Source organism: Devosia lacusdianchii (assembly GCF_022429625.1).
GTDB classification, from domain to species: Bacteria; Pseudomonadota; Alphaproteobacteria; order Rhizobiales; family Devosiaceae; genus Devosia; species Devosia lacusdianchii.
This window is the reverse complement of the sequence record NZ_CP092483.1, coordinates 3,434,650-3,491,616: the sequence shown is the minus strand read 5'-3', so window position 1 is coordinate 3,491,616 and position 56,967 is coordinate 3,434,650. Positions and strand designations below refer to the sequence as shown.

54 protein-coding genes (2 of these 54 cut by a window edge) are annotated in these 56,967 nt (G+C 63.9%); 29 read left to right on the top strand and 25 right to left on the bottom strand.

All coding sequences use genetic code 11. The features are described from left to right. The 9 genes from MF606_RS17225 to MF606_RS17185 all read left to right on the top strand — a co-directional run. Positions 1-882 carry the 3' portion of an aspartate aminotransferase family protein gene (locus MF606_RS17225; protein ID WP_240230565.1) on the top strand. 495 nt of this gene lie to the left of the window's left edge, so 882 of the gene's 1,377 nt are visible here — the last part of the coding sequence; its start codon lies off the left edge, out of view; the stop codon is at positions 880-882. 84 nt (positions 883-966) lie between these two features. Continuing rightward, the gene (locus MF606_RS17220; RefSeq protein WP_240230564.1) at positions 967-2,109 is read left to right on the top strand and encodes a serine hydrolase domain-containing protein; all 1,143 of its coding nucleotides are present in this window, start codon (positions 967-969) and stop codon (positions 2,107-2,109) included. 45 nt (positions 2,110-2,154) lie between these two features. Beyond that, positions 2,155-3,336, top strand: a complete 1,182-nt coding sequence (locus MF606_RS17215; protein WP_240230563.1) for a C45 family autoproteolytic acyltransferase/hydrolase — start codon at positions 2,155-2,157, stop codon at positions 3,334-3,336. Positions 3,337-3,359: 23 nt separating this feature from the next. After that, a complete protein-coding gene (locus MF606_RS17210) occupies positions 3,360-4,301 on the top strand; it encodes an ABC transporter permease (protein ID WP_240230562.1) in 942 nt (313 codons plus the stop codon). After that, positions 4,298-5,128, top strand: coding sequence for an ABC transporter permease (locus MF606_RS17205; RefSeq protein ID WP_240230561.1), 831 nt, complete (start codon positions 4,298-4,300; stop codon positions 5,126-5,128). Before MF606_RS17210 ends, MF606_RS17205 begins: the two co-directional genes overlap by 4 nt. Next, positions 5,128-6,768, top strand: coding sequence for a dipeptide ABC transporter ATP-binding protein (locus tag MF606_RS17200; RefSeq protein WP_240230560.1), 1,641 nt, complete (start codon positions 5,128-5,130; stop codon positions 6,766-6,768). Before MF606_RS17205 ends, MF606_RS17200 begins: the two co-directional genes overlap by 1 nt. Positions 6,769-6,949: 181 nt before the next feature. Further along, positions 6,950-7,774, top strand: coding sequence for an alpha/beta hydrolase family protein (locus tag MF606_RS17195; RefSeq protein ID WP_240230559.1), 825 nt, complete (start codon positions 6,950-6,952; stop codon positions 7,772-7,774). Between the two features lie 36 nt (positions 7,775-7,810). Next, positions 7,811-9,364, top strand: coding sequence for an ABC transporter substrate-binding protein (locus MF606_RS17190; RefSeq protein ID WP_240230558.1), 1,554 nt, complete (start codon positions 7,811-7,813; stop codon positions 9,362-9,364). A gap of 133 nt (positions 9,365-9,497) precedes the next feature. After that, a complete protein-coding gene (locus tag MF606_RS17185) occupies positions 9,498-9,803 on the top strand; it encodes a hypothetical protein (protein ID WP_240230557.1) in 306 nt (101 codons plus the stop codon). 73 nt (positions 9,804-9,876) lie between these two features. On the opposite strand, the gene MF606_RS17180 is transcribed toward MF606_RS17185, so the two are convergent. Together MF606_RS17180 and MF606_RS17175 are read right to left on the bottom strand one after the other, a co-directional pair. Further along, positions 9,877-11,112, bottom strand: coding sequence for an epoxide hydrolase family protein (locus tag MF606_RS17180; RefSeq protein WP_240230556.1), 1,236 nt, complete (start codon positions 11,110-11,112; stop codon positions 9,877-9,879). A 98-nt stretch (positions 11,113-11,210) separates the two neighbouring features. Further along, complete coding sequence (locus tag MF606_RS17175) at positions 11,211-12,098, bottom strand: PhzF family phenazine biosynthesis protein (protein ID WP_240230555.1); 888 nt, start codon at positions 12,096-12,098, stop codon at positions 11,211-11,213. Between the two features lie 96 nt (positions 12,099-12,194). Here MF606_RS17175 and MF606_RS17170 point away from each other — a divergent pair, with 96 nt between their 5' ends. Next, positions 12,195-13,058 carry a LysR substrate-binding domain-containing protein gene (locus MF606_RS17170; protein ID WP_240233882.1) on the top strand — a complete coding sequence of 288 codons (864 nt, stop codon included), beginning with the start codon at positions 12,195-12,197 and terminating at the stop codon, positions 13,056-13,058. Positions 13,059-13,073: 15 nt separating this feature from the next. On the opposite strand, the gene MF606_RS17165 is transcribed toward MF606_RS17170, so the two are convergent. The 11 genes from MF606_RS17165 to hutF all read right to left on the bottom strand — a co-directional run bounded on the left by MF606_RS17165 (position 13,074) and on the right by hutF (position 24,646). Then, positions 13,074-13,649 (bottom strand): hypothetical protein, encoded by a 576-nt coding sequence (locus MF606_RS17165; protein WP_240230554.1) that lies wholly within the window; start codon positions 13,647-13,649, stop codon positions 13,074-13,076. Further along, positions 13,646-13,996 (bottom strand): hypothetical protein, encoded by a 351-nt coding sequence (locus tag MF606_RS17160; RefSeq protein WP_240230553.1) that lies wholly within the window; start codon positions 13,994-13,996, stop codon positions 13,646-13,648. The genes MF606_RS17165 and MF606_RS17160 overlap by 4 nt, the downstream gene beginning before the upstream one ends. 29 nt (positions 13,997-14,025) lie before the next feature. After that, positions 14,026-14,787, bottom strand: a complete 762-nt coding sequence (locus MF606_RS17155) for a LytR/AlgR family response regulator transcription factor (protein ID WP_240230552.1) — start codon at positions 14,785-14,787, stop codon at positions 14,026-14,028. Position 14,788: 1 nt separating this feature from the next. Then, the gene (locus MF606_RS17150; protein ID WP_240230551.1) at positions 14,789-16,021 is read right to left on the bottom strand and encodes a histidine kinase; all 1,233 of its coding nucleotides are present in this window, start codon (positions 16,019-16,021) and stop codon (positions 14,789-14,791) included. A 176-nt stretch (positions 16,022-16,197) separates the two neighbouring features. Then, positions 16,198-17,742 carry a histidine ammonia-lyase gene (gene hutH, locus MF606_RS17145; protein ID WP_240230550.1) on the bottom strand — a complete coding sequence of 515 codons (1,545 nt, stop codon included), beginning with the start codon at positions 17,740-17,742 and terminating at the stop codon, positions 16,198-16,200. Further along, the gene (hutI, locus tag MF606_RS17140; RefSeq protein ID WP_240230549.1) at positions 17,739-18,941 is read right to left on the bottom strand and encodes an imidazolonepropionase; all 1,203 of its coding nucleotides are present in this window, start codon (positions 18,939-18,941) and stop codon (positions 17,739-17,741) included. Before hutI ends, hutH begins: the two co-directional genes overlap by 4 nt. A gap of 10 nt (positions 18,942-18,951) precedes the next feature. Then, complete coding sequence (locus tag MF606_RS17135) at positions 18,952-20,439, bottom strand: HAL/PAL/TAL family ammonia-lyase (protein WP_240230548.1); 1,488 nt, start codon at positions 20,437-20,439, stop codon at positions 18,952-18,954. Between the two features lie 2 nt (positions 20,440-20,441). Continuing rightward, positions 20,442-21,269, bottom strand: a complete 828-nt coding sequence (locus MF606_RS17130) for a quaternary amine ABC transporter ATP-binding protein (RefSeq protein ID WP_240230547.1) — start codon at positions 21,267-21,269, stop codon at positions 20,442-20,444. Beyond that, entirely contained in the window at positions 21,262-22,119 is an 858-nt protein-coding gene (locus tag MF606_RS17125) for an ABC transporter permease (protein WP_240230546.1), read from the bottom strand. The genes MF606_RS17130 and MF606_RS17125 overlap by 8 nt, the downstream gene beginning before the upstream one ends. Before the next feature lie 69 nt (positions 22,120-22,188). Next, complete coding sequence (locus MF606_RS17120; protein ID WP_240230545.1) at positions 22,189-23,214, bottom strand: ABC transporter substrate-binding protein; 1,026 nt, start codon at positions 23,212-23,214, stop codon at positions 22,189-22,191. 55 nt (positions 23,215-23,269) lie between these two features. Continuing rightward, the gene (gene hutF, locus MF606_RS17115; RefSeq protein WP_240230544.1) at positions 23,270-24,646 is read right to left on the bottom strand and encodes a formimidoylglutamate deiminase; all 1,377 of its coding nucleotides are present in this window, start codon (positions 24,644-24,646) and stop codon (positions 23,270-23,272) included. A gap of 108 nt (positions 24,647-24,754) precedes the next feature. On the opposite strand from hutF, the gene hutC reads away from it, so the two are divergent. The 12 genes from hutC to MF606_RS17055 all read left to right on the top strand — a co-directional run bounded on the left by hutC (position 24,755) and on the right by MF606_RS17055 (position 39,484). Continuing rightward, complete coding sequence (gene hutC, locus MF606_RS17110; RefSeq protein WP_240230543.1) at positions 24,755-25,549, top strand: histidine utilization repressor; 795 nt, start codon at positions 24,755-24,757, stop codon at positions 25,547-25,549. Between the two features lie 82 nt (positions 25,550-25,631). Then, positions 25,632-27,305: a urocanate hydratase gene (gene hutU / locus MF606_RS17105; RefSeq protein WP_240230542.1), complete on the top strand. Its 1,674-nt coding sequence runs from the start codon at positions 25,632-25,634 to the stop codon at positions 27,303-27,305. Between the two features lie 38 nt (positions 27,306-27,343). Then, entirely contained in the window at positions 27,344-27,868 is a 525-nt protein-coding gene (locus tag MF606_RS17100; protein ID WP_240230541.1) for a HutD family protein, read from the top strand. Positions 27,869-28,290: 422 nt separating this feature from the next. Beyond that, positions 28,291-29,319, top strand: coding sequence for a substrate-binding domain-containing protein (locus MF606_RS17095; RefSeq protein WP_240230540.1), 1,029 nt, complete (start codon positions 28,291-28,293; stop codon positions 29,317-29,319). Positions 29,320-29,380: 61 nt separating this feature from the next. Then, the gene (locus tag MF606_RS17090; RefSeq protein ID WP_240230539.1) at positions 29,381-30,889 is read left to right on the top strand and encodes a sugar ABC transporter ATP-binding protein; all 1,509 of its coding nucleotides are present in this window, start codon (positions 29,381-29,383) and stop codon (positions 30,887-30,889) included. A gap of 16 nt (positions 30,890-30,905) precedes the next feature. After that, positions 30,906-31,886, top strand: coding sequence for an ABC transporter permease (locus MF606_RS17085; RefSeq protein WP_240233881.1), 981 nt, complete (start codon positions 30,906-30,908; stop codon positions 31,884-31,886). A gap of 30 nt (positions 31,887-31,916) precedes the next feature. After that, a complete protein-coding gene (locus MF606_RS17080) occupies positions 31,917-32,885 on the top strand; it encodes a sugar-binding transcriptional regulator (protein ID WP_240230538.1) in 969 nt (322 codons plus the stop codon). Next, on the top strand, positions 32,882-33,868 hold the full coding sequence (locus MF606_RS17075; protein ID WP_240230537.1) for an aldo/keto reductase: 987 nt from the start codon (positions 32,882-32,884) through the stop codon (positions 33,866-33,868). Before MF606_RS17080 ends, MF606_RS17075 begins: the two co-directional genes overlap by 4 nt. Then, positions 33,865-35,547 carry a glycerol-3-phosphate dehydrogenase/oxidase gene (locus tag MF606_RS17070; protein ID WP_240230536.1) on the top strand — a complete coding sequence of 561 codons (1,683 nt, stop codon included), beginning with the start codon at positions 33,865-33,867 and terminating at the stop codon, positions 35,545-35,547. The genes MF606_RS17075 and MF606_RS17070 overlap by 4 nt, the downstream gene beginning before the upstream one ends. Further along, positions 35,544-36,383 (top strand): class I fructose-bisphosphate aldolase, encoded by an 840-nt coding sequence (locus tag MF606_RS17065; RefSeq protein ID WP_240230535.1) that lies wholly within the window; start codon positions 35,544-35,546, stop codon positions 36,381-36,383. Before MF606_RS17070 ends, MF606_RS17065 begins: the two co-directional genes overlap by 4 nt. A gap of 3 nt (positions 36,384-36,386) precedes the next feature. Further along, a complete protein-coding gene (locus MF606_RS17060; RefSeq protein ID WP_240230534.1) occupies positions 36,387-37,883 on the top strand; it encodes an FGGY-family carbohydrate kinase in 1,497 nt (498 codons plus the stop codon). Continuing rightward, positions 37,880-39,484, top strand: coding sequence for a GMC family oxidoreductase (locus MF606_RS17055; protein WP_240230533.1), 1,605 nt, complete (start codon positions 37,880-37,882; stop codon positions 39,482-39,484). The genes MF606_RS17060 and MF606_RS17055 overlap by 4 nt, the downstream gene beginning before the upstream one ends. A gap of 22 nt (positions 39,485-39,506) precedes the next feature. On the opposite strand, the gene MF606_RS17050 is transcribed toward MF606_RS17055, so the two are convergent. From MF606_RS17050 to MF606_RS17005, 10 genes are all read right to left on the bottom strand, one after another. After that, positions 39,507-40,487 (bottom strand): branched-chain amino acid ABC transporter permease, encoded by a 981-nt coding sequence (locus MF606_RS17050; RefSeq protein ID WP_420842216.1) that lies wholly within the window; start codon positions 40,485-40,487, stop codon positions 39,507-39,509. Continuing rightward, a complete protein-coding gene (locus MF606_RS17045) occupies positions 40,487-41,374 on the bottom strand; it encodes a branched-chain amino acid ABC transporter permease (protein WP_240230532.1) in 888 nt (295 codons plus the stop codon). Before MF606_RS17045 ends, MF606_RS17050 begins: the two co-directional genes overlap by 1 nt. A gap of 58 nt (positions 41,375-41,432) precedes the next feature. Next, positions 41,433-42,635: an ABC transporter substrate-binding protein gene (locus MF606_RS17040; protein ID WP_240230531.1), complete on the bottom strand. Its 1,203-nt coding sequence runs from the start codon at positions 42,633-42,635 to the stop codon at positions 41,433-41,435. Positions 42,636-42,675: 40 nt separating this feature from the next. Then, positions 42,676-43,398 carry an ABC transporter ATP-binding protein gene (locus MF606_RS17035; protein ID WP_240230530.1) on the bottom strand — a complete coding sequence of 241 codons (723 nt, stop codon included), beginning with the start codon at positions 43,396-43,398 and terminating at the stop codon, positions 42,676-42,678. Further along, positions 43,391-44,170: an ABC transporter ATP-binding protein gene (locus MF606_RS17030; RefSeq protein WP_240230529.1), complete on the bottom strand. Its 780-nt coding sequence runs from the start codon at positions 44,168-44,170 to the stop codon at positions 43,391-43,393. The genes MF606_RS17035 and MF606_RS17030 overlap by 8 nt, the downstream gene beginning before the upstream one ends. Positions 44,171-44,178: 8 nt before the next feature. Next, positions 44,179-44,958 carry a 3-hydroxybutyrate dehydrogenase gene (locus MF606_RS17025; RefSeq protein ID WP_240230528.1) on the bottom strand — a complete coding sequence of 260 codons (780 nt, stop codon included), beginning with the start codon at positions 44,956-44,958 and terminating at the stop codon, positions 44,179-44,181. A gap of 157 nt (positions 44,959-45,115) precedes the next feature. After that, positions 45,116-46,531 carry a sigma-54 interaction domain-containing protein gene (locus MF606_RS17020; RefSeq protein ID WP_240230527.1) on the bottom strand — a complete coding sequence of 472 codons (1,416 nt, stop codon included), beginning with the start codon at positions 46,529-46,531 and terminating at the stop codon, positions 45,116-45,118. A 67-nt stretch (positions 46,532-46,598) separates the two neighbouring features. Then, entirely contained in the window at positions 46,599-47,774 is a 1,176-nt protein-coding gene (locus tag MF606_RS17015) for an acetyl-CoA C-acetyltransferase (RefSeq protein WP_240230526.1), read from the bottom strand. Between the two features lie 11 nt (positions 47,775-47,785). After that, the gene (locus tag MF606_RS17010) at positions 47,786-48,430 is read right to left on the bottom strand and encodes a 3-oxoacid CoA-transferase subunit B (RefSeq protein ID WP_240230525.1); all 645 of its coding nucleotides are present in this window, start codon (positions 48,428-48,430) and stop codon (positions 47,786-47,788) included. Next, the gene (locus MF606_RS17005; protein WP_240230524.1) at positions 48,430-49,146 is read right to left on the bottom strand and encodes a CoA transferase subunit A; all 717 of its coding nucleotides are present in this window, start codon (positions 49,144-49,146) and stop codon (positions 48,430-48,432) included. Before MF606_RS17005 ends, MF606_RS17010 begins: the two co-directional genes overlap by 1 nt. A 109-nt stretch (positions 49,147-49,255) precedes the next feature. Here MF606_RS17005 and MF606_RS17000 point away from each other — a divergent pair, with 109 nt between their 5' ends. Further along, entirely contained in the window at positions 49,256-49,837 is a 582-nt protein-coding gene (locus MF606_RS17000; RefSeq protein WP_275693095.1) for a PAS and helix-turn-helix domain-containing protein, read from the top strand. 38 nt (positions 49,838-49,875) lie between these two features. On the opposite strand, the gene MF606_RS16995 is transcribed toward MF606_RS17000, so the two are convergent. Both MF606_RS16995 and MF606_RS16990 read right to left on the bottom strand, forming a co-directional pair. Next, positions 49,876-50,805 carry an aldo/keto reductase gene (locus tag MF606_RS16995; protein WP_240230523.1) on the bottom strand — a complete coding sequence of 310 codons (930 nt, stop codon included), beginning with the start codon at positions 50,803-50,805 and terminating at the stop codon, positions 49,876-49,878. A 91-nt stretch (positions 50,806-50,896) separates the two neighbouring features. After that, positions 50,897-51,664, bottom strand: a complete 768-nt coding sequence (locus MF606_RS16990) for a 2-keto-4-pentenoate hydratase (protein ID WP_240230522.1) — start codon at positions 51,662-51,664, stop codon at positions 50,897-50,899. A gap of 209 nt (positions 51,665-51,873) precedes the next feature. On the opposite strand from MF606_RS16990, the gene MF606_RS16985 reads away from it, so the two are divergent. From MF606_RS16985 to kdpB, 6 genes are all read left to right on the top strand, one after another. After that, positions 51,874-52,200 (top strand): hypothetical protein, encoded by a 327-nt coding sequence (locus tag MF606_RS16985; protein WP_240230521.1) that lies wholly within the window; start codon positions 51,874-51,876, stop codon positions 52,198-52,200. A gap of 26 nt (positions 52,201-52,226) precedes the next feature. Then, on the top strand, positions 52,227-52,523 hold the full coding sequence (locus MF606_RS16980; RefSeq protein WP_240230520.1) for a hypothetical protein: 297 nt from the start codon (positions 52,227-52,229) through the stop codon (positions 52,521-52,523). A 393-nt stretch (positions 52,524-52,916) separates the two neighbouring features. Beyond that, positions 52,917-53,006 carry a K(+)-transporting ATPase subunit F gene (gene kdpF, locus MF606_RS16975; protein ID WP_240230519.1) on the top strand — a complete coding sequence of 30 codons (90 nt, stop codon included), beginning with the start codon at positions 52,917-52,919 and terminating at the stop codon, positions 53,004-53,006. Positions 53,007-53,034: 28 nt separating this feature from the next. After that, complete coding sequence (kdpA, locus tag MF606_RS16970; protein ID WP_240230518.1) at positions 53,035-54,738, top strand: potassium-transporting ATPase subunit KdpA; 1,704 nt, start codon at positions 53,035-53,037, stop codon at positions 54,736-54,738. 3 nt (positions 54,739-54,741) lie between these two features. Next, positions 54,742-54,912 (top strand): hypothetical protein, encoded by a 171-nt coding sequence (locus tag MF606_RS16965; protein WP_240230517.1) that lies wholly within the window; start codon positions 54,742-54,744, stop codon positions 54,910-54,912. A 36-nt stretch (positions 54,913-54,948) separates the two neighbouring features. Next, positions 54,949-56,967, top strand: partial view of a potassium-transporting ATPase subunit KdpB gene (kdpB, locus tag MF606_RS16960; protein ID WP_240230516.1) — the 5' portion only. Its footprint extends 54 nt past the window's final position; the window shows 2,019 of its 2,073 coding nt (coding positions 1-2,019); it begins with the start codon at positions 54,949-54,951; its stop codon lies beyond the right edge, outside the window.

The following is a 56,967-nucleotide window of genomic DNA, read 5'->3' as shown; positions in this document are numbered from 1 at the left end:
GGCATGACCGACATGCACAACCAGCTCAATGGCGCCGTGCCCAACATCGTGCATGTCATCCCGCCCTACGCCTTCGAGCTGGCCGAGCCGGGCGAGAGCGACCACGATTTCGGCCTGAGGGCGGCCCGCGCCGTCGAGGGCGCCATCCTTGCGGCCGGCGCCGACAAGGTGGCCGCGTTCATCGGTGAGCCCATTCTGGGCGCTGGCGGCGTCAAGATTCCGCCCGCCAGCTACTGGCCCGAAATCCAGCGCATCTGCACCAAGTACGACGTGCTGCTGATGCTGGACGAGGTCATCACCGGCTATGGCCGTACCGGCAACTGGTTCGCCGCCCAGACCTTCGGCATAGAGGCCGACACCATCACCACGGCCAAGGCGCTGACCTCGGGCTATCAGCCGCTCTCGGCGCTGCTGGTGGGCGACCGGATCGCCAATACCCTGGTCGAAAAGGGTGGCGAGTTCTTCCATGGCTACACCTATTCGGCCCATCCGGTGTGCTGTGCCGTGGCGCTCAAGAACCTCGAGATTATCGAGCGTGAAGGCCTGATCGGCCGGGTCCGCGAGGAAACCGGGCCCTATCTTGCCCAGATGCTGCAGGAGCGGATCGCGGGCCATCCGCTGGTCGGCGAAGTGCGCAGCGTTGGCCTGATGGCGGCTGTCGAACTGGTCAAGAACAAGACGACCCGCGAGCGCTACATGCCGTCAGGCACCGCCGGCACAAAGGTGCGCGACCACGCTATCGCCAATGGGCTGATGGTGCGTGCCGTCGGCAGCTCCATCATCATGGCGCCGCCTCTGATCTGGGAACGCGCCACAATCGATCTGGCCGGCGACCGCCTGCTGAAAGCGCTGGATAGCGCCCTGGCCGAATTGCGGCCCTGACCTGCGGCGGGCCGCTGCCTTGAACGGCGGCCCGTCGCCCGGCCGGTACTGTCCGGCCCGAAGGAAGTGGAGATTTTCAGTCCGATGACGCCGTCATTCACCCGCAGCGATGTCACATTGGCTAATTGGCGGACCCTGCCTTATTCACAGTGGGCCTTTCACAACGCCTCCGAACTGGTGCCCTCGGCGATTATCGCATCCCGGCGTAAGGCTGAGACGCCAGTGCGCGATCTGGGCTCGCTTGCGTCCCTTCATGTGCGTTCGCTCGCCGGGCCGATGGTGGCACTGCCCGAATTCCTGACCGAGACGTCCACGGATGCCTTCGTGGTGATGCGTGATGGCCTGATCGAGGCCGAATGGTATGCCGCGCATTATGATCCGGCGCGACCGCATTTGCTGTTCTCGATCACCAAGTCGATCACCGGGCTGATCGCCGAAATTCTGGCCGAGCAGGGCAGGCTCTCTTTCGACGCGCTGGTCGGCGACATCATGCCCGACATGATCGGCTCGGCTTATGGCGATGTCAGCGTGCGGCACCTGTTCGACATGCAGGTCAGCGTCGAATTCACCGACGACTTCCTCGATACCAGCGGTGCCTTCGACCGCTACCGCCGCGCCATGCTGTGGAACCCTGAGAAGCCCGGTGATCCGGCGCCCGATCTGCGTCCGTTTCTTGCGACGGTCCGCAAGGCCGCGCATGAGCACGGCACGCGGCATCGCTACCACTCCATCAATACCGACCTGGCGGGCATCCTGCTCGAGGTGATCACGGGACAGCGCTTCGCCGATCTGGTGCGCGACCTGATCTGGCTGCCGATAGGGGCGTATTCGGATGCGCACATCACCGTGGATCGGGCCGGCACGGCCCGGGCGGGCGGCGGCATGTCGGCGACGGCGCGTGACCTGGCGCGGGTGGGCGAAATGTTGCGGCAGGGCGGCAAGGGTATCGTCCCGGCCGACCGGGTCGCCGAACTTTGGCGCGGCGGCGATCGGGCGATTTGGGCTGATGGAGACCAGGCCTACCTGTTCCCCGGTGGCAGCTACCGCTCGTATTTCTATCAGGATGGGGCCGGGATTCTGGCGGGCATCGGCATTCACGGCCAGTGGCTGTGGATGGACCCGGCTACCAAAACGGTCATCGTCCGTCTTTCCGCCGAGCCTTTGCCAAGCGACGAAGCGCTCGACCAGGTCCTCATGGAAATGCTGCGGTCGGTCAGCCATGCCTAAGGCCAAAGTCATCAAACAAGCACACCTGAGTTTTCGGAGGGCCGCATGAGCGCCATTGCCAATTTTCCATTGATCGAGGTGTCCGGCCCGCCGCAGGCGCGTGGGCGGGCTTATGGCGAGGCCGCTCGGCAACGCATCCAGGCGTCCATCGATCTCTATGCCGGCCAGATGACCAAGCTGGATTTCGCGCTCTCCGACCTGCCGCGCCTGACGACTGGTCTCATCGCCAAGATCGAGGCCTGGGCGCCGCACCACATCGAGGAGATGCGCGGCATTGCCGAAGGCGCCGGCGTCGATTTCCAGCAGATCGTACTGGTCAACGCCCGCACCGAGATCGTGCAGATGGTTCGTCGGGAATTCCAGGCCAAATCGGCCGCGGGGGAGCCCGATGGGTGCACGGGCGTGGTGATCCTGCCCGAGGCGACAGCCGAAGGCGACCTGATCCACGCCCAGACCTGGGACTGGCTGTCCGAATGCGCCAATACGTCTGTGGTGCTCAAGGTGCGGCAGGAGGATGGCCCCGACATCCTGACCTTCACCGAGGCCGGTGGGCTGGCCCGCAATGGCTTCAACTCGGCCGGGTTGGCGATCACCGCCAACTACCTGGAATCCGACCGGGACTACCGCCAGGTGGGGATTCCGCTGGCGCTGATCCGGCGCAAGGTTCTGGAGCAGAGCTACCTCGCCAACGCAATTCGCGTTGTCGCCACCACGCCGAAGTCGACCTCGAACAACATGATTATCAGTTCGGTCGATGGCTTTGCGGTGGACCTCGAATGCGCCCCCGACGAAGTCTTCCCGCTCTATCCCGACAACGGGATCATCGTGCATACAAATCACTGGCAGAGCCAGGTCGCGCTGGCCAAGCTCAAGGAAATGGGCCTGGCCTTCATGCCTGACAGTCTCTACCGGGACTATAGGGTGCGCCAGTATCTGCGCCCGCGGATCGGCCACATCGGCTGGGCCGACGTGCGCGACGCGCTTTCCGACAAGTTCGGCGAGCCCTATGCCGTGTGCCGCGCGCCCAATCCTGCCATCACCGGAAATCTGGGTGCCACGGTGGCGCTGGTCATGTTCCGGCCGGCGGATGGGCTCATGGAGGTGACCCCGCTGCCCGCCCTCAATACCGAAGTCACCCAGTATCGTCTCGATATGGACCCGGATGCGATGCAGCGCGCCGCACTGGCAAATCCTGCACGCGACAGCAAGCAGGTGGCCGCCCAGTAAACGCGGCCAGGAGGGGAACGACTATGCTGAAATTCATATTGAGCCGAATAGCGTCGGCAATACCGACGCTGTTCATCGTCTCGATCGTGGTGTTCGCCATCGTGCGGCTGATCCCGGGCGATCCGGCCGAGCTGATGCTGGGCGATGACGCGCTGCCGGGCCAGGTGGAGGAACTGCGCGCCCGGCTCGGCCTCGATCATCCCCTGCCGCTGCAATACCTCTACTGGCTGCGCAATGTGCTGGCGGGAGATTTCGGGGTCTCGATCAATTCGGGGCAGCCGGTGTTGCAACTGGTACTCGACCGCTTCGCGATTTCCGCGCCTATCGTCGTCATCGCGCTGACGCTGGCGGCGCTTGTCGCGGTGCCCGTCGGCCTGTGGGCCGCCTGGCGGCAGAACAGCGCCACCGACACGGCCCTGGTGTCGCTTGTGACCCTGCTGATGTCCATTCCTGGTTTCTGGCTGGGCCTGATCATCCTGACGGTGTTCGGCTTGATCTTGGGCTGGTTTCCGGTGGTGGGCTTTGTGTCCTTCAAGTCGGACTGGGTGGGGGCGCTCAAGTATCTCGCCATGCCGGTCTTCACCCTGTTTCTCGTCGAGATAGGTTCGTTGGTGCGCATGACGCGGGCCAGTACGATCTCCGTCGCCCGGCTCGAGTACATCACCCATGCGCGCGCCAAGGGCTTGTCGGAAGGGCAGATCATCCGCCGGCACGCCCTGCGCAATTCCTTTGCGCCGACCTGGACCCTGCTGGGGTTGAGCCTGGGCGGCCTTTTGGGGGGCATCGCCATCACCGAGACGGTCTTCACCATTCCTGGCCTGGGCCGGCTGCTGGTCGACAGCATTTATGGACGCGACTATCCGGTGGTGCAGGGCTGCATCCTGCTGATCACCTTCATCTATGTGGTCGTCAACCTGCTCGTAGACCTGGTCTACCCCCTTCTTGACCCGCGGGTGACGGAATGAGCATCAAACCGAGTTCCCTGCGGTTGAATCTGGTGGCTGGCGTCACCGTGGTCACCTTGCTGGCGTTTCTGGCGCTGTTCGGCGGCTTTCTTGCGCCCTACGAGCCCAATGCGCTCGATCTTGGCGCTCGTTTGACCGGTCCGTCTGCTGCTCATTGGTTGGGCGCGGACGAGTTCGGCCGCGACACGCTCAGCCGGTTGCTCGTCGGGGCTCAGGCCAGTGCCTGGATCGCGTTCTCTACCCTCGCTTTTGCCCTGACGCTCGGGCTCGTCATCGGCGTCGTCGCCGGATTTTTCGGTGGCATCGTCGATCGGCTGCTGATGATGATCAACGATGCGCTGCTGGCCTTTCCGGGGCTGTTGTTGGCACTCGGCATCATGGCGATCTTCGGCGCCAGCTCCTCGGGGATCATCGTCGCACTTGGCATCGCCTATATGCCTGCTGTGGTGCGGGTGGTGCGCGGGAGCGTGCTGTCGATCCGCCAGCTCGAATATGTCGATGCGTCCAGGGTCATGGGCAATCCGGACTGGATCACCATGTTCCGCCATGTCCTGCCCAATTCGATCCCGCCCATTACCGTGCTGGCTTCGATGATGTTCGGCGGAATCATCCTGTCCGAGGCTGCGCTGAGCTTTCTCGGCCTGGGCGTGCCGCCACCCAATCCGAGCTGGGGCAACATGCTGGCCAGCGCACGGCCCTACATCGTCCAGGCGCCACTGCTGATCCTGCTGCCCGGTGTCTGCATCACCATTACGCTGCTCGGCATCAATCTGATGGGCGACGCGATCCGCGATCTGGTCGACCCTAAAATGCAGGGAGGCGTGTGATGACGCAGCGCATCCAGTCTAGTCATTCTGTGTTGGACGTCACCAACCTGTCGGTGACCGTCGGCAGAACCGGCTACAATGTGGTCAAGGACCTGTCCTTCTCGATCGGGCGCGGCAAGATGCTGGCGCTGGTCGGCGAGTCGGGCTCCGGCAAGACGATGGCCGCCCGCTCGATCATCCAGGTGCTCCCACCCGGCCTCGCCGTCGTGCCCGGCAGCCGCATCCGCCTGGATGGCCGTGATCTTGCTTCGATCTCGCAGCGTGACCTGCGGCGCGTGCGGGGCGCTGAGATCGGTATGGTGTTCCAGGAGCCGATGGTCTCGCTCAACCCGTCGATGACGATCGGACGGCAATTGGCCGAAGGCCTGCGACTGCATACCAAGCTCTCTGACGTGGAGATAACCGAGCGTTGCATGGCGATGCTGGATCGCGTGCAGATCGCCAATCCGGCGCGCTGTATGTCGGCCCACCCACACGAGTTCTCCGGCGGCATGCGGCAGCGCATCATGCTCGCCTCGGTGATGCTGCTGAAACCGAAATTGCTGATCGCCGACGAGCCGACAACCGCCCTCGATACCCTGGTGCAGCATGAAGTGCTGCGGCTGATGGTCGAGTTGTGCGAGGAGAACGACACTGCCGTGCTGATGATCAGCCATGACCTGGGCATGGTCTCTCATTACGTGGAGAACATCGTCGTCATGCAGAACGGGGAGGCGGTCGAAACGGGCGCCAGCCGCCATGTTCTGACCACCCCCCAGCATCCTTACACGCGCAAGCTGGTTGAGGCGCTGCCGCGCCGCTCACCCGCCCGGACCCTCGATCGCAGCGGCGAACCGCTGGTGTCGGTAGAGGGTGTCTGTGTCGACTATGGCGGCAGCACTGGTCCCTTCTCCCGCCGGCAGGCTAAGCGCGCGGTGCAGCAATGCGATCTCGCCATCCATCGCGGCGAGACGGTGGCCCTGGTGGGTGGTTCAGGATCGGGCAAGACCAGTCTGGGGCGGGCAATTGTCGGGCTGGTATCGCCGAGCGAGGGCAGGGTGGCCTATCAGGGCAAGCCGATGGTCACCGCAAAGCAATTGCCGACCCGGGCACAGCGCCTCGATTTTCAACTGATCTTCCAGGACCCCTACTCTTCTCTCGATCCCCGCATGTCAGTGGAGCGCTTAGTCGAGGAGCCGCTGCTGCTGGGCGATAAGCTCGACCGCTCCGCTCGGCGCGAGCGCGTCATCGAAACCTGCATCGCCGTTGGGCTCGACGAGACCTTCCTGCGGCGCCTCCCGCACCAGTTGTCGGGCGGGCAGCGTCAGCGTGTTGCCATTGCGCGCGCCATCGTCAACCGGCCGGTCTTCATCGTCGCCGACGAGCCGGTCTCGGCGCTCGACATGACGGTTCAGCGGCAGATTCTCATCCTGTTGGCGGATTTGCAGAAGCAGTTCGGCTTTGCCTGCCTGTTCGTCTCGCATGATCTCGGCGCGGTCGAGCAGGTCGCAGATCGCGTTGTGGTCATGCACAATGGCCGCATCGTCGAACAGGGGCTGCGCGATGATGTCTTTGATCGGCCCCAACATGACTACACCCGGTCGTTGCTCGAGGCTTCGATGCTGCTGGATCGGCAGAGCGAGCCGTCACACATCGCCTGACCCCAATCGGCGGGCATGCGAGAGATGACCCCGTCACCAGTGGCGGGGTTATCTCGTTTCTCGATCATCGTAAAAAGTGCGATCGCAGATCGCAAAATCTTCTTGCGGTGGCGCGGCGTATTCTGTAGCGTTCAGATCCAGTGGCGTGGCTGGAACGCCGATGGTTACCGGGAGCTTCACGATGGCGCATCTGCCGATATCAATGTTTGAAACCGGCGCCTCTTCGGTCACCGCATCGCGTCTCGATCAGCGCTTCTGCTACTGCACTTATGTGCCCAAGGGTTATCAGCGCGATGATACCAGGCACTATCCGCTGGCCGTTATCGTCCATGGCTCCGAGCGGTCCATGGAGGGTTATCGCAATGCCTTCGCGGCATTTGCGGAGCAGCATCAGGTTGTCGTGCTCTGTCCGATGTTCCCCCAGAATGCGCTGCATCAGGGCGACCTGCACAGCTACAAGCTGTTGCGCGGCCACGGTGTCGAGTTCGATACCATTCTGCTCGACATGGTCGAGGAGGTTGCCGAGTGTTACCGCATCAATTCGGGGCGGTTCCTGCTCTATGGTTTCTCGGGCGGCGGGCAGTTTTCCCACCGCTTCCTCTATGCCCACCCGGATCGGCTGCTCGGCGTGTCGATCGGCGCCCCGGGCACGGTAACGCTCATCGATGACGCCGCCGACTACTGGGTCGGTACGCGCAATTTCGCCGATCTGTTCGGGAAGCCGATCGATATCTCCGAGGTGCGCAAAGTGCCCGTGCAGATGGTGATCGGAGAAGCCGATACCTGGTCGCGCTGGGTCGAGATCAAGCCCACCGATCGCACCTACTGGATGGACGGGGCGAACGCCGCCGGCATCACGCGGGTGGCCCGCATGGAGGCCTTGCGGGACAATTTTCAGGCCAACGGCATCGCCGTCGACTACCAGATCTTTCCCGGTATTGCGCATGCGGACGAAACCATGCTCGCCACGGTGGAGCAGTTCTTTGCCGAGTGTCTGAAGCGTTAGTCGAACACTGCATTTCTCATGATTGGAGGAGATATTATGAGACTATCCGCGTGTATTGCCGTTCTATTGGGCGGCCTTGCCGCTGCCAGCCCGAGTTGGGCGGCCACGGCAAACAATGAACTGGTGATTGCCACTTCGAACGACATCCGCAGCATCAACGGGACCGGGCGCGATGCGATTACCGATACCGTCCTGCACCACATTTATGAAACGTTGGTCGGGTTCCGCAGCGACCTGACGATCGGTCCGGCGCTGGCTGATTCCTGGGACGTTTCGGAGGATGGCAAGGTCTACACCTTCCACCTGCGGCCTGGTGCCAAGTTCCATAATGGCGATCCCATCACGGCCGCAGATGTGAAGTGGAGCTGGGAATTTCATATGAATCCCGACCGGGATGTGTCGTGTCGCGCCAATTTCGACGGGTCCCGCAGCATCAAGCTGGAATCCATCGAGGCCCCCGACGATCAGACCGTGGTGTTCACGATTGCCGAGCCAAGCGGTCTCATGTTGACGCGGCTGGCCGAAATTCAGTGCAATCTGTGGGTCGCCAGCCCCAAGAATGCCGATGCGGATGGCAACTGGATTGCCGGTTCCGCCATCGGTTCGGGCCCGTTCATGCTGGACAACTGGGCATCGGGCGAGAGCATTACGCTCAAGCGCTTCGAGGATTACGTGCCCAGCACCGAGCCGCGCAGCGGCTATGCCGGCGACCGAACTGCGCTTGTCGATACGCTCAAGTTCCAGATCATCCCGGACTATACCGTGCAAGAAGTTGCGCTACAGTCTGGCGACATCGACGTGATGAACAACGTCCAGGCGGCCCGGGCACGGGACCTGGAGGCGCAGGGGCTTAACCTGTCCTATTCGCCAGGTCTGGGCTGGACCACGTTCCTGCTGCAGACCAATGACCCGCTGCTGTCCAATGTCGACATCCGCCGCGCCATCGCCATGGCCATCGACTATGACCAAATCGCCGGCATCCGGACGGGCGATATGGCTGGGTCCAATCACTCCGCCGTGGCCGATTCCAGCGCGTATCACAACTCGGCCTTTACCGAGTGGCCGGCATTTGACCCAGTGGCTGCCCGCGCCCTGGCGACCGAAGCCGGGTACAAGGGGGAGAAGATCACCATCCAGACCAATAATCGCTACCAGAGCATGTATGAGAACGCCATTCTGCTCCAGGCGATGCTGATGGCCGCAGGCTTCAACGCCGAGATCGAGACCTTGGAATGGGGTACGCAACTCGACAAGTTCAACAGCGGAGATTTCCAGATTCAATCTTTCGCGTGGTCGGCGCGATTGGATCCGGCGCTGAACTATGGCTCGTTCATCGGGGACAAGGTGGAGGATCCATCCAACCAGTGGGACAGCGACGAAGCTTACAACCTCTATCAGCAGTCGCTGGTCGAGGCCGATCCTGCCAAGCGCCAGGAAATCTTCGAAACGCTGCATAAGATGATGGTGGAGGACATGCCGATCATCGGCCTCTATTATGCGCCGAACGTGGCGCTGACCCGGCCGAACGTGCAAGGCTATAGCGCCTGGCCCGCCGATAATTCGATCGGCTGGGGCGTGTCGAAGAACTAACGCCAAGATGGTCCCCGAGACAGTGTCGCGGGGGCCGTGTCTTTCTAGGCGACAACGCGGCGGCCGGCGGTGCGTTGCCTCTCTGGGGGCAAGCCCAGGTGCATTTGGGGAATCTGCCCGCCGCATGCGGTCCATGTCGGTGCACCTTGATCGTCTTAAGCAGGCAGAGTTGCGCATTAGCGCGGCCAGTGTGGAATATGCCGACGGCATCAGCCTGGTACTGGCGGCGCCCGTGCTCGGCGATGAGGTGCGGGTCGTGCATGCGGCAGGAGCGGAGCTGAGGTTGCCGGCGCCAGCCAGCCGCGTCGCCGCCCTGGGCAATGCGACGGCGCTGGTTGCGGTGATAGACGGCGCCATCGATCGGCTTGTGGGCACCGGCTCTCCTGACGCGTTCAACAATATGCTTGGTGTCGTTTTCCCCGGGACGCAACCTCATTGAGAAGCATGATTTGTTCCCCATGGCGGCGGGTGTTGGTCGGACGAGGCGCGAATGCCTCGCCCGACGGCAGAAGCTAGCCGGCGATCAGGCTGGTGAAGAACTTGCGGATGTCGGCGATGAGCAGGTCCGGCGCTTCGGAGGCGGCGAAGTGGCCGCCGTGGGGCATTTCCGTCCAGTGGACGATGTTGTTCGCGCGCGCGGCAAAGCTGCGGACGGATCGAAAGTCGTCGGGGAATACGGCCACGCCGGTGGGTGTCGGGTTGTTGACCTCCCGATACCCGGCTCCGGTCTGGGTATCCTCATAGTAGACATTCGCGGCGGACCCGCTCGTTGCGGTGAACCAGTAGATGGCGTTGGTGGTCAGATAGAGGTCGCGGTCGACGTGGTCTGCGCCGGCGCCTTCGAAGCCGAACCACAATTCGGCGTTCCAGGCCAGTTGGCCGACGGGCGAGTCGACGAGGCCGTAGGCCAGCGTTCCCGGCCTTTTCGACTGGATGGCCTGGTAGCCGCCGTATTTCTCGAAATTGGCCAGGTTCGCCATACCCTCCATCTCGAAGGGCGAGAGCTTGCTCATTTCGTCTGGCTCGCCGGCCGGAAATGCAAAGATCTGGAGCAGGTGGGTTCCCACGAGGCCCGATGGGGCCAGGATCCCCAGTTCGCGACCGACAAGAGCGCCGGCATCGCCACCATGGGCACCATAGCGCTCATAGCCGAGCCCTTTCATCAAGGTGTCCCAAGCCTTGGCCGTCCTGGCGCTGTCCCAGCCGGGCGACGACATCGGGCTCGAGAAGCCGAAGCCCGGCAACGATGGAATGACCAGGTCGAAGGCGATTGTGGCGTCGAGTCCGTGCGCAGCCGGATCGGTCAGCGGCCCGATAAGACCCAGGAACTCGGCGAAGCTGCCGGGCCAACCGTGGCTGAGGATCAGGGGAAAGGCATTGGGTACCGGCGATTTGACATGCACGAAGTGTATCGGCTGACCGTCAATCTCCGTCATGAACTGAGGGTGACGGTTGAGCTCGCGCTCGTGTGCGCGCCAGTCATAATCGTCCCGCCATTGCTCGGTCAGTTGCTTGACGAGCTTGATGGGTTGGCCTCGCGACCAATCGTCGGTGATGGTGTGCGGAAAGCGTGCTTTTGCGAGGCGGTCTTTCAGGTCGGCGACGGCGGCGTCGCTGATCGCGATCGTGAATGGCTTTATTGAGAGCATTTGGTTTTCCTCCTGGGCTTGGGCGATTGTGGGCGTGTTGGCGATGGCGGCGAGGAGTGACAGCGCACCCCGGTTGAACGTGCGGCGGGTTATGGTCATGTCACTCCCTTTGGGACGAGTTTGATGGCGCCCTCGCTATTGCTGGCGAAGGCCGGAGGCCGCTACGGAGCGGTCCTGTGTGGGGCTTTAGCGGCGGCCTAGATCGTCAACGTGCCGCGCATCACGACGATGCCAGCGCCCGAGATTTCGGGGTCGGGCGCGAGGCTGACGCGGATTATGCTCCTGCGGCCCATCTTCGTACCCTGCTCTATCTCGATGGCATTGGAGAGCAGGCCTTCGCTTGCCAGATAGGCGGCAAGCGGGCCGGCCGCCGTGCCGGTGGCGGCGTCTTCCCACAGACCAACAGTGGGGTTGAAAAACCTGGCATAGGCGCGAACCGGCGCGAAACCATCGATCGCGTAAGCGTAGCATCCCTCCGCGGACGCCGCGCTCAGGACCTTGAGAAGCCCCTTGGCCGAGGGGTCGGCCCGATCGACCGCCGCGGCATCCCGAAGGCGTACAAGCAGGTGCGCCACGCCGGTATCGGCAACACGTGGGGCCGGCTCGGGGATAACATCCTCAGGGGCCAGACCCAAGGCTGCCGTCAGCGATGCAATATCGGCCAGTGGCGGCCCCAGCCTGAGCGCGGATTGCTTCATGCGCCCAAAGATGCGCCCACCCTCCGAGCGAAGCTCGATCGGCAGAATCTCGCCGCCAATTTCCTGATGGTACAGACGAGGACCGTGGATCGGGCCGAGCTTTCCTTCCTCGGCGAGCCAAAGCCAAGCGCCGAGCGCATTGTGGCCGGCGCCGCCCACCTCGGCCCCGGCGGCGGTGAAGGATCGCAGCTTGAGATCGGCCCGATCGCTACGCATGACGAAGGTGGTTTCGGCCTGGTTGAACTCACCTGCGATCCGGCGCATCTGGGCGTCGGACAGGGCATCGGCGCCTTCAACCACTGCCAATGGATTGCCGCTCAGCGACGTGTCGGCGAACACGTCGATAAGTCCGGCAACCAAGTCTGAACTGCTCGATTGCGGCGCCACGGGATAGCTCCTATCGTTCTGACAGGAGCAGTCTGCCTCAGGGCGAGCGCGTCATAAAACGCGCATTCCTTGCCCCAATGACAAGGGAAACTAATCATTCGGCCCTCGCTTGAATCGCTTCGAGTCCTTGAGATGTGCGTCAGCGCGGGCAGTTTTGCCGGTGCGGCGGATCGACTGGCGCTCACCCCTGCCGCCGTCAGCCTGCGAATTCGCACCCTGGAGGCAGAACTTGGCCAATCTCTGTTCACGCGTGTCGGCCGCGGTGTGGTGCCCACGCCGGCTGCCGTGGCGCTGGCCGGCAAGATTCGAGACGCATTGGATGGCATCACCGGGGCGCTTGACGCGTTTCAAGTCGCGACCGTTCCGCTGCGGGTGACCGTGCCGCCGACCTTCGCATCGCGCTGGTTGGCGCCACGCCTGTCCGGCTATCGCGCGCCGGGCGGTGCCGCCATTGAGCTCGATATCTCGTCGGATGTGCGCGACGCGGCGGACTTCGATGTCGCCATAAGGACCGGGCGAGGTGGATGGGACGGCCTCGATGAATATGCCCTGACGCCAGTCGACGTCACGCCAATGCTGGCACCCAAGCTGCTTGGTTCCCGAGCGCTGGCTGAGCCCAGCGACCTGGTGGAATTCGAGCTTTTGCCTCACCCCGACTGGGGCAAGTGGTTCGCCCGGGCGGCGCAACCCATGCCGAGCGGCTTGCGGTTTGTCGGCGTCGACTACTCGATCTTCGAGCTGATCGCCAATGCAGCGGTTAGCGGTCTTGGGGTGGCTTTGCTATCGCCGACGCTTTTCCGGCCGCTGGTGGAGGCGGGCCTGCTGGTTGCGCCACTCGACACGGTCTTGAAGGGCCCCGATTGGTACTACGCCTTGATCCGCGAAGGCGATCGGCGGCCGGCGCCCCGCGACTTCTGCGACTGGCTCCGAGAGCAAGTCTCGTCGTCCGCAACAGCGTGAGGTCACGGCAGTCTCTCAATTCGACGCGGCCGAGGCTTCGCCACATTTCTGGCTGCTCGAACCAGACCATGTCCAAGGCGCCGGCCGGTGCAAGGGGTTTGTGCGCAGTCGCGGTGTTGAGCGGCGGGGTTCGGGGCTGGTCCGTGGTGACTGCGCCAGCTTTCCCGACACCGAAGCAATCTCGGCCTGTACGATGCCGTCGGCACCGCTCAACATAACAGTGCCGTCCGAGCTGTTGTTCAGAATGTCGGGCAATAGCGAGCGCAGCGCCGCTGCCGCCCTTTGAGGGTGGCGGGCGTGGACGGGCACGGCGACGCGGTGCAGCGCCCAGCGTGCATGCCCTGTCAGTGTCGCCACGATCATCACCGCGGTCAGCCGCCCCCCGGCATCGCGCTGCACCTGCAATTGCATGGCGAAGCGCAGCGTGCCGGTGGCGCTCGGCATGACGCCGCGGCGTGCGGTCTGGAACAACACCGTGCCGTCGGCATCCCCAAGCGGCTCTGCGTCATCCTGCGGGCCAAGTGGGCTCCACAGCACCGGTACCTCCGGCGCCGTCGCGAATACGTCCATGGCAAAACCCATCCCGATCATTCCGATCTCTCCTTGTTAGTCGTTTCACCGATTACACAGTCCGGCGTCGCCGCCGCGCAGTGTGCAAAGCCTTCCGGGAGGTCGCGGCGGATGAGCACCGTCCCAACCGCCAGCTCGAACCGCTCGATCCCGCCCGCGCTCCGCACCGCGAAGGCGCAAATGCCGGTATTGCTCGCCCGGCAATCGAACTCCGTCCTTCGCTCGTTGCGCTCGATATGGGCCGACAAGGTCACCTCGCCGTCTTCGACCGCCTCATACCGCGCGCCCGACTTACCATCCGAGCAGGCAGCCAAAATCCCTGCGACGAGCAACACGGTGCCGCCGCGCCAAGCGATGTGCTTGCGCATTTGAGTAATCCTCTGTTGGTTCTAGTCGCCTACATGGCGCGGAAGAGCGTCATGTAGGGTTGGCTCACCGTCAGCCGTTCTGGCCGCGTCTTGAGCTTGAGCGTTCCCTTGCCGGTCTCGTCACGGCTGACCGAGGCAATGGCTTTCAGGTTCACGATCGTGGATCGATGCACCTGCTTGAAGAATTGTGGGTCGAGCTCGGCGATCAGCTCGCGCAGTGGCTTGCGCAGCAGCATCTCGCCCTCCTCGGTCATGGCAACGGTGTACTTATTGTCGGCCCGGAAATAGGCGACGTCCTCCACCATGAGCAGGCGCGTCTCAACGCCCTTGCTGGCCGCGATCCAGGTCAGCGGCGGCTTGCGGACGCCGGGAAGGGTGCCGAGAAGCTGCGCCAGCTTTACAAGCGCCTCCGGATCGGCCCCCGCGCCCAGCCGGGTTTTCAATCGGGTGATCGTCGCCGTCAGCCGCTCACGACTGATGGGCTTGAGCAGATAATCGACAGCGCCTTTTTCGAAGGCGTCCACCGCGTATTGGTCATAGGCGGTGACGAATACCACCTGGGTCGCCGGGGAGAGGTCGGCGCTTGCCGCCGCCACTTCCATGCCGGTCAGGCCAGGCATGCGGATATCAAGAAAGGCCACATCGGGTTTGTTGAGCGCGATGGCTTCGAGGGCCGCGCCGCCATCCTCGGCCAGGGCGAGAATTGTCAGATCCGGCCAGCACTCGGCCAGAAGGTCGGCAAGGGCGCGGCGCAGGATGTCTTCGTCTTCGGCGATTACGCAGGTGGTCATCTCAGGTCTCCACCGTCGGTACTACAAGCGTGGCGCTTACGCCGGTGGGGAAATTGTTGGCGATCGAGAGCCGCGCGGCGTCGCCGTAGATCAGCCGCAGCCGCTCGCGGACATTCTTGAGCCCGATGCCGGTGCCCGAGCCTTCGGTCGAGAGGCCCCGTCCGTCGTCGGCTACCGTTACTTCCATGGCACCACCGCCGATGCGTGCCCGGATCCAGATCGTGCCGCCGCCGGTCTTGGGCTCCAGCCCGTGCTTGATGGCATTCTCGGCCAGCGTCTGCAGCATCATGGCCGGCATCGGCACGGTCTCTGCCTCGGGCGGCACATCGATGGACACGGCTAGCCGGCTGCCCATACGCACCTTGAGAATATCCAGATAAGCCTTGGTGCGGGTCATCTCGGCGCCGAGGTTCGACATCTGCTCGTCGGCCTTCGGCAGCGAATGGCGCAGATAGCTGATCAGGTTGCCCAGCATCTCGTCTGCGCGGGCCGGATCGGTGCGTACCAGCACCTGGGCGCTGGCGAGCGTGTTGTAGAGAAAGTGCGGCTCAACCTGGGCCGACAGCAGACCAAGTCGTGCCTCGGATAATTCCTTTTCCGTCTCGGTCTGGCGGTGGCTCTCCTGCTCGCGGCGGCGCTTACTGGTCGACCGTCGCGACAGCGAGCGGCGAAGGGATTCGACGGTTTCGTAGTTGCTGGCGTTGTCCACGAGGAACCAGTCATTCCACACCCCGCCGGCGGGCTCGCTGACGATTGTCACCAGCGCGGTTTCGTCGCCCGGCGTCACGGTGGCGCGCAGCAGGTTGCGCTTCGCCCCGAACCAGGACAGCGGGCTGAACAGGCCGAACAGGGCGCGCTTTACTGGCCGCACGCGCAACACCGTAGCCTGCACCGAATAGCTGCCCGGTTCGGCGTCGATATCATCGACACGGGGAAGCTCACGAACCGCGGCTTCGACCATGTCGAAAGCTTCCATAGGCTCATAAGGCAGTTCGAGCTGCAGCCGCTGGCGGTTGGTCAGTACGCGATTGCTGAGTTTGCCGGCCACCAGGTGGGCCCGGTTCAGGTGCGAGATCGCTCCCACGAGCACCAGACCCGCAACGGCCAGCGCCACGAAGACCACGCCGCCCACTTCGCCGTAGGACACATTGTGCCCCGCTATGAGCGCCACCGGCAGGATGACGGCCGTCCAGGCCAGCGCGATCCTTACGATGAAAACGATACCTGCAAACATGAAATCAGCCCGTGCTTCGGAACGCGGCCACCATAGCTGAGCCGTCCGGCGCTGTATCACCCAAGCCGACGAAACACTGATGGCGCCGACGAAATGGGGGTTGGGTGGCGGGAAACCCTTGAGCGCCGTAGTGAGTGGCGTCTCCTGCGGCGCGAAGCGGCAGAAGAGCGCTGCTTCTAGGCGGCTGGCTCGACCATGTTGGGCAGAGGTTTGCCAACGGCCGCGGCCAGCGCGCCACTCCTTATGAGGCTGGTTGCCGCGGCCATGTCGGGCGCCATATAGCGATCGCCCTCGAGGTGAGGCACCGTCTGGCGCAGCAGGGCGCGGGCGGCTTCGAGCGAGGTGCTGGAGGCCAGGGGAGCGTGAAAGTCGCAGCCTTGAGCGGCGGCGAGCAGTTCGATGCCGATGACGTTGGCGGTGTTGGCGGCCATAGGGCTGAGCCGGCGGGCGCCATGGGCAGCCATCGAGACGTGATCCTCCTGATTGGCGGAGGTGGGGATGGAATCGACGCTGGCGGGGAAGGCTTGCTGCTTATTTTCAGAGACCAGGGCGGCGGCGGTGACTTGGGCGATCATGAAGCCGGAATTGAGGCCGGGAACCGGGGTCAGGAAGGCGGGGAGCCCCGAAAGGGCGGGGTCGACCAGCATGGCGATGCGGCGCTCGGCGATCGAGCCGATCTCGCAGAGGGCCATGGCGATCATGTCGGCGGCGAAGGCGACTGGCTCGGCGTGGAAATTGCCACCCGAGATCACCTCGCCGGTATCGGTGAAGACGAGCGGGTTATCCGAAACCGCATTGGCTTCGATGGCGAGAGTGGCTGCGGCCTGCCGCATGAGGTCGAGGCAGGCACCCATCACCTGGGGCTGGCAGCGCAGGCAATAGGGGTCCTGAACGCGGGTATCACCGAAGCGGTGCGAGGCGCGGATGGGGCTGCCGTTCATCAGGTCACGCAGGGTGGCCGCGACTTCCGACTGGCCGCGGTGGCGGCGCACGGCGTGAATGCGCGGATCGAAGGGACCATCGGAGCCGCGCGCGGCGTCGGTCGAGAGGGCTCCCGTCACGAGGGCAGCCCGGAACACGTGCTCGCCTTCGAAGAGACCGGCCAGAGCCAGGGCGGTCGAGACCTGGGTGCCGTTGAGCAACGCCAGGCCTTCCTTGGGTCCCAGTTCGAGCAGGGGCAGGCCCGCATCGGCCAGCGCGGTCGCGGCGGGAACTTGCTTGCCGGCGACGAGGAAGGCGCCGACACCCATCAGGGCGGCGGTCATATGAGCCAGAGGGGCCAGATCGCCGGATGCGCCGACCGAGCCCTGACCGGGAATGACCGGGATCAGGCCGCGATCAAGGCAGGCCGAGAGCGTGGCGATAGTCTGCCAGCGCACGCCGGAAAATCCCTGGGCCAAGCTGGCGATCTTGAGCGCCATGATCAGGCGGACGACGGAGACCGCGAGGGGGTCACCGACGCCGGCGGCGTGTGAGAGCACGATGTTGCGCTGGAGTGTGACCAGGTCTGCGTTCTCGATGCGGACGCTCGCTAGTTTGCCGAAGCCAGTGTTGATCCCATAGACCGGCTCGCCTTTGGCGATAATCGCGTCGACAGTTTGCTCTGCCGCTCGTACGCCGGGTTCGGCTGCCGTGGCGAGGCTGCAGGCAGCGCCAAAGTAGATGTCGCGCCAGATCGAGAGCGGGACGTTGCCGGGTTTGAGCTCGTGGACTGTCGTCATCGGTTCCTCCAGACGCGCCTGTGCAGTGGATTGAATCCGAGCCGATAGACGAGCTCGGCTGGGCGTTCGATGTCCCAGATCGCCAGGTCGCAATATTTGCCGGCCTCAATCGTGCCGGTCTCGTTGAGCTTGCCCAGTGCACGCGCCGCCTCGCGGGTCGTGCCAGCCAGGACTTCGTCGATCCGCAGGCCGAACAGGGTCGCGGCCATGTTCATGGCCAGCAGCAGTGAGGTCATCGGCGAAGTGCCCGGATTGGCGTCGGTGGCGACGGCCATGGGTACGTTGTAACGGCGGAAAAAATCGATCGGCGGCAATTGCGTCTCGCCCAGGGTGTAGAAGGCGCCCGGAAGGAGGACGGCAACGCTTCCGGCCCGCGCCATGGCCGCCACGCCATCCTCGTCGGTGTATTCGAGGTGATCGACCGACAGGGCGCCAAACTCGGCGGCCAGCTGGGCACCATGCAGGTTTGACAACTGGTCGGCATGGAGCTTGATCGGAAGGCCCAAAGCCCTGGCCTTGTCGAAGACACGCGCGGTTTCGGGGCCGGAGAAGGCGATGCCTTCCATGAAGGCGTCGACGGCGTCGGCGAGGCCTTCGGCTGCCATTGCCGGGAGGATGGTATCGACCACCAGATCAAGATAGCCGGCCCGGTCATGCTTGAACTCGGGCGGTACGGCATGGGCGGAGAGGCAGGTAGTGACTACCGATATGGCGCGATGCTTATCTAGCGCCCGGGCCGCCCGCAGCATGGTCAGTTCGCTCGCCAGGTCGAGCCCGTAGCCCGATTTGATCTCGATGGTCGTGACGCCTTCGGCCACCAGCCGGTCGAGCCGGGGCAAAGCGGTGGCGACGAGGTCGTCGAGGCTGGATTGGCGGGTTGCCTGCACCGAGGCGATGATGCCGCCGCCGGCGCGAGCGATTTCCTCGTAGGTTGCGCCGGCCAGCCGCATCTCAAATTCGCGCGCGCGGTCGCCGCCATGCACCAAATGGGTGTGGCAATCGATGAGGCCTGGTGTGATCCAACGTCCGTCCAGGTCCATGCATTCGGCACCGTTGGCGATGGTTGGCAGATCGTTGTGGTGCCCCACCCAGACGATGCGGTCACCTTCCGCCAGGATCGCGCCGCCCTCGATGATGCCGATACCGGGGAGGTCGGGCGCCATGGTTGCTATGCGGGCGTTAGTCCAGAGCCGTTTCATGACGGGTTCCTCAGGCGATCGGCGTGGCGTGCAGCAGGGGCCGCAGTGTCTCGACGTCGCCGGCTAGCGGCCGGTCGTCGGCGTAGCTGGGGACGATGGCGCGGATGGCGCGCCAGACTGCGGCGGTGGCGGGGGCCTTGGCCAACCCATCGGTGCGAAGGTCGGCGGCCTGGGCGGCGGCCAGCAACTCGATGGCCAGTATCGCCTCTGCATTGTCCAGCAGGGCGAGCAGCTTCAGCGCCGCCGGGGTGGGATGGCAGATCAGGTCTTCCTGCAGGCCCGAGGTCACGCCGGCATCGAGGCTGGCCGGCGCGGCCAAGCGGCGGTTTTCGCCGACCAGCGACAGCGCCGTGTATTGCAGGATCATGAAGCCGGAATTGGCGCCGCTATCTGCGGCCAGGAATGGTGGCAGCCCGCTGACCAGCGGGTTGACCAGCCGATCGGTGCGGCGCTCCGACATCGAGGCGACTAGACCCATGGCCGGGGCGAGAGCGTCCATGGCCAGCGCAATGCCGGCGCCGACGGCATGGGCTTCGGAAAATACCTCCGGCGCCGCCTCTGTACCGCTGACCACCGGGTTGTCGGTGACTGACCGCAATTCGGTATCGACCACGGTGCCGACGTACGCGAGGAGGTCGCGTGCCGCGCCATGGACCTGCGGTACCGATCGTAGGCTGAGCGCATCCTGCGTTCGGGCACCGGCGCTCTGCGCAAGGATTTCGCTATTGGCCAGGAGGGCGGAGAGGCGCCGCCCGGTCTCGCGCAATCCGGGTGAGGCGTGCAGGGCCAGCGATTTCGGGTCGAAGGCTGCAATCTGTCCGTTGAGGCTTTCAAAGCTCATGGCCGCGGCAATATCGGTCCACGACAGCAGCCTGTAGGCGCGGGACAGGGCGATGGCGGCGAGGCCGGTGGCGCAAGGCGTGCCATTGAGGATGCTCAGGCCTTCCTTGGCCTCCAACACGAGCGGTTCGCGGCCGACACGCTTGAGGGCTTCCGCGCCGGTGAGCCGTTCACCATCGGCCAGCACGTGGCCTTCGCCGAGCAGTAGCAGGGCAATGTGAGCCATATGCGCGAGGTAGCCAACTGAGCCCTGCGACGGCACTTCCGGCGCGAAGCCAGCATTGAGCAGATCGAGCATGGTCTCGACCACGTCAAGGCGGACGCCGGAATATCCGTGGGCGTGGTTGTTGACTGCAGCGGCCATGATAGCGCGGGCTTCGAGCGCCGACAGCTTTGCGCCAACGCCTACGGCATGGCTCATGATTAAGTTGCGCGACAGTTGCCGCTGCCGCGACACGTCGACCACGGTGTCGCTCAGGGCACCGACGCCTGTATTAACCCCGTAGGCGCGAATGCCCTTGGCGACGATGGCTTCGACCAAGGCCCGGGCGTGGCTGATTCGGTCCTTTGTCGCCGGCGACAGGATGAGCCGCGCACCGGCGGCGACGGCGGCCAGATCGCGCCAGGAGAGGGGAGCGTCGCGGACAATATCGGTCATGGTCAATCGTGGGCGAGAGCGTGGTGGGCGTGGCGCTGGACGAAACGGGCAACGTAGTCGTTGGCCGGCCTGGCGAGGATCGAGTCGGGCGTGTCGACCTGCACCACCTTACCATCGCGCAGGATGGCGATCTGCGAACCGATGCGCAGCGCTTCGTCCAGATCGTGCGTGATGAAGACGATAGTCTTGGCCAGCGATCGCTGCAGCTCCAGCAGCTGGTCCTGCATTTCGGCGCGGATCAGCGGGTCGAGCGCGCTGAAAGCTTCGTCCATCAGGATGACGTCGGTATCGGCGGCCAGTGCGCGGGCGAGGCCGACGCGCTGCTTCATGCCGCCGGAGAGTTCGAAGGGATACTTGCTTTCGTAGCCCTTGAGCCCGACGGTTTCGATCCATTTCATGGCGGTGTCGCGGGCGACACTGCGCGGTTCGCCGCGCACGGTCAGCCCATAGGCGGCGTTCTGCAGCACCGTGTAATGCGGCATCAGCCCGAAGCTTTGGAACACCATGGAGACGCGGCGGGTGCGGAAGGCGCGCAGATCCCGCTTATTGAGCGTCAGGATGTTCTGGCCGTCGAAGAGGATTTCCCCACTGGACGGTTCGACCAGCCGGTTGAGATGGCGTACCAGGGTCGATTTGCCGGAGCCGGAGAGACCCATGATGACGAAGATGCGGCCGGAAGCAATGGTGAGGCTGACATCGGCTAGGCCCATATTGCTGCCGGTCTTGGCGAGAATGGCGGTCTTGTCGAGACCCTCCCTGGCCAGCGCGATGGCGGCGGCGTTGTTCTGGCCGAAAATCTTGTAGACGTTGCGGATTTCGATCTCAGCCATTGCGGGCCTCCTCGAGGCGCGAGCGGCCGAAGCCCTGCATAATGCGGTCGATGACGATGGCCAGGATGACGATGCCGATACCGGCCTCAAGGCCACGGCCGACATCGAGCGTCTGGATGCCGTTTAGCACCTGCTCGCCCAGACCGCGCGCGCCGATCATCGAGGCGACCACGACCATGGAAAGCGCCATCATCACGGTCTGGTTTAGGCCGGCCATGATGGTGGGCGTGGCCAGCGGCAGTTCCACACCGAACAGCAGGCGAGCGGGGGCAGTGCCGAAGGCCGTGGCCGCCTCCACGACTTCGGAATCGACCTGGCGGATGCCCAGATCGGTGAGGCGGATCAGCGGCGGCACGGCATAGACGACCGTGGCGAGGATGGCCGGGACCTTGCCCAGGCCAAACAGCATCAGCACGGGAATGAGATAGACAAAGCTCGGCATGGTCTGCATCACGTCGAGCACCGGCAGGGTGATGGCGCGGGCGACGCGGTTCTTGGCGCAGAGAATGCCGACGGGCAGTCCGATGATGACCGAAACCAGCGTCGCCACCAGCATCAGGGCCAGCGTCTGCATGGTCAGATCCCAAAGGCCGAGCACGCCCACCGCGACCATCAGCACGCCGACCGCGATGCTGAAGGCGATCTTGCGGGAACTGGCCCAGGCTAGCGCCATGAAGATGATGATGATGGCCCACCAAGGCAGACCGCGCAGGACACTTTCGACAACGAGCACGACCTGCAGGATGGCGTTGGAGATGGCCTTGAACGCCGCGCCGTAATTGACGACGAGGCTTTCCACCCAGTCATTGATTTGCGACCTGATGGAGAACTGGAGAGTTTCTGGAAACATGACCGGCGTCCTCGTCCGCTGCGTTAAGGAGATGGCACCACCGGCCCGGGGGCCGATGGCGCGGCTTTATCAGAGACCGGCGACGATCTTGGCGCGGGCTTCGTCGCTCACCCAAGGGCCCCATATATCCTGCTTGGTCTTGAGGAATTCGAGCGCGGCGGCTTCGCCATCCACTTCGTTGTCGCTCATATAGGCGAGGCTCCCATTGACTTCGGCAAGTGGGAAGTTGGCCTTTTCGAGCACGTCGATCAGCTCGGGCGCCTCGGCCGCGAAGGTGGCATTGACGCCGTAGGACACATCGACGGAGGGGAACGCACATCCCTGCTCGCGGGTGCCATCGGCGCTGGTCAGCTGGGTCCAGCATTCATCCGAATAGGCTGGCTCTTCGAGCTGTACCAGATCGAACTTGCCCATGGCCGCGGTCGGGGACCAATAATAAAACAGGATCGGCTCGCCCTGGAGGTAGGCCGACGAGATCGCCGCATCGAGGGCGGCGCCGGTGCCCGGGCGGAAGTTCACGTAGGACTCAGTGAGGTCGTAGGCGTCGAGTTTGGCGGTCGAGACGCCTTCGCAGGTCCAGCCCGAGGGGCAGTTGAGGAAGCGGCCCTTGCTGGGCTCTTCGGGGTCCTTGAACAGGGCTACGAGAGCGGGGTTGGCGAGCTGGTCAACGCTCTTGAGGTCGGGCGCCATCGGCGCTATGCCGCGTTCGGCGTCGCCTGAGATCACGTAAGCCGGGACGAACCAGCCCTCGGCGGCGCCTTCGAAGGTTTTGCCGATGGCCAGCACCTTGCCGGCGGCGGTGGCTTCGTTCCAGACGTCTGAGCGGCCCAGCCATTCTTCGGCGAAAATCTGGACTTCGTTATTGGCGGTGGCCTGTTCCAGCGTCACCGAATTGCCGGGGATGGCGTCGACCTGACAGTCATAGCCCTTGGCGAAAATAGTCTTCATCACCTCGGTGATGAAGTCGCCGCTCTGCCAATCGATGCCGGCGAACATGACGGTCTTGCCGTCGCTGCAATAGGACGCCTGGGCCGGCGCCGCGGCCAATAGAAACGTGGCGGTCCCCAGAGCGAGGGAGGTAGCGAGCAGTCTCATGTTTATTCCCCTTGGTTGAAGGACTGGCGTCCCGTTTCACGAGTGCATTGAGAGATCAGCAGAGGCGCTTGAGCACCTCAGCAAAGGCCTGGTCGATGGTTTCGTCGAGGCGGTGCCGGCGGTCCTGAACCTGCCAGGCTCCGGCCACCATCACGTCGCGCACGGCGTGGTCGCCGCGTGCAAAGATCCAGCGGTCGAGAACGGTGTCGCCATCTGCCGCGGCGATGAAGGCATCGTTGCCGTCGAGAACGACAAGGTCTGCGGCGGCGCCAACCTTGAGGCCAGCGGTTGGCTGACCCAGAGCCTGCGCGCCGCCCGCAAGGGCTACCTCGAACAGATCGCGGCCATTGGAGCGGCCGGGACCGTCGACCAAGCGCACCCGGCGCTCGTCGCGCAGGCGCTGACCGTATTCTAGCAGGCGCAGCTCTTCGCTGGAGCTGACCGAGACGTGGCTATCCGAGCCGATGCCGAAGCGTCCACCATGGGCGCGAAACGCCGTCGCGGGAAAAATGCCGTCGCCGAGGCTGGCCTCGGTCGTCGGGCAGAGACCAACGACGGCGCCGCTGGCGGCGATCCGCTGGACTTCGTTGGTGTCGGCATGGGTGGCGTGGATCAGGCACCAGTTGCGATCGACCGGCATCTCGTCGAGCAGCCAGCCCAGCGGCCGCCGTCCCGACCAGGCGAGGCCGGCATCGACTTCGCCCTGTTGCTCGGCGACGTGGATGTGGATTGGGCCCTCGCCGGGCGCTGCCGCAAGGATTGCATGCATTTCGTCAGGTGTCGCGGCGCGCAGCGAGTGAATGGCGAAGCCGAGGGTGGCGTTGACCACCGCCGTGCGGGGGCGCAGCGTGTCCATCAGCGCCAGGAAATCGTCGACGGTGTGGATAAAACGGCTCTGGCCGTCATTGGGGGCGGCGCCGCCGAAATTGGCGTGGGCATAGAAGACAGGCAGTAGCGTCACGCCGATGCCGCTTGCCGTCGCGGCGGCGATAATGCGGCCTGACATTTCGGCGCGGTCGGCATAGGCCACGCCGCCGCGGTCGTGATGGAGATAGTGAAACTCCCCAACGCGGCCATAGCCGCATTTGAGCATGTCGACATAGAGCCTGGTGGCGACCACCTCGACATCGTCAGGCGAGAGCCTGTCGACCATGCGGTACATGGTGTCGCGCCAAGTCCAGAAGCTATCTTCGCCGCGGCCTGAGACCTCAGCAAGTCCGGCCATGGCGCGCTGGAAGGCATGGGAATGGAGGTTGGACAGGGCGGGGATCACCGGCCCGGCGGCGATGGTATCGCCAGCGCGGGGCGAGGCGCCGCTCTCGACTTCGGTGATGGTGCCGTTCGGCCCAACCGACAGCGCCACGTCGGTGGCCCACCCGTTGCCGAGCAGGACCTGCGAAGCGAAGATGCGGTGAGCTGCGTGCTCGGCCATTCCATCTGCCTGTCATTGGTTGTATATGGAACCATAGATAATTAATGCTAGCGCGCAAGCGAAAAATGTCAAAACTGTGCAAATCGAGATTCTGCGGAAAGTGACGCCATGAGCAAATCAGCCGGCGACGGGGTGGAAACGGCATTGGTGGGGCAGGGTGCCTTTGGCGCGCATGCACTTCAGGGCGCCGATGCCGGCCCGCTCTATGTCGCGGTCAAGCAGCTCATCCATGCGCGCATCGACAGTGGGGCCTGGCCGCCCAATTTCCGCGTGCCTTCGGAAAATGAGCTGGTGAACGAGTTGGGCGTGAGCCGCATGACTGCCAACCGGGCGCTGCGCGAGCTTGCCAATGAGGGTGTCATCAAGCGCGTCCAGGGCGTCGGCTCGTTCGTGGCCGAGCGCAAGGGGGGAACAGCGCTGTTCGAGGTTCGCAACATCGCCGAGGAAATCCGCAAGCGGGGGCATGTGCACACCGCCGAAATCATCCGCATGCAGCGGGATTCTGCGGCTCCGGAGATATCGGATGCCTTGGGGATCGGGATCGGCGACGTGGTTTTTCACTCGATCATCGTGCATCAGGAGAACGGCGTGCCGGCGCAGGTCGAGGATCGCTATGTCAATCCTGCCGTTGCCCCCGACTATGCCGATCAGGATTTCACCCAGACCACGCCCTACGCCTATCTGACCGCCGTCGCGCCGCTGTCGCAGGCCGAGCATGTGGTCGAGGCGGTGTTGCCGCAGGGGTGGGAGGCCAAGCTCCTGGCGATTTCACCGGCCGATCCGTGCCTGTTGATCCGGCGCCGAACATGGTCAGCCAATCGATGCGTCACGGCCGTGCGGCTGCTCTATCCCGGCGCGCGCTATCGTATGGAGGGATTTTTCAACACGCAGTCGCGGGGCTAGCTTGGCCTCCTCATTTTGCCGGTTGCCAATGCCGTAGAGTTTGATAACTTACATATACAACTCTATACAGGTGGAGCCGTTCATGCTGAGCAACAGCCGTTACCGGGACATCGAAATCCGTGCGCCGCGCGGCGCCGTGCTGACGGCCAAATCCTGGCTGACGGAGGCGCCGTTGCGCATGCTGATGAACAATCTCGACCCTGACGTTGCCGAGAACCCCAAGGAATTGGTGGTCTATGGCGGCATTGGTCGCGCCGCGCGCGATTGGGACGCCTATGACCGGATCGTCCAGACGCTGCGGCGGCTCGAAGGCGACGAGACGTTATTGGTGCAATCGGGGAAGCCCGTCGGCGTGTTCACGACCCATGCCGATGCCCCCCGCGTGCTGATCGCCAATTCCAATCTCGTGCCGCACTGGGCGACGTGGGAGCATTTCAACGAGCTCGATCGGCAGGGGCTGATGATGTACGGCCAGATGACGGCTGGCTCGTGGATCTATATCGGGTCGCAAGGCATCGTGCAGGGCACCTACGAGACCTTCGTCGAGGCCGGCCGCAAGCACTACCGCGGCGATCTCGGCGGCCGCTGGGTGCTGACGGCAGGTCTTGGCGGCATGGGCGGGGCCCAACCGTTGGCCGCGACCATGGCGGGCGCGGCGTGCCTGGCCATCGAGTGCCAGCAGCAATCGATCGATTTCCGCCTGCGCACCCGCTATGTGGACATGCAGGCTCGGGACCTCGACGAGGCGCTCAGCATGGTCGCCGACGCAACTGCCAACCGCAAGGCGATCTCGATCGCGCTGCTCGGCAATGCCGCAGAAATCCTGCCCGAATTGGTCCGTCGCGGCGTGCGACCAGACATGGTGACCGACCAGACCTCGGCGCACGATCCGCTCAACGGCTATCTTCCGGTTGGCTGGAGCTGGGCGGAGTACCGTGAGCGCGCCGCTAGCGATCCTGCGGGGACGGTGCTGGCCGCCAAGCGGTCGATGGCCACACATGTCGAGGCAATGCTTGCCTTTCATGCGAACGGCGTTCCAACCTTCGACTACGGCAACAATATCAGGCAGATGGCCAAGGAAGAGGGCGTCGCCAATGCGTTCGACTTTCCCGGCTTCGTGCCGGCCTACATTCGTCCGCTGTTCTGCCGCGGCATTGGCCCGTTCCGCTGGGCGGCGCTCTCCGGCAATCCGGACGATATCGCCAAGACCGATGCCACGGTCAAGGAACTGATCCCCGACGATCCGCACCTGCACAACTGGCTCGACATGGCGCGCGAGCGCATCGCCTTCCAAGGCCTGCCCGCGCGCATCTGCTGGGTCGGCCTCGGCGATCGCCACCGGCTGGGCCTCGCCTTCAACGAAATGGTCGCCAATGGCGAGTTGGAAGCCCCCGTCGTCATCGGCCGCGACCATCTCGATTCCGGCTCGGTCACCTCGCCCAACCGCGAGACCGAGGCGATGAAGGACGGCTCGGATGCTATCTCGGACTGGTCGCTGCTCAATGCTCTGCTCAATACGGCGAGCGGCGCGACCTGGGTGTCGCTGCACCATGGCGGTGGCGTGGGCATGGGCTTTTCCCAGCATGCAGGCATGGTGATCTGCGCCGATGGCACGCCCGAAGCGGCCAAGCGCATTGCCCGGGTGCTGTGGAACGACCCGGCCACTGGCGTGATGCGCCACGCCGATGCGGGCTATGAGACTGCCCAGGACTGGGCGCGCCAGAAGGGCCTCGACCTGCCATCGCTGGCACGCTGATGCCGGTTCAGATTCTCGGTCCGGATGACTTTCGCGCCATGCCCTGGCGCAACGGCCGGGGCACGACCATCGAGATGGCGCACGAGGACGACGCGGGGGGCGTAATGCTCTGGCGTATTTCGGCGGCGGATGTCGTCGAGGCCGGACAATTCTCGGCGTTTCCCGGCGTGGACCGCGTTCTGACTCTGATCGAGGGACCCGGCTTTGATCTTGATTTTTCGGGGCATGGACGGGTCCGGGTGGAGATGCTCAAGCCGGTGGTGTTTTCCGGTGACTGGACTACGCAAGCGGAGGCCGTGCTTGGTCCGTCGCGGGATTTGAATGTGATGACCGCGCGTGGCAGGGCTTCGGCCGTGGTGAACATCCATCGGGGTGCGGGGGCGGCGCTGCAAGCGGCGGATCGGAGCCTTTTTCTCTGCCTTGATGGGCAGGCTGTGCTGACTACGGGGGCGGAGGAGTATCATCTGGCTCCGGGGCAGCTCGCGCGGTTTGCTGAAGTTGGCGATATTGCGATCAGGGAAGCGGGTATGCTGTTGCAGGTGGATGTGCGCTTGCTCGGCTAGCTACCGCCACCGCGTTATTCCCGCGAAAGCGGGAATCGTCTTTCTAAATCGCAGGTCCGGTAGGGAGATTCCCGCTTTCGCGGGAATGACGCGCTGGGATTTGACTGGGTCCGCTGAACCTCAACGCCGCTGGGTAGGTAGAAGGTCGACGGCCTAGTGGGCCGTTCGGCCCGCGCCCAAGTTGGTGTAGCGCGACTACCAGCGAGTACCGCCACTGCAGCGGCCGGTGTCCACCGAATGCGTGCTCAACGACGCCTCGATATGAAATATATTTCTTGCTATGAATTTTATTGACAGGCATACTGCGGGGCGTGCAGTGTCCGCTCGCTGAGGTTCGGAGGAGCCCTGGCTTTCAGATATCGCCGCCGACATGGGTCGGTGGCAGTCAATTTTGCAAACGGCCTCGGCCGTGGGGAGGAATCTTGCGCAAATTTTTGGGCATGCTCGCAATGACGGCCGTGGCTACGAGCTTCGGCGCCGGTCATGTCGCGGCACAGACGGAAAATCCGTTCAAGTGCGAACCAGGCGAGAAGTACGTGATGAACGTCATGGTCTCGGGCGTCGAATACTGGTTCCCGGTCTATGAAATGTTCAAGCAGGCCGGCCAGCAGTTCGGCTGCGAGACCGAATATACCGGCACGACCGAATATGACGTGACCAAGCAGATCGCCAGTTTCGATCAGGCGCTGGCGCAGAACCCAGCCGGCATTCTGGTGCATCCGATGAACTCGGACCCCTTCGTCGAGCCGATCAACCGCGCGGTCGATCAGGGCGTGGCCGTGGTGACCTTTGCGGCTGACTCGCCGAACTCCAAGCGCACCTCGTTCATCACTTCGGACAACCTGGCTGAAGGCACCTATGCTGCCGACGCCGTGGCCGAGGCCATGGATGGCAAGGGCGAATATGCCGTGCTGGAAAATCCGGGCCAGGACAATCACGATAAGCGCGTGGCGGCCTTCATCGCCCGCATGGAAGCCAAGTGGCCCGAGATGAAGCTGGTCGGTCGCGCTGCTTCCAACCAGGATCCGGCAAAGGCCTATCAGGCCGTGCTGAGCCTGATTCAGGCGAATCCGAACCTCGGCGCTGTGTTCATGCCTGAAGCCAACTCGGCCATCGGCGCGGCGCAGGCCAGCAAGGAAAATGGCGGCAAGGTCCGCGTCATGTTGGCCGACGTCAACGAGAACATTCTCGACATGATCAAGGCCGGCGACATCTTCGGCTCGGTCAATCCGAACCAGGGCATGCAGGGCTATATGGGCTTCATGCTGCTGTGGATGGCTGCCCACCCTGAGCTGATCGATCCGATGAACGACTATGCCCGCTCCGGCGACAATGCCATGGCCGTGCCCTTCGTCGACAATGGCTTCTCGATCGTCACCGCCGAAAACGCCGATGACTTCTATTGGGACGACTACCTCAAGCGTCGCGGCACCAAGGGCATCGAAGAATAATCTCCCGCCGACCTGCCCGGGGCGCGCGAGTGCCCCGGGAACCGACCTAAGGAGGACCATCATGAGTGACTACGGCGTCCTCGATATTCGCGACATCTCCAAGAATTTCGGCCCGGTCCGGGCACTGACCGATGTCTCCTTCTCGCTGGCGCAAGGCGAGGTTCATGCCCTCTGTGGCGAGAACGGGGCCGGCAAGTCGACGCTGATGAACATCATCGCGGGCGTGCTGCAGCCCAGCTCTGGCAGCATCCTGCTCAATGGCAAACCTGTCACGGTCGCCTCGCCGGCAGCGGCGCAGAAGCTAGGTATTGGCCTGGTGCATCAGGAAATCGCGCTGTGCCGCGATGCGACGGTGGCCGAGAACATCCTGATGGCGACGACCAATGCGCGCCGCGCTCCGCTGATGAACTATCGCCAACTCAATGCGCGCGCCCAGCAGGTGATGAACCGTCTGGCGCCCATTCCGGTCACGAGGCGGGTGGCGGAGCTCTCCATTTCCAACCAGCAACTGGTCGAGATCGCCAAGGCGCTGACGCTCGATTGCCGGGTGCTGATCTTCGACGAACCTACGGCGGCACTGACCGAAAGCGAAGCCCAGGCTCTGTTCGGCATTATCCGCGAGCTCAAGGCGCGCGGCATCTCGATCATCTATATTTCTCACCGTATGGCCGAGATTTTCTCGCTGTGCGACCGTGTCACTGTGTTGCGCGACGGGCGGCATGTTTCAACTGATCGCATCGCCGACCTGACACCCGATTACGTGGTTCGCCGCATGGTGGGGCGCGAAATCACCCAGATGTATCCGCCAAAGGCGCAGGCCATCGGCGAGGAGACCTTGCTGGCTGTCGACAGCCTTATGTCTGATGACGTCGGCCCGGTTTCGCTGGCGCTCAAGCGCGGGGAAATCCTAGGTATTGGCGGGCTCATCGGCTCGGGCCGCACGGAATTGGCCTTGGCGCTCTGCGGGCTAACGCGCAAGACCGGCGGGTCGGTGCGGGTTACCGGGCAGGATGTCGATATCGGCAGCTATGCCGACGCGGTACGGCAGGGGCTGGTCTATCTCTCCGAGGACCGTAAGCATTCCGGGGTCTTTCTCGATCTCTCGATTGCCCAGAACATTTCGGCGCTCGACCTCGGCAAGCTGACCCGAAGCGGCTTGATCGACCGGCGCGCCGAGACCTCGCAGGCGATTTCGTTGGCGGCGCGGCTTGGGATCAAGATGGGCGGCATTGCCGACGACGTGGCGTCCCTATCGGGCGGCAACCAGCAGAAGGTCGCGATCGCCAAGCAGCTTTCGGTGCAGCCCAAGGTCATCATCATGGATGAGCCGACGCGCGGCATCGACGTCGGCGCCAAGTCTGAAATCCACAAGCTGCTGCGCCAGCTCGCCGATGCCGGCACCGGCATCATCGTTATCTCGTCAGAGTTGCCTGAACTCATCGGCATCGCCGATCGGGTGCTTGTCATGCGCGAGGGCCAGGTGGCCGGTGAACTGACGCAGACCATTACGGAGGAAGCGGTGATCCGCCTCGCCTCCGGCCTCAGGGAGGAAAATCATCATGTCGCTTAGCCAGGAGGACCGGCCCATGGCCGCTGCCGCGCTCGATTCGTCGCGTTTCTCACTGGGAAAGTTGGGGTCGATGCGCGAGGCCGGGCTCATCGCCATCATCGTTGCCATGTGCGTGGCCATGAGCTTTGCCTCACCGCACTTCGCCACCTGGGGCAATGTGCGGGCCATGCTGATGAGCTTCTCGGTCGAGGGCATCGTCGTGGTCGGCATGACGGTCCTGCTGATCGTGGGCGGCATCGACCTAGCGGTCGGCTCGGTGGTGTGCTTCGCCATGGTGATCGGCGGCTCCCTGTTCCTCATGGGGCTCGACCCGTGGAGCGCCAGCATTATCGCAATCGCGGCCTGCGGTCTTGTCGGCGCGGTCAGTGGTTTCTTCGTGACGGTCGTGGGGCTCAGCCACTTCATCACGTCGCTGGCTGCCATGGTCATCGTGCGCGGGCTATGCCTGCTGATCACCAAGGGTACGCCGCTATCGCTCTTCACGCTGCCGCCGGAGTTCAAGGCGATCGGCCAGGGCGAGTTCTATGGCGTACCCGTTGTCATCATCATCTTCTTCGTGGTCGTGGTGATCTTCGACTTCCTGCTGCGCCGGGCGACGGCCTTCCGAAAGGTGTTCTACACCGGCAGCAACGAGAAGGCGGCGCAGTATTCCGGCATCAAGACCAACCAGGTGAAGTTCTGGGTGACGGTGCTGTGCTCGGCGCTGGCCGGGCTGGCGGGGGTCATCTACATGAGCCGGTTCGGCTCGGCGACGCCGACCTTCGGGGTGGGCATGGAACTCAACATCATTGCGGCGGCGGTGATCGGCGGAGCTTCGCTGACCGGTGGCTCGGGCAGCATTTTCGGGGCGATCCTCGGCATCGGCCTGCTGTCGGTGGTTACGTCCTCGCTCATCCTGCTCAACGTGCCGGTTTATTGGCAGGACGTGATCCGCGGCTGCATCCTGCTTTCGGCGGTCTCACTCGATCATTTGCTGCATCGCGGCCGGTCGGCCTGACGCACGCCGCTTTTCACGAAGGTTATTCTCATGCCTCCCACGAATGACGACCTCACGGCGGCCCGGCAGATGCATCAGGCATTGGTGCTGCACTTCGTCGAAGGGCAGACCCAGGCCGAAATCGCCAAGGTGCTGGGGCTCAGCCATGCCACGGTCAACCGTCTCATCAAGCGCGGTCGGGCGCTGGGTCTGGTCGAAATCAAGGTCAAATCGCCGGTTCAGCATCTGGTCGGAATCGAGGAGCAGTTGGTGGCCATTGGCGGCATCAGCCGCGCCGTGGTGGCGCCGGCGGTGAGCGACAATGTCGAGACGACGCTGCTCGGTGTCGGGGCTCTGGGTGCAAACCTCCTGCTCGAAATGCTTGCTGATGGCGATCGCATCTGCATCAGCGGTGGCAAGGGCGTCAGCGCCATCGTTGCCGGTCTGGCGCCATCTCGGCGCTACGACGTGGAGGTCGTGCCGGCGACGGGGTTGGTGCAGGGCAAGCACTATACCGACGTCAACCACGTAGCGACGATGCTGGCAGACCGCCTGGGCGGTCGAGCCTATCAGATGCATGCGCCGCTCTTCGCCGATAACCAGGAAGAGCGCGAAATGGTGATGCATATGCGCTCGGTCGCTGATGTATTCCGGCGGGCGCGGGAGGCAACGATTGCCATTGTCGGCATCGGCTCGATCCTCTCCGACGACAGCAGCTATTATGATCTGCATCCCTCGTCCTCCGAAGACCGCAAGGCGATCGAGCGGTCGGGCGCGACGGGCGAATTGCTGGCCCACCTGGTGGATGGCGATGGGCGCGTGGCCGATTACGCTCCCAACCGGTCGCTGGTGGCACTGACGCTCGATGAACTGGCTACCATCCCGCGCACCATCGGCATTGCCAGTGGGCCCAACAAGGTGGCGCCGGTGCTGGCGGCCATGCGCGGCAACTATCTCGATACGCTGGTGACCGACGAAGTCACAGCTCGTGGCATCATCGACCTGGCGGAGGCAGCATGAGCCAGCTTTTGCGCGATATCGGCCGCTCGGGCATTGCTGCCTCGGCCGTTGGCCTGGGCACTTGGGCCATCGGGGGCTGGATGTGGGGTGGTACCGATGAGGCCGCAGCCGTCCAGGCGATCGAGGCCTCGATCGACGCGGGGATTTCGCTGATCGACACGGCACCGGCCTATGGCCTGGGGCGAAGCGAGGAATTGGTGGGCGAGGCCATCAGGGGCAAGCGCGACGGGGTTGTGATCGCCACCAAGTGCGGGCTCAACTGGCATCACGGCAAGGGCAACCACTTCTTTGACGAAGCCGGTAAGCCGGTGCACCGCTACCTGGGTGCGGACGGCATCGTCTTCGAGGTGGAAGAGAGCCTGAAACGGCTCGGGACCGACTACATCGACCTCTACATCACCCATTGGCAGGATCCGACGACGCCGATCGCCGAGACGATGGAAGCGCTGGCCCGGCTTAAGCAGGCCGGCAAGATCCGGGCGATCGGGGCCAGCAATGTCAGCGCCGACGACCTGCGCGCCTACGTGGTGGCCGGGAAGCTCGATGCGATCCAGGAACGCTATTCGATGCTCGATCGCGAGATCGAGACGACGCTACTGCCCATCGCGACAGAAGCTGGGGTCTCGACGCTCAGCTATTCGTCGCTGGCACTGGGCCTGCTGACCGGTACGGTAGCGGCGGACCGCGCCTTTGGGGGCGATGATCAGCGAGCCGGTGATCCGCGCTTTTCGGTCGAGAACCGACAACGTGCGGCTCACTTTGCGACGGCGTTGCGGCCGCTGGCCGACCAGCACGGCGCCAGCGTCGCGCAATTGGTCATCGCCTGGACGCTGCGGCGGCCGGGTATCACCTTTGCCTTGTGCGGGGCGCGCAATCCGCGTCAGGCACTGGACAATGCCCGGGCAGGTACTCTGGCGCTGAGCGCGGACGATCTGGCCGTGATCGACGCGGCGCGGACGAGCCATCTGTCGGCCATAGCATGACCCGCAGCGAGACCATCGCCCGGCTCCGAGCCCGGCCGCAGGCGGCCGTGCTCGTCATCGGTGGCGGCATCAACGGCATCTCGGTGTTCCGCGAGCTGGCGCTCAATGGCGTCAACGTGGTGCTGGCCGACAAGGACGACTTCTGCTCGGGAGCCAGCGCGGCGCTGTCGCGCATGGTCCATGGTGGACTGCGCTATCTCGAAAACGGCGAGTTCAAGCTGGTGCGCGAGAGCCTTTTGGAGCGCGACCGGCTTTTGGCCAATGCGCCGCATTTCGTGCGGCCTTTGCCAACGACAGTGCCGATTTTCGAGACTTTTGCCGGCCTCGCCAGCGGGGCTTTCCGTTTCCTCGGGCTGACGCGGCGGCAGAGCCGGCGTGGCGCGGTGGTGATCAAGATCGGGCTGACGCTCTATGACTTCTTCACCGGGGGGCGCAGGGCGCTTCCAGCGCACCAGTTCCATGGCCGTCGCAGCACGCTGACGCGCTGGCCGGCAATGAACCCGGCGGCGCTGGCATCGGCGACCTATTATGACGCCTGGGTCAGCCGGCCGGAACGGCTGGGACTTGAGATGCTGCAGGAGGCGATCGCGGCCGGGGGGCTGGCGCTCAATCATGCGGCGGTAGTGCGGTCCGACGAGGGCCTGATGCTGCATGACCGTGTTGGCGGCGAGGAGGTCGCCATCGTGCCCGAGCTGGTGATCAACGCGACCGGCGGTTGGATCGATCTGACCAACGCGGCCATCGGTGCGACCAACCAGAAGCTGATGGGCGGCACCAAGGGGTCACATCTGGTGGTGGCGAACCGGGCGCTCTATGAGGCGCTGGACGGCCACATGATCTATTACGAGAATGAGGACGGTCGCATCTGCATCGCCTTCCCCTATCTCGGCAATGTGCTGGTGGGTTCGACCGATGTGCGGGTGGACGATCCGGATGCCGTGCGGTCCGGCGCCGACGAGCGGGCTTATATCCTGCAGTCGCTGGCGGTGGTGTTCCCATCGATCGTGATCGCTGACGAGGAGATCGTCTTCCAGTTCGCCGGCGTGCGGCCACTGCCGGCGAGCAATGCCGCTGCCACGGGAGCCATTCCGCGCGACCATTTCTGCGAGCTCATCGAGGGCGCGCCGCCTGTGCTGTGCATGATCGGCGGCAAATGGACGACGTTCCGCTCGTTCGGTGCGCTCGCCGCCGACATGGCGTTGGAACGGCTGGGTGGCGGCCGGATGGTCGATACCGAGAACCTGCCGATCGGCGGTGGCAAGGATTTCCCCGCCAATCCGACGGCTTGGACTGACGCTGCCGCGAAGCGCACCGGCTTGCCGCGGGCCCGTCTGGCCGCACTGCTGGAACGCTATGGATCAGGGGCGGATGCCATGGCCGACGCGGCCGGGCCCGACGATGACATCGCCGGATATTCGCGCGCTGAACTGGCGCACCTGGTGGCTACTGAACACGTCGAAGCGCTAGGTGACCTCCTGCTGCGGCGCACGACCATTGGCATTACCGGCACGCTGTCGCTGGCCGTCATAGACGCCGCGGCGGCGATCCTGGCCGAGGCAAAAGGCTGGTCCGCGGCCCGGCGCGAGGCGGCGCGCGACGACTTTCTTGCCGAACTTCTGACCCGGCACGGGCTTGACCGCGCCACGCTTGCATCTCGTGACCAAAGGACCATTGCATGACCAGCCACAAGTTTCGTCTCAACCGCCTGTTCGGCAAGGGCAAGTGCCTCGATGTGGCGATCGATCACGGTGTGTGTAACGAGCCGAGTTTTCTCGATGGGCTCGAGGATATGCCCAGCGTGGTTTCGGCGCTGGTGAGTGCTGGTCCCGATGCCATCCAGATGAATTACGGTCAGGCTGATTTGCTGCAAGCCGTACCGGGCAAGGACAAGCCGGCGCTGGTCATGCGTCTCGACATGGGCAATCCCTATAACAAGCAGCGTCATCGCAGCATGTGGGCGCTGCTGCAGAACGAGGCCGAGCCGTTGATCGGGGCGCTACAGATGGATGCCGCCTGCGTGGTGGTCAACCTGTTCATGCTGCCCGACGAGCCGGACCTGTTCCGTCAATGCGTGGCCAACATTTCGCGCGTGCGGGCCGACTGCGAGAAATACGGCATGCCGCTGATGATCGAGCCGTTGGTGATGCAGGGCAATTCGGACCGTGGCGGCTACATGGTGGATGGCGACGCCGAAAAGATCGTGACGCTGACGCGGTTGGCCCGCGAGATGGGCGCAGACATCGTCAAAGCCGATCCCACCACCCATGCCGAGGACTTCCACAAGGTGGTCGAAGCGGCGCGGTGCCCGGTATTGGTCCGCGGTGGCGGTAAGGAAAACCTCGAGGCCGTGTTCGAAAAGTCGGCGGCATTGATGGGGCAGGGCGCGCAGGGCATGGTCTATGGCCGCAACATCTATCAGCATGCCAATCCGGCGGCTGTGGTGCGCGGGTTGATGGCACTGATCCACGACGGCGCGACCGGGGCACAGGCCTGGGCCACCTACCAGCAGGGCTGAGTGATGACCGACTATCTCTTAGGACTGGATGCCGGGAATACGGTCATCAAGGCCGTGCTCTTCGACGCCGCCGACGGCCGCGAACTGGCTTATGCCGTCCGTGACGGCCGCGCCACCATACCGGCGCCCGGCCATGTGGAGCGCGATCTCGACGAGCTCTGGGCCAATGCGGTGGCAGTTATTGCCGACTGCATTGCCAAGGCCGGCATCGATGCGCACCACATCCGTGCCATCGGCTGCGCCGGTCATGGCAATGGGCTTTATGCACTGGACCGTGACGGCAAGCCGCTGATCGGCATCCAGTCGCTCGACACGCGGGCGACCGGTGTGATTGCCGATTGGGCCAGCCAGGCACTTGGTGAGCGGCTCTATCCGCTCTGCCTGCAAAAGCCTTGGGTCGCGCAGACGCCGACGCTACTGGCCTGGGTCAAGCGGTATCGTCCCGAGGTCTATGCCCAGATCGGCACGGTGCTGCTGTGCAAGGATTTCGTGGTTGGCCGGCTGACTGGCGCACGAGTGACAGATACATCCGATATGACCGGCTGCGGGCTGGTCGAGATCGCGTCGCGCCGCTATTCGGCGGAGTTGCTGGTGGAATATGGGCTCGACGATGCCATGCCCATGCTGCCTGATTTGCTCGAAAGCGCCGATATCGCCGGGACGGTGACGTCGGAGGTTGCGCAGGCAACCGGGCTCGCGGCGGGAACGCCCGTTGTGGCCGGTCTCTTTGACGTGGTCGCCAGCGCCCTGGGGTCAGGCGTCGAGGCAACCGGCTCAGCGTCGATTATCGCCGGCAGTTGGAGCATCAACCAGGTAGTCTGCGATAGCCCGCTGCGTGACCCGTCGGTGTTCATGCTCTCCACCTTCGATCGCGAGCGGTGGCTCGCCATCGAATCCAGCGCGACGTCGGCCGCCAATCTCGAATGGCTGGTGCATCAATTTATGGAGCATGGCGAGGGCAACGCTTTTACCCGGGCCGGGGAGCTCGTGGCTTCCGTACCCGCTTCGGCCGACATGCCGATTTATCATCCGTTCCTCTACGGGGCGCAGCAGGATGGCAATGCGCGGGCCGGCTTCTATGGCATTGGCGGCTGGCATACCAAGGCGCATCTGGTGCGGGCCCTGTTTGAGGGTGTCGCGTTCGAGCACAAGCGTCACGTTGACGTGCTACGCGGCGCGGGCGCTACGATTGCCTCGGCTACGCTGTCCGGCGGCGGCTCACGCAGCATCATCTGGCCGCAGATATTCGCCGATGTGCTGGGCCTGCCAGTCACCGTGGCACGGAGCCAGGAGACGGGGGCGCTGGGCGCGGCCATCGTGGCTGGCGCGGGGGTTGGGTTGTTTGCCGATTATGCTGCTGGCGTCGCCGCGATGACGGCGCCGGCACGTCACTATGCTCCGGCGGGCGAGGCCGGCATCCACTATGGGCGGCGCTACGACCTTTACACCAAGCTGGCGCAGGCTATGGGCCCGGTCTGGTCGGAAATGGCCCGGTCATGACCGACGATCTCGGCACTTACGACTACATCATCGTCGGCGCGGGTTCGGCTGGTTGCGTGCTGGCCAATCGCCTGAGTGCCGATCCGGCCAACCGCGTGTTGCTGCTCGAAGCCGGCGGCAGCGATCGCTACCACTGGATCGATATCCCGATCGGCTATCTCTACTGCATGGGTAATCCCCGCACCGACTGGATGATGAAGACCGAGCCCGAGGCCGGGCTCAATGGTCGTGCCCTCAACTATCCGCGCGGCAAGGTGCTGGGCGGCTGTTCCTCGATCAATGGCATGATCTATATGCGCGGTCAGGCCGCCGACTATGATGGCTGGCGTCAGCTCGGCAATGTCGGCTGGGGCTGGGACGATGTGCTGCCCTATTTCCGCAAGTCGGAGAACTATCATGCCGGCGCCAGCGACCAGCACGGCGCTGGCGGAGAATGGCGGGTGGAAAGGCAGCGGCTGGCCTGGCCGGTGCTCGATGCCTTCCAGGCCGCGGCCGAGGAATTGGGCATTCCGCGTGTCGCCGATTTCAATACCGGCGATAATTTCGGCTCGGGTTATTTCGAGGTCAACCAGCGCGGCGGGGTGCGCTGGAATACCTCCAAGGCCTTCCTGCGCCCGGCACTGAAGCGGCCGAACCTGCGGGTGCTGACCAATGCCGAGGTTTTACGCCTCGAGCTCGACGGCACACGGGTCACCGGCATCCATCTGCGCCACAATGGCGTCGAGGCCACTGCCCGCGCGGGTCACGAGGTGATCCTGTCGGCTGGCGCGGTCAACTCACCCAAGCTGCTGGAACTGTCCGGCATCGGCCGGCCGGATGTGCTGGGACCATTGGGTATCCCCGTGCGGCATCAACTCGATGGCGTCGGTGAGAACCTGCAGGATCACCTGCAAATCCGCACCGTGTTCAAGGTGCGCGATGCCCAGACGCTCAACACCCGCTACCACAATCTGGTATCGCGCGCCGGGATGGGGCTGGAATACGCCCTCAAACGCAGCGGCCCGCTATCAATGGCGCCGAGCCAGCTCGGCATCTTCGCCAAGTCCGACGATCGGCTGGCGACGGCGGACCTCGAATACCACGTGCAGCCGCTCTCCACCGACCGGCTGGGCGAGCCACTACATCGCTTCGACGCAGTGACGGTGTCGGTCTGCAATCTGCGGCCGGAAAGCCGGGGCTCGATCCATATGGAGAGCCCGGATGCCACCAAGGCACCCAAGATCAGGCCGAACTACCTGTCGACAGCCAATGACCGGCTGGTGGCGGCCAACTCCATCCGTCATGCCCGGGCGCTGATGGCGACCAAGGCAGTGGCCCGGTTCCGACCCGAGGAGTTCCTGCCCGGACCACAGTTCGCCAGTGATGCTGAACTCGCGGCCAAGGCGGGTGACATCGCCACCACCATCTTCCACCCGGTCGGCACCTGCAAGATGGGCAGTGACGCCATGGCGGTGGTGGATGACAAGCTCCGGGTTCACGGGCTCAGCGGGCTGCGGGTGGTCGATGCCTCGATCATGCCCAATATCGTCTCCGGCAATACCAACTCGCCCGTCATCATGATCGCAGAGAAGGCAGCAGAGCTCGTGTTGGCGGCGGGCTAGTTATGTCAGTGGCCTAGGGCAGTCACAGTGGTTTTTTGAGCAATCGTGCAAGGACGCCGATGATGCCCTCGCGGAACAGCAGCACGCTGATCACGAAGATCACCCCTTGCAACACGGTGACCCAGGCCCCGAAGCCGGCGAAGTAGTTCTGCATGGTGACGATCGCCGCCGCGCCGATCAAGGGTCCGAACACGGTGCCCATGCCGCCGAGCAGGGTCATCAGCACCACTTCGCCCGACATGGTCCAGTAGACGTCGGTCAGCGAAGCGAGCTGGAAGACGATGGCCTTGGTGGCGCCGGCGAGGCCTGCGAGGGTGGCCGACATGACGAAGACGGCGAGCTTGTAGCGATTGACCTTGTAACCCAGCGAGATGGAGCGCGGTTCGTTGTCCCGGATGGCCTTGAGCACTTGCCCGAACGGGGAATGGATGATGCGGTAGATCAGCAGCAGGGCGCTGAAGACGATGGCCAGCACGACGAAGTAGAGGGTGCGGTCGGAACTCAGATCGATGAGACCGAAGAGCTTGCCGCGCGGCACGGCCTGAATGCCGTCCTCGCCGCCGGTAAAGGGCGCTTGCAAGGCGAAGAAGTAGACCATCTGCGCGAAGGCCAGCGTCACCATGGCGAAGTAGATGCCCTGACGACGGATGGCGAGCACGCCGATGCCCAGACCCAGCACTGCGGATGCGGCGACGCCGAGCAGAATGGCGATTTCCGGATTGAAGCCCCAGACCTTGGCGGCGTGGGCGGCGACGTAGCTGGATGCGCCGAAGAAGGCGGCATGTCCGAAGGACAGCAGGCCACCGAAGCCCAGCAGCAGGTTCAGCGCGCTGGCGAAGAGGGCAAAGCACAATACCTTCATCAGGAAGACAGGGTAGAGCACGGTTGGCGCCAGGAGCAGCAGCACCAGGAGCCCGGCAAAAATCATCAGGTGATGGCGGGGCGTGCCGATCGGCAAGGCAGCGGTGGCGGAGGGATGGCCGGTATCCGATTGGGGGGTCATCACTGGGTCCTTCCAAACAGGCCAGCGGGCTTGACGAGCAGTACGATGGCCATGATGACGAAGATCACCACGGATGATCCTTCGGGATAGATGACGCGGGTCAGGCCTTCGACAATGCCGAGGCCGAAGCCGGTGAGGATGGCGCCCAGGATCGAACCCATGCCGCCGATGACGACGACGGCAAAGACCACGATGATGAGATCGGCGCCCATATTGGGATTGACCGAGTAGATCGGCGCGGCCAGCACGCCGGCGAGCGCGGCCAGGGCTACGCCGAACCCGTAGGTCAGCGTGATCATGCGCGGCACGTTGATGCCGAAGGCGCCGACCAGGGTGGGATTTTCCGTGGCGGCGCGCAGATAAGCGCCCAGTCTGGTCTTCTCGATTGCGAACCAAGTGGCAAAGCAGACGACGACCGAGGCGACGATCACCCAGCCGCGATAATTGGGCAGAAACATGAAGCCCAGATTGGTGCCGCCGGCGAGTTCGGTGGGAATGGAATAGGGCAGGCCCGACACGCCATACTGGTTGCGGAACAGGCCCTGGATGATCAGCGCCAACCCAAAGGTCAGCAACAGGCCATATAGATGGTCGAGGTGGTAGAGCCGGCTGATCATCAACCGTTCGATGACAACGCCTGATGCACCGACCACCAGTGGCACGATCAGCAGTGCCCACCAGTAGTTGATGCCGCCATAGGTCAGCAGCATCCAGGCGACGAAGGCGCCCATCATATACTGCGCGCCATGGCTGAAATTGATGATGTTGAGCAGGCCGAAGATGACCGCCAGCCCGAGGCTCAGCAGGGCATAGAAGGACCCGTTGATCAGGCCCAGCAGCAGCTGACCGAACAATGCCTGTGGCGGTATGCCCAAAAGCTCGAACATGAGAGTGATCCCGGTGAGAGCGAGGGCGCCCCGGCCGGAGCCGGGACGCCTGGGGAGGTCAGTTGGAGACGAAGGCGCAGCCGCCATCGGCCAGCGGCCGGAAGGCTTCGGCAGCGGGGATGGTGGCGAGTAGATTGTAGTAGTCCCATGGGCCGGTCGATTCAGCCGGCGACTTGACCTGGAACAGGTACATGTCGTGGATCTTGCGGCCGTCTTCACGGATCGTGCCTTCGCCAAACAGCGGGTCGCTGGTGGGGGTGGCCTTCATCGCGGCCATCAGGGCTTCGGTTTCCTTGCCACCGGTCGATTCAACGGCCTTGAGATAGTGCAGCACACTGGCATAGACGCCGGCATGAACCATGGTTGGCTTGGCGCCGCCGTGTTGAGCAGCAAAGCGCTCCGACCAGGCGCGGGTCTCATCGTTGAGGTCCCAGTAGAAGCTCTCGGTCAGCACCAGACCCTGGGCCGTTTCCAGTCCCAGCGCATTGATGTCGGTGATGAAGATCAGGAGGCCCGCAAGCGCCTGGCCGGCCTGGGTGATGCCGAATTCGGCAGCTTGCTTGATGGTGTTGACGGTGTCGCCACCGGCATTGGCGAGGCCGATCACCTGAGCGCCAGAGGCTTGCGCCTGCAGCAGGTAAGACGAGAAATCGGTGCCGGGGAAGGGATGGCGCACGGCGCCCAGGACTTCACCGCCGGCAGCTTCGACAACGGCCGTGGTATCCTTCTCGAGAGCCTGGCCGAAGGCATAGTCGGCGGTGATGAAGAACCACTTGGTATTGCCTTCCGCCACCATGGCCGAGCCGGTGCCATGGGCCAGAGCCCAGGTGTCGTATGTCCAGTGGACCGTATTGGGCGAGCACTGTGCGCCGGTCAGGTCAGCCGAGCCGGCGCCCGAGTTCATGAAGATCTTGTTCTTTTCGCGGGTCACTTCATTGACGGCGAAGGCGGCCGAGGAGGTCGGCACGTCCACGATCAGGTCGACGCCGTCCTGATCATACCAGGTGCGGGCGATCGTCGACGCCACGTCGGGCTTGTTCTGGTGATCGGCCGAGATGATCTCGACGGTGATGCCTTTGCCGGCAGCATCGAAATCTTCCACCGCCATGCGGGCGGCGATAACCGAGCCCTCGCCGCTGAGGTCGGCGTAGACGCCGGAGCGGTCGTTGAGTACGCCGATCTTGACGGATGTCTGGGCCATGGCCGTGCCGGCCAGCAGCAGGCTGGTGGCTGTCGCCAGTATCAGGGTCTTGAAGTTCATTATCGGTCTCCTCCCGAAATGGTGCCGTTTTGGCTTGGTGCTAGACGCCCAGATAGGCGTGCAGCTTGTTCATGTTGGCGGCGAGGTCGGCATTGGGGATGGTGTCGATCACCCGCCCCTGTTCGACCACGTAGTGCCGATCCGCGACCGAGGCCGCGAAGCGGAAGTTCTGTTCGACCAGCACGATGGTGAAGCCCTGGCTCTTGAGCTGGCTCAGGGTGCGGCCGATCTGCTGCACGATCACCGGGGCGAGGCCCTCGGTGGGTTCGTCGAGCAGCAGGAATTTGGCGCCAGTGCGCAGGATGCGGCCGATGGCCAGCATCTGCTGTTCACCGCCCGAGAGCTTGGTGCCCTGGCTGGAGAGCCGCTCGCGCAGATTGGGGAACATTTCGAGCACCGCCTCGCGCGTCAGCCCGCCCGGCTTGACCTGCGGCGGCAGCATGAGGTTTTCGTCGACCGAGAGGCTCGAAAAGATGCCGCGCTCCTCGGGGCAGAAGGCGATGCCGGCATGGGCGATCTGGCGTGGCGCGAGGCCGATCAGCTCGCGGCCATCGAAGCGCACCGAGCCCTGGCGCTTGCCCAGAATGCCCATGATGGCGCGGAGCGTCGTGGTCTTGCCGGCGCCATTGCGGCCGAGCAGGGTGACCACCTCGCCGGGACGCACGTCGAAGTTGATGCCGTGCAGAACATGGCTTTCGTCATACCAGCCGTTGAGGTCGCGGACGGCGAGCAAGCTGTCGGTCATGGTCTGCGCCTCACTCATGGCCCGCTCCGATATAGGCTTCGACCACGCGCGGGTCCTTGGAGACGGCTTCGTAGGGCCCCTCGGCCAGCACCTGGCCACGGGCGAGTACCGTGATGCGATCGGAGAGATCGGCGACGACAGAAAGATTGTGCTCGACCATGAGGATGGTGCGATTGGCCGAAATCTTGCGGATTAGCGTGGAGATGCGGGCTACGTCTTCCTGCGCCATGCCGGCCATGGGCTCGTCGAGCAGCAACATTTCAGGTTCGAGCGCCAGCGTCGTGGCGATTTCGAGCGCCCGCTTGCGGCCATAGCTGAGCTCGCCGGCGGTCTCGTTGGTGAAGCTCGACAGGCCTACCTCATCGATACGGGACATAGCCTCGGCATCGAGTTGGGAGAGCACGGTCTGCGAGCGCCAGAAATCGAAACTGTCGCCACGTCGGCGCTGGAGCGCGATGCGTACGTTTTCGAGGACGGTCAGCTTGGGGAAGACGGCGGATATCTGGAACGAGCGGACGAGGCCGAGGCGGGCAATGCTGGCTGCGGGCATCTGGGTAATGTCGCGGCCGTTGAGGGTGATCGTGCCCGAGGTGGGCTGCAGGAACTTGGTCAGGAGGTTGAAGCAAGTGGTCTTGCCGGCGCCGTTGGGGCCGATCAGGGCATGGATCGAACCACGGTGGACGTCGAGATCGACGCCGTTCACGGCGACGAAGCCCGCGAAGCGCTTGGTGAGGCCACGGGCGGACAGGATGACGTCGGGCTGACTGTCAGGGGCGGAGCTGGTTGTCATGGCAATACTCATTTCGCTGTCCAACCGCCGTCGATGGAAATTGCCGAGCCGGTGATCGAGCGAGCCAGATCGCCGCAGAGGTAGGCTGCCAGTTCGGCAATTTCCTCGGGCTGCACGAATTGGCGTGTTGGCTGGGGTGCCAGGATGACCTCGCGCACGACCTCGTCTTCACTCATGGCGTGGACCCGAGCCTGGTCGGCGACCTGGGCGGCCACCAGCGGCGTCCACACATAGCCCGGACAGATAGCGTTAACGGTAATGCCCTTTTCGGCGGTTTCCAGTGCCACGGCCTTGGTCAGGCCCACCACGGCATGCTTGGTGGCGACATAGGCCGATTTAAACGGAGACGCGCGCAGCCCATGAGCGGAGGCGATGTTGATGATGCGGCCCCAGCCGCGTTCGACCATGCCGGGCAGCGCGGCGCGGATGGTGTGGAAGGCGGAATCGAGGCTCACCGCGACAATGCGGTCCCAATCGGCTGCGGGCAGTTCTTCGATGGGGGCGACCTTCTGCACACCGGCATTATTGACCAGCACATCGAGCTGGCCAAACGTGGCGACGACGGAGCCGACCAAGTCATAGCCGCCGCCATTGAGCGAGAGATCGGAATGGAAGTAGCGCACGCTGCCGCCGTTGCCGGCAACGGCACGCATGATATCGGCCACGGCAGCTTCGGGCTCGAAGCTGTTGATGGCGACATCATAGCCCATAGCCGCGAACTTGCTGGCAATCGAGAGGCCAATGCCGCTCGTCGAGCCGGTGACCAATGCCACGCGCTTTGTCGTCATGCTCCACCCTGTAGCGGACTTCATAGGTCCGGTCTTTTGCCGGATACCTATCAAGTTCCGTGCCAAGCGCGGAACGCCCGGTTTGTGGGTGGTTTCGGACAGGGTGTCCGGCAGAATGTGTGCGGCGCACGCGACACTGTCCGGAAATCAGGACAGATCAGGCGCTGATATTGTGACGCTTGAGCTTTTCGTAGAACTGCGAGCGGGAGACGCCCAGCCGTAGAGCCGCGGCCGATTTTTGTCCGCCGGTGGACCGCAACGCGTCGAGGATGGCTTGCCGCTCGGTGTCGGCCACGGCATTGGCCAGTCCCTGATGCGTGGCGGCGGACTTGATAGCGCCAGGTGGTAGGGCTTTGCGGATGACCGCGGCGTCGAGCGTTTCGGTGGGTGCCAAGGCGGCGGCGCGCTCGAGCACGTTGCGCAACTCGCGTACATTGCCCGGCCAGGCGTGCGCCTGCAACAGGGCGACGGCGTCTGATGTGATAATCCACCCGCGCTGGTCGCCGGCGCGGCTGGTCTGTTCGAGCAGCGTTTCGCAGAGCAGCGCCATGTCCTCGCGGCGGTCGCGCAGCGGCGGCACATGAACCGTCAGCACGGCGACGCGATAGTAGAGATCGGCGCGGAAGCTCTTGTCGGCGATCTTGGCTTCAAGGTCCTGCGAGGTTGCGGCGATGATGCGCACGTCGATCTTCTTGACGGAGTTGGAGCCCAGTGCCTCGATCTCGCCCTCCTGCAAGACGCGCAGGAACTTGGCCTGGATGGCCAGCGGCATGTCGCCGATTTCGTCGAGGAACAGCGTGCCGCCATGGGCCAGTTCGAACTTGCCCTGTCGCGCCTTCTTGTCGGCGCCGGTATAGGCGCCGGGCGCTACGCCGAAAAACTCGGCTTCGAGCAGCGCCTCGGGTACGGCGGCCATGTTGACGGCGACGAAGGGGCCGTCGGCCCGGTCCGATTGCTGATGGATGGCGTGAGCCAGCAGTTCCTTGCCGGTGCCGGTTTCGCCCAGAATGAGGGCCGCGCCATCACGCAAGGCAAAGCGGCGCACCATCGCCTTGAGGTCCTTGACCGCCTCGCTCTGGCCGACAAAGCTCGATAGGGAATACTTGGTCTGGCGCTCGCGCGTCAGCGCCGCCTGGGCGCGCGTCAATTGCTTTTGCAGCGTTTCGAACTTGTCGAGGATCGGTTCGAGATAATCGACATTGTCGTAGAAGACGAAGCCGATCGCGCCCTCGACTACGCCCGCCGCGTCCTTGAGCGGGATGCGGCAGACGACGAATTGGCGGTCGTCGAAATTCATGATGTCGAGAAGGATTGGCCGCCCAGTCTCGACCACGCGACGCAGCAGCGAGTGCGGCAGCACGGTCTCGACCTCCAGGCCGATCGGGTCGAAATCGGGCGGCAGCTTTAGCAGTTCGCGATAACGTGCGTCCATCCAGGTGATGCGGGTCTGCGCATCGACGATGATGGCGCCCTCGAAGAAATCGCGCAGCAGGCTGAAGGCGCCGACGGCTTCTTCGATGCTGGCGAGGCTATTGGCAGCCGGCCAGCGTTCGGTTGTCGGTGTGTGCGCCATCGCCCGCCTCGCGTCGCCCTCGTCAGTGCTCGGAGTCTAGTCGTCGCTCACGCCACGGGCAACGGCATCACGCTCGCTCGATGCAGAGCGCGACGCCCATGCCGCCGCCGACGCAGAGCGTCGCCAGCCCCTTGCGCCCGCCGCGCCGCGCCAATTCGTGGAGCAGCGTGGTCAGCACGCGTGCGCCCGATGCACCAATGGGGTGACCAATGGCGATAGCGCCGCCATTGACGTTGACCCTGGCGGGGTCCCAGCCCATCGCCTGATTGACAGCGCAGGCCTGGGCGGCGAAGGCCTCGTTGGCTTCGATCAAGTCAAGGTCGGCGGCGTTCCAGCCGGCCTTGGCCAGCGCCTTGGTCGATGCGGGGATGGGGCCCGTGCCCATCACGGACGGATCGACGCCTGCGGTGGCCCAGCCGGCGATGCGGGCGAGCGGGGTCAGGCCGCGGCGCGCCGCTTCGTCGGCATGCATCAAAACCAGGGCGGCGGCGCCGTCGTTGAGGCCGGAGGCATTGCCGGCGGTGACCGTGCCATCCTTGTCAAAGGCCGGGCGCAGCTTGGCCAAGGCCTCGGCACTGGCGTCGGCGCGGATATACTCGTCGGCATCCACCACCACCTCGCCCTTGCGCGTCTTGACGGCGACAGGGGCGATTTCGGCGGTGAAGCGACCAGCCTGCTGTGCGGCTGCGGCCTTTTGCTGGGAGGCGAGGGCGAAGGTGTCCTGCGTGGCGCGGTCGATGCCGAACTGACGAGCGACATTCTCTGCGGTGATGCCCATGTGGTAGCCGCCAAAGGCGTCGATCAGCCCGTCCACCGTCATGGTATCGACCAGTGTTATCGGCCCCATCTTCGCGGGAGCGCGCAAGTGCTGGCAGTGGGGCGCCAGCGACATGGATTCCTGTCCGCCCGCCACGATGATGCGGGCATCGCCGGTGGCGATCTGCTGCATGCCGAGGGCGACGGCCCGCAGGCCTGAGCCGCAGACCTGGTTGACGATCCACGCCGTTGCACCCTGGGAGACGCCGGCGCGCATGGCGGCCTGGCGGGCCGGATTCTGGCCTGCGCCCGCCGTCAGCACCTGACCGAGGATGAGCTCATCGACCTCGTCGCCGGCCACGCCAGCGCGGGCGAGTGCTGCGGTGATGGCGGTGGCGCCGAGCTCGTGCGCTGGCACGGTCGAGAGGGCGCCCATGAAACTGCCGACCGCGGTGCGGGCGGCGCTGACGATGACGATATCGCTCATGGTGCTCTCCTCTACTGCAGGCCGACGCGGAAGTGTGCTTCAGTCTTGGCGGTGATCTCATCGAGGCTGATGCCGTCGGCCAATTCGATCAGCACCATGTCGGGGTCGCCGCGCCGGGCCAGCGTGAAGACGCCCAGGTCGGTGATGACGAGGTCGGCGACGCGCTGGCCAGTCAGGGGCAGGGTGCAAGCCTTGAGCAGTTTTGACTCGCCCTTGGCTTCGTGCTCCATGACGACGACGACGCGCTGGACGCCGGCCACGAGGTCCATGGCGCCGCCCATGCCCTTGACCATCTTGCCGGGGATCATCCAGTTGGCGAGGTCGCCATTCTCGGCCACCTGCATGGCGCCCAGGATCGAGAGGTCGATGTGCCCCCCCCGGATCATGCCGAAGCTATCGGCGCTGGAAAAGAAGCTGGTCAGCGGCAGTTCGGTGATGGTCTGCTTGCCGGCATTGATCAGGTCGGCGTCTTCCTCGCCAGCATAAGGGAACGGGCCCATGCCGAGCATGCCGTTCTCGCTCTGCAGGCGCACGTCGATGCCAGCAGGAATGTAGTTGGCGACGAGGGTCGGGATGCCGATACCGAGGTTGACGTAGAAACCGTCCTGCAATTCGCGGGCGGCGCGTTCGGCCATCTGTTCGCGGGTCCAGGCCATCAGTTTGCCTCCGCCGTGGCGCGCTGCCGGACGGTGCGCTGCTCGATATGCTTGACCGGATTGGGCACATGTACCAGCCGGGACACGAAGATGCCTGGAGTGTGAATCTGATCGGGCTCGATCTCGCCCACCTCGACGAGGTGTTCGACCTCGGCGATCGTCACCTTGCCGGCGGTGGCCATCATTGGATTGAAGTTTCGCGCGGTCTTGCGGTAAACGAGATTGCCCTCGGTATCGCCCTTCCAGGCGTGGACGATCGACACATCAGCCACCAGGCCCCGCTCCATAACATAATCCTCGCCGTCAAAGCTGCGAACCTCCTTGCCGTCGGCGATGATGGTGCCGACACCCGTCTTGGTGAAGAAAGCGGGTATGCCGGCGCCGCCGGCCCGGATGCGCTCGGCGAGCGTGCCTTGCGGGGTGAATTCAAGCTCGAGTTCGCCCGAGAGAAATTGCTGGGCAAAGAGTTTGTTCTCGCCGACATAGGACGAGATCATTTTCCGGATCTGGCGCGTTTCCAGCAGCGTGCCGAGGCCAATGCCATCGACGCCGGCATTGTTGGAAATGACGGTCAGATCCTTGGCACCCGACGCTTTGACCGCGGCGATCAATGCCTCGGGGATGCCGCAGAGGCCGAAGCCGCCCGACATTATGACCATGCCATCTTTCAGCAATCCGGCCATGGCCGCGCTTGCGTCCGCATAGACCTTTTGCAAAGCCTGTCCTCCCTCGTGTTCGTCGGCGCGGCCGCGCTTCTCGGCTGCCGCTTTCGTTGAGCCAAGGTAGGTCTTGCCCGCATCGAGCGGTTAGTCGTATTTATACGCTATGTCCGCATCTCTTTCCGAGGGCCAGAGAAGCCCGCCACACCGCTTCACACTGGACGAAATTCCGGTGCCGATGGTGTTCGCGACCCATCGCATCATCCGCGAATGCAATGCTGAATTCGCGGCGCTTTTCGGCTTCGTGCCCGATGACCTGACCGACCAGAGCTTTTCGCGGCTCTACCCTGAGATCGCCGATTTCGTGCGTACGGGGCAGATGTGGCGCAGTCATTTGCCCGGTGGGCAGGTCTATTACGACGAGCGCATCATGGTGGGCGCGGGCGGCCAGCGGTTCTGGTGCCGGGTCAATGGCCGTACGCGCGATAATGCGGATCCGTTCGCCGAGGCGATCTACTGTTTCGAGCCGATGAACCGGCCGGTGACCGAGGCGGCGATGACGGGGCGGCAACGGCAAATTCTGACGCTGGTGGCGCAGGGCAAGACTAATGCGGTCATCGCCGAAGAAATCGGCCTGAGTAAACGTACGGTGGAAGCCCACCGGCTGCGCCTCATGCGGCTGGTTCGGGTGCGCAATACGGCCGAGCTGGTCGCCTGGTTCCTCGCCTCGTCACCGGCACCGCTATAGAGGGTGGACGCGCCGGAGCACGTCCACCGTTCGACACATCAGGGCAGGATGTGACCGGCGGCGGTGAACAGGCGATACCATTCTTCGCGAGTCAGCGGAACGGCCGAACCGGCAGCGGATTCGGTGACCCGCTCCGGCTTGGTCGTGCCAAGCACCACCTGGATATTGGCGGGGTGGCGGGTGATCCAGGCCACGGCGATGCCGGTCGGGGTCACGCCATAGGCCTTGGCCAGTTCATCGATGGCGTCGTTGAGTTCGGCGTAGTTTGCGCGGTCGCCGAGGAAAACCCCGTCGAAGAAGCCCTTCTGGAACGGCGACCAGGCCTGCAGCATCATGCCGTTGAGGCGGGAGTAATCGAGCAGCCCGTTGTCGCGGTCGATCGACTGGTCGAGCCCGGCCATGTTGGCGGCGACGCCCGCAGCAATGAGCGGCGCGTGGGTGATGCTCAACTGCACCTGGTTGACGATGAGCGGCTGCTGGACGGCGGTCTTGAGCAGCGCGATCTGGCCGGGTGTGTGATTGGACACGCCGAAATGACGGACCTTGCCGGTGCTCTTGAGCTTGTCGAAGGCCGACGCGACGTCTTCGGGTTCAACCAGCGTGTCGGGCCGGTGCAGCAGCAGCAGATCGAGGTAGTCGGTGCGCAGGGCCGCCAGCGACTCATCGACCGTGCGCAGGATGTGTTCACCCGAAAAGTCGAAGAAACCCTTCCGAATGCCGACCTTGCTCTGGATGACAACCTGGTCGCGTTCCGCGGCAGTCAGCGTTATCGCGTCGCCGAAGCGGGCCTCGCATAGGTGACGCTCGCCACCATAGATATCGGCATGGTCGAAGACATTGACGCCGGCCGCGCGCGCAGCGCCAAATAATTGCTGGATCTCGGCATTGCTCATCGAGGCGATCCGCATCAATCCAAGAATGACGCTGGAAACGGAGCGCCCGGTCTGGGGCAGTTCATAGGTTTTCATGCAAGGCACCATGGGTGGAGGGGGTAACGGTCTGGCCCTGCATCGTTACCCGATATGAGCGGCATGCGCATACCTCCTTGTCGGCTTCAGCTTACGCGAAGGTGCAGGAGACCTTGCCGATCGTTTCGAAATCCACCGAGAGCGTTTGTCCTGGTAGGACCTGCAGAATTGGCGACCACGAGCCGGTGGTTACGATCTCGCCGGCATTGATCTGCTTGCCCTGGAGAGCCAGCTCACGCGCCAGCAGCGCTACCGCCTCGAGCGGATGGCCCAGAACAGCGCTACCCCTAGCTGTCACCACCGTTTCGCCGTTGATGCGGGCCGTCATCTCGACCCGATCGAGGCCATCCCAATCGACACGCATGGCGGGGCCGCAGATGGTGGCGACATGCAGGCCGAAATCGGCAATGGCGATCACGTCATTATGAGGGGCGCCGAACGCGCGGCGGCCCACAAGGCCGATAGTCGGGCGGCAGGCGACGATCGTCTCGGCGATGGCGGGCCGGCTGATTTCATCGCCCTTGAGAGGGAAGCTGTTGCCAATGGTGAAGGTCAGTTCGCACTGCGCACCGATAACACCCTGCGGCAGGTGGATGTGGCTATGTCCATCAAAAATGTCCCGTGCGGCGATGGGGCCGATTACGGGTTCGTGCAGGCCCAGTATCCGCTGGCAGGCCGCATTGGTGCCGGCCAGTGCATAGCCCTTGCGATCGCCATTGTAGGCGTCGAGAGCGGCGAGCTGGACCTCTGCCGCTTCCAGTTTCGACACGATTCCGGCAAATGCCAGGCCGGAGACCGTTCCGGACGCCCGGTTTTTGGCCAAGGCGATCGCTAGATTGTCGAGTGATACCGCATGCATGACAGTGGTCTCCATTTGGGCGGAGACAGACACCGGCAAAACGTGAAGTCAAATAAAAGTACACCTATAGGAATTCTATTTATGTCGATCGCGAGAATTACTATGCGATTTTTATGCATCACCAGATGCAGTGCAATCGAAAACATATGCGGTCTCTTCTACCTTTCATTCGTGCCCGGGATCTGCCGGCATCGATAGGACCAACACGCATGTTGCGCCGCGCCCTCGACCGCCGCCCGCCAGTCAGTCTGACCTCGCCCAAGATGGGGCAGGTGGCTTGGCGGAGCCCGGGCACCACGATGAAAGGACGAACAGCAATGTATCCGCGTTTTGGAATGACCTATGTCGCCATACTGACAGCCCAGGCGCGCGCCCGCGCGGCCCATTTCCACCCGCAGGATGGTGACGGGCCAAGAGCGCATGGGCCCGTGTTTTCGGACGCAGACAGTGACGTGACGGGAGCCCTGTGGCGCATGGGTGCCGTCATTGCCGTGATAACGGCGTTGGCCGGCAGCTTCTTCTGGCTCGGCGCTTGAGCCATATGCAATCAGGATCGATAGAGATGAAAAGACTCATGCTCATGGGCGAAGCTGCTGCTCAGGCCACTCTCCCACCGTTGCGCAACAGCAGGTTCATGATTGGCCGGGACGCGCGCGGGCACTGGGTCGTCTGCGACGTTAGGGGGCTGGTCGGGGGCGTTTTCTTCGACCGCTCGTCGGCGGTCCATTTCGCGGCGGCCGAAAGCGACTATGTGCCGGGAGCGGTATGCTGCGCTCCCGATGATGCGGTGTTGACCATGGACCCTTTGTTTAACCCGGTTCCGCAGAGCCAGTGGCCCGAAGGCGTCCGGGCACTCTAGCCGCACCCAGATTTTGCCGGTGGCTGCATACGCCGGCAAATCGTCGAGACCCCGGCGTGCTGGTCAACAGGCAGGCCGGGGTCTCCCCACTTTGGGGTGTCCGCGCGGCCATTTCATATATGAGATTCCTATAAGTTTAGTCCTGGCCCGATCTCGAATTCCTATGCGGTTCGGGGCCACTCTCCCGGCGAATTTGAAGCATTGACCACCGCAGCCGGGCCGGCAGCGGTGGCCGTGGTCCGTTCAGCGATGCATCGATTTGCATCGGCTAGCAAGCAAATAGCCAAGGAGCCAAGGTCATGGATTTCGTCGTCTTAGGAATATCGGCGACATTTTTCGCGATATTCTTCACCTACATCGCCGTCTGTAACAATCTCTAGCGGGAGTCTGGCGATGCTTGTCGATTACATTCTCGGCGGCGGCGTAACACTGCTGCTGCTCGCGTACCTAATCTACGCCCTTATTCGCCCAGAGCGCTTCTGATCGCAAGCGGGCTCGGAAAGACATAATCATGACGTTGATCGGATGGATTCAGATTGCCGTTTATTGCGGCATCATCATTTTGCTCGTGAAGCCGCTGGGCGGCTATATGACGCGCGTTTACAACGGCGATCGCACGCTGCTTTCGCCGGTGATCGGCCCAATCGAGCGGGTGCTCTATCGCCTCGCCGGAACCGACGAGAAGGAAGAGCAACACTGGACCGCCTATGCGGCCGCCATGCTGTTCTTCAATCTGGCCGGATTTATCGCGCTGTATTTCCTGCAGCGCTTCCAGGGCGCGTTGCCGTTCAATCCCGCTGGCATGGGTGAGGTTGGCCCCGAACTCGCCTTCAACACGGCTGCCAGCTTTGTTTCCAATACCAATTGGCAGAGCTATGGCGGGGAAAGCACCATGTCTTACCTGACCCAGATGGCGGGTCTGACGGTGCAGAACTTCGTCTCCGCGGCCACGGGCATAGCGGTCGCCATGGCGGTCATCCGTGCTTTCTCGCGAAAATCGGTCAAGACGCTCGGCAATTTCTGGACCGATCTCGTGCGGACGATCTTCTACGTCCTGCTGCCGATCTGCATCATCGGAACGCTGGTGCTGGTGTGGCAGGGCGTACCGCAAAACCTCAATCCCTATACCGCGGCGGTGACGCTGGAAGGAGCACAGCAGACGATCGCGCAGGGTCCGGTGGCCAGCCAGATGATGATCAAGCATCTGGGCACCAATGGCGGCGGTTTCTTCAACGTCAACGCGGCCCATCCGTTCGAAAATCCGACGGCGCTCACCAATCTCATCCATATGGTCTCGATCTTCGCCATCGGCGCGGCCCTGACCAATGTGTTCGGGCGCATGGTCGGCAATCAGCGCCAGGGCTGGGCGATCTTCGCCACCATGGGCGTGCTGTTCCTCATTGGCGTCGCAGTCTGCTACTGGGCGGAAGCGGCCGGCAATCCTTTGATCCACGCGCTCGGGATCGAGGGTGGCAACATGGAAGGCAAGGAGACGCGGTTTGGCGTAGTGCTGTCTTCGTTGTTCGCCGTCATCACGACTGCGGCCTCGTGTGGCGCCGTTATCGCCATGCATGACAGCTTCCTGCCGTTGGGCGGCATGATCCCGATGATCAACATGATGCTCGGCGAGATCATCATCGGCGGTGTCGGCGCGGGCTTCTACGGCATCATCCTGTTCGTGGTCATCGCCATCTTTGTGGCGGGACTGATGGTGGGCCGGACGCCCGAATATCTGGGCAAGAAGATCGAGGCCAAGGAGGTCAAAATGGCGATGCTCGCCATCCTCTGCCTACCGCTCGCGATGCTCGGGTTTACGGCGGTTACGGCAGTGCTGCCTGCGGGCGTGTCGTCGCTGTGGAATGCCGGGCCGCACGGGTTCGGCGAAATCCTCTACGCCTATACGTCGGCGGCGGCCAATAACGGGTCTGCCTTCGCGGGCCTCTCGGCGAATACGCCGTGGTACAATATCACCCTGGGCACCGCGATGCTGATGGGGCGGTTCCTGATCATCATCCCTGCGCTGGCCATTGCCGGCTCCCTGGTGAGCAAGAAGACCGTTCCGGCCTCTGGCGGCACGCTTCCGACCGACGGAACGCTGTTCGTCGGCCTGCTGCTGGGCGTCATTCTCATCGTGGGCGGCCTGACGTTCTTCCCGGCGCTTGCGCTCGGTCCGATCGTCGAACACTTCGCCATGCTGGCGGGGCAGACCTTCTAGGCCATGTCCCCTCGCAGTGAGCTGAAGCGGCTCATCAACCCTCGCGCCGAATTTCTGGCGCGGGGGCAGACCGAACCGACGAACGCGGCGCGCATCGTGCTGCGCCTGATGCTGGTAATCGGCCTGCTCGGGCTGTCCGCAGTCCTTCTGACCCAATTGTTCGCGGCCATCTGATCGATCGCGCCGCCGTCATTCACGCTGGAGTCTCTCATGAGCCAGTCCAAATCAGCGAGCATTCTGGACGCTCGCATTCTCATTCCCGCCCTGGGCGGGGCCTTTCGCAAGCTCGATCCGCGCACGCTGATCAAGAGCCCGGTGATGTTCGTCGTCGCCGTCGTGTCCGCCTTCACCACTGTCCTGCTGATCAAGGATCTGGCAACAGGGGGCGAAAATCTCGGCTTCTCGTTCCAGCTCGTCATCTGGCTGTGGTTCACGGTCTTGTTCGCCAATTTCGCCGAGGCGGTCGCGGAAGGCCGTGGCAAGGCGCAAGCCGAATCCCTGCGCCGTACGCGGACTGAAACCGAAGCCAAGCTGCTGCTGAATGGCGGGGACCGGACGAAGTTCAAGCTGGTGCCTGGCACCAGCCTCAAGGTCGGCGACGTTGTGCTGGTCGAGGCCGGTGACATCATCCCCTCCGATGGCGAAGTCATCGAGGGCGTCGCCTCGGTCAACGAAGCGGCGATCACGGGCGAGTCTGCGCCTGTTATTCGTGAATCGGGCGGAGACCGCTCGGCCGTGACCGGCGGTACGCAGGTGCTGTCGGACTGGGTGCGGGTGCGTATCACCGCGGCCCAGGGCTCGACCTTCATCGACCGGATGATCTCGCTGGTCGAGGGCGCCGAGCGGCAGAAGACGCCGAACGAAATCGCGCTCAACATCCTCCTGGCCGGCCTGAGCCTGGTCTTCGTGCTGGCGACAGCGACGATCCCGTTCTTTGCCACCTATGCCGGCGGTTCGGTGCCGGTCATCGTGCTGGTGGCGCTGTTCGTTACCCTCATTCCCACCACCATCGGGGCTCTGCTGTCGGCCATCGGCATTGCCGGCATGGATCGCCTGGTGCGCTTCAACGTGCTGGCCATGTCGGGTCGCGCCGTCGAAGCGGCTGGCGACGTCGATACGCTGCTGCTCGACAAGACGGGCACGATCACGCTGGGCAATCGCCAGGCGACCGAATTCAAGGCGGTCGGCGGCGTGACCGAACGGGAGCTTGCCGATGCGGCGCAGCTGGCTTCGCTGGCTGACGAAACGCCGGAAGGTCGTTCGATCGTCGTGCTCGCCAAGGAGAAATACGGCATCCGCGAACGCGACATGTCGAGCCTGCATGCCGCCTTCGTGCCCTTCACCGCGCAGTCTCGAATGAGTGGCGTGGACATTGACGGATCGTCGATTCGCAAGGGCGCGGTCGATGCCGTCCTTGCCTATGTGAATCTCTCGACTACTGCAGGCGGTCCCAAGGCGCCGAGCCAGACAATCGCCGAGCTGCAGGCGATTGCCGACCAGATCGCCAAGGCGGGCGGTACGCCGCTGGCCGTGGTGCGCGATGGGCGGCTGCTCGGCGTCGTGCATCTCAAGGATATCGTCAAGGGCGGTATCAAGGAGCGTTTTGCCGAGCTGCGGCGTATGGGCATCCGCACGGTGATGATCACCGGCGACAACCCGATGACTGCAGCGGCCATTGCCGCCGAGGCGGGTGTCGACGACTTCCTGGCCCAGGCAACGCCTGAGAACAAGCTGGCACTGATCCGCGAGGAGCAGGGCAAAGGTAAGCTCGTCGCCATGTGCGGCGACGGCACCAATGACGCGCCGGCTCTGGCGCAGGCCGATGTGGGCGTGGCGATGAACACCGGCACGGTGGCCGCGCGTGAAGCGGGCAACATGGTCGATCTCGACAGCGATCCGACCAAGCTCATCGAGATCGTGGGCATCGGCAAGCAATTGCTGATGACGCGCGGTGCGCTGACCACGTTCTCGATCGCCAACGATATCGCCAAGTACTTTGCCATCATCCCGGCAATGTTCCTGGCCTTCTATCCGCAGCTTGGCGTGCTGAACATCATGGGGCTGGAAAGCCCGCAGAGCGCGATCCTGTCGGCGATCATCTTCAATGCGCTGATCATCGTCGCGCTGATCCCGCTGTCGCTGCGCGGCGTCAAATACCGGCCTGTCGGAGCAGGGGCCCTGCTGGGGCGCAACCTGCTGATCTATGGGCTCGGTGGCGTTGTCGTTCCC

Excerpts from the sequence above, each read along its gene's own strand:
- MF606_RS17220 (WP_240230564.1), top strand. The coding sequence starts at position 967 with ATGACGCCGTCATTCACCCGCAGCGATGTCACATTGGCTAATTGGCGG.
- MF606_RS17215 (WP_240230563.1), top strand. The coding sequence starts at position 2,155 with ATGAGCGCCATTGCCAATTTTCCATTGATCGAGGTGTCCGGCCCGCCG.
- MF606_RS17210 (WP_240230562.1), top strand. The coding sequence starts at position 3,360 with ATGCTGAAATTCATATTGAGCCGAATAGCGTCGGCAATACCGACGCTG.
- MF606_RS17205 (WP_240230561.1), top strand. The coding sequence starts at position 4,298 with ATGAGCATCAAACCGAGTTCCCTGCGGTTGAATCTGGTGGCTGGCGTC.
- MF606_RS17200 (WP_240230560.1), top strand. The coding sequence starts at position 5,128 with ATGACGCAGCGCATCCAGTCTAGTCATTCTGTGTTGGACGTCACCAAC.
- MF606_RS17195 (WP_240230559.1), top strand. The coding sequence starts at position 6,950 with ATGGCGCATCTGCCGATATCAATGTTTGAAACCGGCGCCTCTTCGGTC.
- MF606_RS17190 (WP_240230558.1), top strand. The coding sequence starts at position 7,811 with ATGAGACTATCCGCGTGTATTGCCGTTCTATTGGGCGGCCTTGCCGCT.
- MF606_RS17185 (WP_240230557.1), top strand. The coding sequence starts at position 9,498 with ATGTCGGTGCACCTTGATCGTCTTAAGCAGGCAGAGTTGCGCATTAGC.
- MF606_RS17180 (WP_240230556.1), bottom strand. The coding sequence starts at position 11,112 with ATGACCATAACCCGCCGCACGTTCAACCGGGGTGCGCTGTCACTCCTC.
- MF606_RS17165 (WP_240230554.1), bottom strand. The coding sequence starts at position 13,649 with ATGATCGGGATGGGTTTTGCCATGGACGTATTCGCGACGGCGCCGGAG.
- MF606_RS17160 (WP_240230553.1), bottom strand. The coding sequence starts at position 13,996 with ATGCGCAAGCACATCGCTTGGCGCGGCGGCACCGTGTTGCTCGTCGCA.
- MF606_RS17155 (WP_240230552.1), bottom strand. The coding sequence starts at position 14,787 with ATGACCACCTGCGTAATCGCCGAAGACGAAGACATCCTGCGCCGCGCC.
- MF606_RS17150 (WP_240230551.1), bottom strand. The coding sequence starts at position 16,021 with ATGTTTGCAGGTATCGTTTTCATCGTAAGGATCGCGCTGGCCTGGACG.
- hutH (WP_240230550.1), bottom strand. The coding sequence starts at position 17,742 with ATGACGACAGTCCACGAGCTCAAACCCGGCAACGTCCCGCTCTCGATC.
- hutI (WP_240230549.1), bottom strand. The coding sequence starts at position 18,941 with ATGAAACGGCTCTGGACTAACGCCCGCATAGCAACCATGGCGCCCGAC.
- MF606_RS17135 (WP_240230548.1), bottom strand. The coding sequence starts at position 20,439 with ATGACCGATATTGTCCGCGACGCTCCCCTCTCCTGGCGCGATCTGGCC.
- MF606_RS17130 (WP_240230547.1), bottom strand. The coding sequence starts at position 21,269 with ATGGCTGAGATCGAAATCCGCAACGTCTACAAGATTTTCGGCCAGAAC.
- MF606_RS17125 (WP_240230546.1), bottom strand. The coding sequence starts at position 22,119 with ATGTTTCCAGAAACTCTCCAGTTCTCCATCAGGTCGCAAATCAATGAC.
- MF606_RS17120 (WP_240230545.1), bottom strand. The coding sequence starts at position 23,214 with ATGAGACTGCTCGCTACCTCCCTCGCTCTGGGGACCGCCACGTTTCTA.
- hutF (WP_240230544.1), bottom strand. The coding sequence starts at position 24,646 with ATGGCCGAGCACGCAGCTCACCGCATCTTCGCTTCGCAGGTCCTGCTC.
- hutC (WP_240230543.1), top strand. The coding sequence starts at position 24,755 with ATGAGCAAATCAGCCGGCGACGGGGTGGAAACGGCATTGGTGGGGCAG.
- hutU (WP_240230542.1), top strand. The coding sequence starts at position 25,632 with ATGCTGAGCAACAGCCGTTACCGGGACATCGAAATCCGTGCGCCGCGC.
- MF606_RS17100 (WP_240230541.1), top strand. The coding sequence starts at position 27,344 with ATGCCCTGGCGCAACGGCCGGGGCACGACCATCGAGATGGCGCACGAG.
- MF606_RS17090 (WP_240230539.1), top strand. The coding sequence starts at position 29,381 with ATGAGTGACTACGGCGTCCTCGATATTCGCGACATCTCCAAGAATTTC.
- MF606_RS17085 (WP_240233881.1), top strand. The coding sequence starts at position 30,906 with ATGGCCGCTGCCGCGCTCGATTCGTCGCGTTTCTCACTGGGAAAGTTG.
- MF606_RS17080 (WP_240230538.1), top strand. The coding sequence starts at position 31,917 with ATGCCTCCCACGAATGACGACCTCACGGCGGCCCGGCAGATGCATCAG.
- MF606_RS17075 (WP_240230537.1), top strand. The coding sequence starts at position 32,882 with ATGAGCCAGCTTTTGCGCGATATCGGCCGCTCGGGCATTGCTGCCTCG.
- MF606_RS17070 (WP_240230536.1), top strand. The coding sequence starts at position 33,865 with ATGACCCGCAGCGAGACCATCGCCCGGCTCCGAGCCCGGCCGCAGGCG.
- MF606_RS17065 (WP_240230535.1), top strand. The coding sequence starts at position 35,544 with ATGACCAGCCACAAGTTTCGTCTCAACCGCCTGTTCGGCAAGGGCAAG.
- MF606_RS17060 (WP_240230534.1), top strand. The coding sequence starts at position 36,387 with ATGACCGACTATCTCTTAGGACTGGATGCCGGGAATACGGTCATCAAG.
- MF606_RS17055 (WP_240230533.1), top strand. The coding sequence starts at position 37,880 with ATGACCGACGATCTCGGCACTTACGACTACATCATCGTCGGCGCGGGT.
- MF606_RS17050 (WP_420842216.1), bottom strand. The coding sequence starts at position 40,487 with ATGACCCCCCAATCGGATACCGGCCATCCCTCCGCCACCGCTGCCTTG.
- MF606_RS17045 (WP_240230532.1), bottom strand. The coding sequence starts at position 41,374 with ATGTTCGAGCTTTTGGGCATACCGCCACAGGCATTGTTCGGTCAGCTG.
- MF606_RS17040 (WP_240230531.1), bottom strand. The coding sequence starts at position 42,635 with ATGAACTTCAAGACCCTGATACTGGCGACAGCCACCAGCCTGCTGCTG.
- MF606_RS17035 (WP_240230530.1), bottom strand. The coding sequence starts at position 43,398 with ATGAGTGAGGCGCAGACCATGACCGACAGCTTGCTCGCCGTCCGCGAC.
- MF606_RS17030 (WP_240230529.1), bottom strand. The coding sequence starts at position 44,170 with ATGACAACCAGCTCCGCCCCTGACAGTCAGCCCGACGTCATCCTGTCC.
- MF606_RS17025 (WP_240230528.1), bottom strand. The coding sequence starts at position 44,958 with ATGACGACAAAGCGCGTGGCATTGGTCACCGGCTCGACGAGCGGCATT.
- MF606_RS17020 (WP_240230527.1), bottom strand. The coding sequence starts at position 46,531 with ATGGCGCACACACCGACAACCGAACGCTGGCCGGCTGCCAATAGCCTC.
- MF606_RS17015 (WP_240230526.1), bottom strand. The coding sequence starts at position 47,774 with ATGAGCGATATCGTCATCGTCAGCGCCGCCCGCACCGCGGTCGGCAGT.
- MF606_RS17010 (WP_240230525.1), bottom strand. The coding sequence starts at position 48,430 with ATGGCCTGGACCCGCGAACAGATGGCCGAACGCGCCGCCCGCGAATTG.
- MF606_RS17000 (WP_275693095.1), top strand. The coding sequence starts at position 49,256 with ATGTCCGCATCTCTTTCCGAGGGCCAGAGAAGCCCGCCACACCGCTTC.
- MF606_RS16995 (WP_240230523.1), bottom strand. The coding sequence starts at position 50,805 with ATGAAAACCTATGAACTGCCCCAGACCGGGCGCTCCGTTTCCAGCGTC.
- MF606_RS16990 (WP_240230522.1), bottom strand. The coding sequence starts at position 51,664 with ATGCATGCGGTATCACTCGACAATCTAGCGATCGCCTTGGCCAAAAAC.
- MF606_RS16985 (WP_240230521.1), top strand. The coding sequence starts at position 51,874 with ATGTTGCGCCGCGCCCTCGACCGCCGCCCGCCAGTCAGTCTGACCTCG.
- MF606_RS16980 (WP_240230520.1), top strand. The coding sequence starts at position 52,227 with ATGAAAAGACTCATGCTCATGGGCGAAGCTGCTGCTCAGGCCACTCTC.
- kdpF (WP_240230519.1), top strand. The coding sequence starts at position 52,917 with ATGCTTGTCGATTACATTCTCGGCGGCGGCGTAACACTGCTGCTGCTC.
- kdpA (WP_240230518.1), top strand. The coding sequence starts at position 53,035 with ATGACGTTGATCGGATGGATTCAGATTGCCGTTTATTGCGGCATCATC.
- MF606_RS16965 (WP_240230517.1), top strand. The coding sequence starts at position 54,742 with ATGTCCCCTCGCAGTGAGCTGAAGCGGCTCATCAACCCTCGCGCCGAA.